The sequence below is a fragment of the Candidatus Accumulibacter contiguus genome, assembly GCF_012940005.1.
Taxonomy (GTDB): domain Bacteria; phylum Pseudomonadota; class Gammaproteobacteria; order Burkholderiales; family Rhodocyclaceae; genus Accumulibacter; species Accumulibacter contiguus.
On the sequence record NZ_SPMX01000026.1, the window covers coordinates 1 to 55348 of the forward strand.

Consider the following 55348-nt stretch of genomic DNA (forward strand, 5'->3'; position numbering starts at 1 on the left):
AGCAACCCCTCACGCTCGCCGTTGTTTCAGCAGGACTTGCAAGCGCTTGCCAATCGGCTCAAGCTGGAAATTCGGATCGCCCACTTCCCGCCGTATTGCTCCAAGCACAATCCGATTGAGCACCGCGTCTTCCCCCCATGTCACGCGCGCTTGCGAAGGCGTCGTATTTGAAAGCGTGCCTCTGGTCAAACAACTGATCGAGCGTACCCAGACTCGAACTGGACTTCAGGTCACCGTCGATATTATCGATCGCGTCTACGAAACCGGACGGAAAGCGGCGCTTGATCTCAAGGCATCCCTGCGCATCGTCGCCGATGCACTACTGCCCCCATGGAATTACACCATCCTGCCAAATTCAACAGCATAAAACCGGGAAGTTATTTCGTGGGCGTTCCTTGGCTAGAAACGCAGAAAGATCGGCTGAAACAGAACCGTCTCCAGGACGTCGTCGACGAACTGCACCGATTCGGCGAGGACGACACCGTTCCCGATGACAACGCTCCGGTGCGCGCGGCGCATCGCTATCTCACCAATCGCCCGGGACAGTTCAACTATCAAGACGCGCTCCTGGCCGAGCTGCCAATAGGTTCCGGTGAAATCGAAAGTGCACACCGTTACGTCATCCAGGACCGTCTCAAACGGGCTGGCGCTTGGTGGAAACTGAAAAACGCCAAGCACATGTTGGCGCTGCGTGTCTGCCGTGCCAACCAGGAGTGGGACAGCTATTGGCAGTCCAGACGACAACAGGCGGCCTGATCCACAGTCGCACTTCCAATTGCACCCCTCAGCCCCTGGGCATCGGCGACCGTCACCAGAAACAGGTACAATGCCGCCGCTGGCGGATCACAGCGCTCGATGTGCCGCTCGCGTACCAGGCGGTGGTCGAGCCAACTGAAATGAATCGGAATCTGCCGGATCCGCTCCGGACAAAGAACGCGCTTGATGGTCATCACCATTCCTTCCCGCCAAGATGTCATTCCCCAGTTCTACCAGCCGGCGGGCACTCCTGGCAATGTCATCCTGTAACGTAGTGCCGGTAAAGTGAGCAATAAAGCCAATCAAAACAGCCGCTTGATCGAGGAAGATATCTGGTAACACAGCTTGCCGTACCTCTTGAGGATCTTCAGTGATTTCAATCGGTTGCGCCATGAAGACATCTTGTAACGCAATCGGATCTACTGCCGCTGCCACTCCCTGGCCTTTCGGCCGTTGCCAGTACCTCGGATGGGCCGCTCGCCAGGCCTTCACCCGCGCGACGTTCTCGGCACCACGGAAGTAGTCCAGGTTCTCCGTTTTGGCCAGCCAGGCCCGCCGACTGGCGGCCTTGCTCTCCTGCCGGCACGCCGGCGCCGAACAGTATTTCTGGTGTCTCGCGTTCCTCGCATCGGCGACGAAGCATGCGTGGCAAAACAGACAGTTGCGCTCTTCTGTTCGCACCATGACGGCCCTCTCATCCCGCTAAAAAATGCGGCGCAAAAGCGCGCTGCACAGCACACTATGAGCGGATAGGGACGGAAAGAAAGCGAAGAACGAAGAAGACCGAAGAGCGAGGAAGAAGAGGCAAAAAGACCTTCAGATAAAAGCCATCGAAGAAGATCGACGAAGAAAGCCCAGGACTTTCAAACCGCCAAATTTAGATGACTTTCAGAACGCCGCTGACACAGACACCTATCGCTATGTCAGCGACGTGCCCTTGCGTAATCAGGACGAGGCGCTGACGGTCCAGTGGTGCGAACTCACCACCACCCGCGCAGACGGCACGATCCTCTACCACAACGCTTTCGCCACCTCGCTACCCATCGACGACGAGCAGGTCGCAGAGATCGTCGCCCCCGGCCGTGCCAGATGGAAAATCGAGAACGAAAACAACAACATCCTTAAGGTGTTTTTCGAGAAAGCTGTCGTAGCTACGCGTGGCCTCCAGCACCTCGCCTTCGGCGGCGCGCAGCTTGCGCAAGCGTTCGAGATACATCGCCTCGGTCTCCAGTTGCTGGCTCAGCAGAGCCTGCCTCTGCCCGATCAGGGCCTGCAGCGTCTCGTGCAGGGAATCCGTCTGTTCGGGCGGAAGTCCGGCGGCGAGTTCGGCGGCGGCTGCCGGACCGTTGGCGACACGCGCCGCCTCGTCGAGGTAGCGCAGACGCCGTACGTTGACTTCGGCAATCCGCTGCGCGAGTTCGCGCGCCTTGCGTTCGTAGACCTTCAGGTCCGGCAGCGCCTGCCGGTGCGCGAGCAGCAGCGGGCCGAGTCCCGCACTGAGCGCGCTGATTTCCGTTGCCGCCTGTTCGCGCCGGTGATTGGCCCGGATCCGTTCGCCCAGCTGCACCGCCAGCGCCTGTTCCTTCTCCAGCGTAGCGAGGGGCCGCGTGACCGCATTCAGATCTCTGGCGAGTACGAGATTCTGCTCGGCGAAGGCCGCCAGGGTCGGGCCCAGACCGGCCGCGGTCTGCAGCATGCGCTCCGCTGCGCGTTCTGCCTTCCTTGCCTGCTCCACCCGCCAGGCGCTGTTCAGCGCCTTCAGGGTGCCGACCCGCTGGCCGATGCGATCGATCTTGACCGTCTTCTCGTCGCGTGTCGCGCCGAGGAGATCCCATTTCATCGGCAGGCTGAGCAGCTCCTGATCAAGCGCCTGAATCAGGGTGCTCAGCGCGACATAGCGGGTTTCCGCGCTCCAGCGCCTGGCCTCGGTCAGCATCTCCGGCCCGTCGGCAGCGGGTGCACTCTGCAGTGCGGCAGCAATCGCCCGCTGCTGCTCCTGGGCCGTCGCGAGATCCTGGCGAATTGCCGTCAGCCGGTTTTCCTGATAGGCCAGTTGCCGCTCGATGTCGGCGCGCAGGGCCTGCACCGCCGCCAGATCGGCTTCCTCTCGCTTGAGATCACGGGCGATCTGCACACCTGTCGGTTCAGCGTCGTCGGGCCTCGCTGACGGCGGATCCGCACTCTTCAAGGCGGCGGTCCGCTGGCGGACGAGATCGGTCTCCTGGGGCGCCGTTCGCATGGTTTCCGCGAAAGTGTCGGTGCGTGCAGTGTGGGCGTCGATTTTCTTGAGGTTGCTCAGGGCGTCGTGGTAGAGGGCAATGAGACCGGCGCGACCCTTGGCGTCGAGCTCGGGGTTGCCTTCGGCCTCGCTGATTTTGGCCTGCAGCACATCGGCCGTCACCAGCAGTGGCGGCGCGCCGCGACCGCCCGTTTGCGCCGCGGCCCGGTCGAGCGCCAACGCACCAAGCCACAGGACGAGGACAATCAGAAAGGAGTGGATAGCGGCTTGCATGGTTTTCGACATGGATCGCATCCTGGCACAGGCAAGCCGGTCGGCCAATCGGCAAACCGGTGATCGGTTTGTTCAGCTCAGCGGGCGATTGTCGCGAAATAGGAAGGGGGTAGAATCGGACTTTCTCTATCCGCTGGCCCGAACCGATGACTCTGTTTCGTACCCCACTCCTGCTGGCTGCTGTGTTGTTGCTCGCGCTCGGTGGCTGTGCCAGCCGCCCGATCAACCCGCCGATTACAAAGGCCGACCCGCGCACGGGTTACCGCTTCGATACGCGCCAGGCGCATGGCATGCACAAGGAAAACTTGGTCGTCCTCGCGTTCTCGGGCGGCGGCACACGCGCTGCTGCCTTTTCGTACGGCGTCCTGGAGTTCCTTCGGCGTACCGAGGTGACGGGACCGGACGGCAACACCGTGCGCCTGCTCGATGCCGTCGACATCATCACCGGCGTCTCGGGTGGCAGCTTCACCGCGCTGGCCTACGGCCTTTACGGCGACAAGCTGTTCTCCGACTACGAGCAACGCTTCCTGAAGCGCGATGTGCAGGGCGAAATCATCGCCCGTACCTTCAGCCCGAGCAACTGGGGGGCCCTGTGGTCGCTGGGCTGGGGTCGTTCCGAACTGGCCGCCCAGTTGTACGACGAGATCCTCTTCGATGGCGCCACCTTCGGCGACCTGGATCGCGGCCGTGGCCCGCTGATCCTGGCGTCGGCCACCGACATCTCGACCGGCGCGCGTTTTGTTTTCAACCAGAGCACTTTCGATGTCATCTGTTCGGATCTCAATGCCGTGCCACTGTCGCGTGCCGCTGCCGCGTCGTCGGCCGTGCCGGTGGTGCTCTCGCCGGTGACGATCAACAACTATGGCGGCACCTGCGATACGCGGCTGCCCCCCTGGATGCAACTGTTCGCCAACGCCACGGAACCTCCCCGGCCAGCGGCGCGGGCGATCCGCTCGCTGAAGGATATGCAGGCCTACGGCGACGGCGTCCACCGGCCCTACCTGCACCTCGTGGACGGCGGTGTCTCCGACAACGTCGGCATGCGCTCGGTGCTCGACTCGCTGGAGATCTCGCAGGCCCTGCACGAGGCTGGCGCACCAACGCCGCTCGACCGCGCGCGCCGGATCATCGTCTTCATCGTCAACTCACTCTCTTCGCCGCCGACCAACTGGGACGAATCCGAAGCCCCGCCCGGCACCGTGAACATCCTGCTGAAGTCGGCCGGCGTGCCGATCGACCGCTACTCGTACGAAGCGGTCGAACTGCTGCGAGACATGGCTGCGCGCTGGCAGACCTTGCGCCTGATTGGCGGGTCGGCGGCAATGGCCACCAACAAGGATCCCGTGGTCGCCGCCGCGCTGCGCGTGCCGAACGCCGAGATCTACGCCATCGACGTGTCATTCCCGGCACTGAAGGACAAGGATGAACTCGCCTATCTGAATCAGCAACCGACGTCCTTTGTGCTGCCAGACGAGGCCGTCGATCGCCTGCGGGCCGCAGCCGGAACGATCATCATGGACTCGCCGGAATTCCAGCGCCTGCTGAAGGACGTCGGGGCGAGGATCGTCACTGACTCGCCGCGCCCCGCGGTGCCGAAGATGGAGTCCGCCGCGAAGTAAGGTTAGGAAATCCAACGGCACCGACGAGAATATATGAGCCTTCATCAAGCAGCGTCAATCTCGAATTTGGCCCCGGGATCCTCTAAAAAGTCATCCGAATCCCGCCCCGCACGAGTCGTCCCACGACGGGCGATGACGGCTCGTCTCGCTTCAGTCTGGACCTTTGCGCATGGCTACTTCCTTCCCGCACCTACTAGGCGATACGCTGGTCGAATTGGAACTCCGGCGCCGGTTGAGCCTGCGGGTCGTCTTCGCCCATGGTAGCGTCGAGCCTCTCCCAGAGCGGCGGCGCACGGGCGGGCATCAGGCGTGGCGGCGAGGTCGGCTCGCCCAGATGGGTCAGGATGTCGCGCACGGCGCAGGCGTCGGTGAGGAAGGCGATGATTCGCATCTCGCCGCCGCAGCGTGGGCAGACGAGCGGCAAGACCTCATCGATCCGCGCGAGCAGCAGCGCCCAGACGTAGCGGGCGGCGCGACGCAGGAGTGCTTCCTCTTCTCCCGGTGCTTCCTCTGTCCCCATGGACGACGGGTTGGGCGCGGGTTGATCTGCGAAGCGGTTGTGGCGATGGGCTCAGGTGGATCAGTCGCTGCTGCACGCGGCGTACTGTCCGGCACGCCGGCAAGCGCGGTGACCTGTACGCGTAGCGGTGCGTTGGCTGCCAGTACGCCGTGGTACCGATGCCGATGTCGGCGCGGCGGCGGAATCAGCGCCGCCAGACGCTCGAACCGTTCGAGCGGCGTGAGCATCAGGCTCGCCCGATTGTGGGGCATACCGGTAGTGGCCAATGTTTCGGGCTTGGGACGGACGTTTATCGCCGGCGCTTAACACCCATCAGTTTATATGTACTATTTGAGGCTATGCAAATGACACGCTGAGGAGGCGATCGAGATGGGTTCAGTGCGAACGTTGGCGGACGAGATCCGGAAAGGGATGGAGGGGATGATGCCCTGGTTGCGGAAGACGGTGCTCAAGAAGTTGCCGCGAATACGGCGGTATTGGCGGCGATGCTGCCGCTGGACTTGGCGCGTGAGGATATGCGGCAGCAATGGCTACGACGCCTCCTGTCGACGGGTGAGCTGCGCAGTGATCGCGAGTTGGAGCCTTTTGCCCGAGAATCTCTGCAGATGGCCAGTAGTAGCGGTCAGACGGTCCTCCTGTCGATGGACCAAACGGATCTGTCGATTCAAATCGCGCGGCTTTGGATGGGAGAAGACCCACCTCGAACAGGCGGATCGCCTGGACAAGATGCTGCTGATCATGGCCCTGGCTTTGCACTGGTGTGTCCGCATTGGCCGTCAGGATCAACTGGAGTGCCCGACCCCTCTGGAAAAGAAAGCCCAGGAGCAGACCTCGGACGAGCACTGGAGTGTAAAGAAAATGCTCCGTAGTCGTCTCTCCTGGTTCAACCGGGGTCTGAGAAAGCTCTATCGGCTTGTCGAGAGCGGCTTGCCATTGCCTGCATTTTCGGCGTCTCCATATCATCTCTGCCGTAAGGCGGCTCAATTGCCCCAGGCTTCGATGACCTGATCGAGCCCTGCCCGGTAGTCAGGAAACTTCGGCTTCCATCCCGGCACGCGCGGCGTCGGTGTTCGAGGTGGCATCGGGAGAGCGGCTTGCTGCATGTGCTCTTCGCAAATGATCACTCTGGCCAGCGGCTTCGACCACAATGGCAGATGCAGTGGGGCTCGCCGCCCGACGCGATTCGCAAACGCATCCATCAGCCGCATGAACGAAGCCGCGACACCATCGGTAGCGTAGAGTATTTTTCCGACGTTTCGTGGTCTGGCTGCGGCGAGCAGCGCAGAGGCGGCATCGAACTGATGGAGGTGATACTGCGGTGCATCGGGTGGCCCAGACCAGTACGGCCGCCAGAGACTAAAGGCAGTGCGATAGGCGCGCAGATCATCGCTCTCCGGGCCGTACAGATAGCCGAGGCGCACGACACAGGCAGGTGCCTGACTCGACAGGACCAGCGCTTCGCATTCGAGGATGGCCTCGACCGAAGATCGCAGCGGTTCGTGCAGCTTGGCCCCATGCTCGACGGCATGCACGAAGGCGAAACTGGCGTGGACTAGTATTGGCGAGGCCCCAGCGCTGGCAGAGCGTACCGCGCGGTGGGTTCCGGCCAGCGTCAGGCGGGCGAAGTCCTTCCAGGCATGGCCGTCGTGCAGGAGCGTGTTTGCCTGCTGTCCAGCAAGGTTGATGTGGATGTTTTCGATGGCGCCCGTCGCCCGCTGCCGCTCGAGGATGGCCTCTAACTCGGAGCACGTTCCGGTGGTCGATATTTTCATGGCCTCGTTTCAAGGTTACAGGGGACTGGTCACCAGTTCCTGGCAGACCTCTGGCGCCGGTCGGTAGCGAGTACGTCGGTGGGGTAGGATCGTATTGGGCCCTCGCGAGAGTCATGCGTCTGCGCAGTGTGCACGTTTGCATGGCTCACCCGTGCTGTCGGTGCGATAGCAAACAGACGGTGCTTCCGTGCGCCGCTAGACTTGCTTGGCAAGCCAGCTGCCAAACCCGGTAAAAAGGAGAAAGAACATGATTGAAAAGACCGCCAGCGTTCATTGGGAAGGCCAGGGCAAGAAGGGCCTGGGCACGATCAGCACCGAGACCGGTGCGCTGAACCAATACCCCTATGGTTTTGCCAGCCGCTTCGAGGATGCCCGAGCCGGCACCAACCCCGAGGAAATTCTTGCTGCAGCTCACGCTGCCTGCTTCACGATGGCGTTTTCGTTCGCCTGTGAGAAAGCGGGATTGGCGACTACCAACGTGGATACCACGGCCAGTGTGCGTCTGTCCAAACAGAGCGAAGGTTTTGTCAGCTTGACCGCCTTTTTCATTGGCGGCGGATGGCTGGACGATCGGTAGAAAACCGCGGGTCAGCGAATTGGACCAGACGACACCAGACGAAAACCGGCGTTATCGACCCGCTCGCTGGGGTCGTTCCAGTTGCGTTCGGCGCTGCGCACGGCGTCGGGGTTGCCATACCACGATCCCCCTCGCAGGACGCGGGCGTCGCCACTGGTATCGGCCTCGGCCTGCTGCGGGTGGTCGTGCTTGTTGAGACACCATTCCCAGACGTTGCCGGCCAGGTCGAGCACGCCTTCTTTCGAGGCGCCCTGCGGATAGGCGCCAACCTCAGTGGTGTGCTCGAGCTTCTGGCCGCCGGGGCTATCCCAGGTCTCGTTGATGTTGGCGTAGCCCGTGCTGTAATCGTCGCCCCAGGGAAAGGCACGCCCATCGCGGCCGCGGGCCGCACGTTCCCATTCCTCTTCGCTCGGCAGTCGCACGGTGTAGCCGAGTTGCTCGCTGAGCCAACGACTGAACGCCACAGCCTCGTACCAGTTGACGCTGGTGCATGGCCGTGTCGCCTGCGGCCAGCGCGACTCTTGTGGCTGCGTGCGCTCGATTCCTTGCCACCAGCGCTCGTCGTCATAGCCGCCGGCGTCGATGAAGGCCTGGTAGCGCACATTGGTAACCGGGTAGCGTGCCATATAGAAAGTCGGCAGCGAGCGGCTCTTTCCTTCCTGGTAGATATAGTCGCCGCCGGGGATTTCGACCCAATCGATGTCGGGCAGCGCACGGGGTGGGGCGGGAAAAGTAGTCATGGTCAGGCGTACTCGTTGGGATGGGTGAGCCCGATCATACCCGCAGTCCATCTTCTTGTTTGCGCGCTACCGTACAGAATGAATCGAATTCAATCCATATCCTTGTGACCGTAAATGCTGAACTTGCAGGCAAGGCGATCTCGACCAACCACAACAAAGGGCGGCGATCTACCTCTACCGGCGAGATGGCGTTTGATCCGGCTGTTGGCGTATCGCGACAGATAGGCGTTTTTGAGGATGTGGTACACCTTCGCCCGCTTACCACATCGCCTTTGCCGACGAGACGATTGACGCGACTCTGGGCCTGTGACGCAAATCGATGTCAAGTCCGGCGCGCCCAATCACCATCACCCCCTCAAGGAGCATTGACAACATGCCGAAGTTCTCCCGATTCAATAGATCCGCCATGTTTGTGATCGTCTGGAGCGTCGGCGTCGGCGCGATTTTGTTGGCACCCCATGCTCATGCCGTAGGGAGCCCCGCACCACAGGAACCGGTGTCGTCACGGCATGCCAAGGCGCTAGCCAGGCCCAACCCTGATCTGTCGGGCCATAAGCGAGTTGGTGAAGCTTCGTTCTATTCGAAAAAGTCTACAGGTAAAAAGATGGCGGACGGCACTGCAATGAGGCCGCACGGTAGCAACGCGGCAAGCAAGACGCTACCGCTCGGCACCACCGCCAAGGTCACCAACATCGACACCGGACAGAGCGCGGTCGTCACCATTCAAGACCGTGGGCCGCATGTGAATGGGCGGATAGTGGATCTCTCGCCGTCCACGGCGCAGAAGATCGGGATCACGCGAGACGAAGGCGTGGCCAAGGTGGAGGTCGCCCCAATCTCGGTCCCGATGCCGGACGGCAGTGTGAAATCCGGCGTCGCGGCACAGGACACCAAGACAGACGCGCGCCCCTCCAGCGTTCGAGCCAAGTGACGATCTGAGTATGAGTCCTGAGTTTCCCGCCTAAGCGGCCGTGAACTATCGGGGGGTGCGCAAGCGGATCACCGCCAACGGTCATGCCGGACTGACCGACAGACAGCACGGTCATTGGCGACCACCCCAGGATGGATCAGGATGCCGCCGAGCAGCCCGGCGGGTCGTCGCAATCGTCCGCCACCAGAATAGCCCTTGCTGTCGAGGATATCGACCGTCCCGTCGCTGAAGTGCAGGTCGATGTCGAGGACAAGGGCTTTCCTGATCTTTCCCTCGTTCCTGAGTTTTTCCAAGGCGATGGCCATGTTGTTGAAGTAGCAGAAGCCCCACGAGTCGTGAACGAGGAACTACAGGCCAAGCCGTCCCTGCGCCCTGAACGCCTTGTCGAGCAACTCGGAACCCCATGCCTGCAGGTGGTCGACAGCGCCTGACGCATAGCCGGCCGGTTGTACTCCGGTGGCGTCCCGCCAGATTCCTGCTACCTCGGACGGCGTGAGCAGACGGGCCAAGCCATCCGCGAACTGCAGCGTCGCCTGGAATTCATCCGGCCAGTGATTGCCCGAAGCATAACGATACCCAACGTAGGAAATTTCGTGCAATGCGTCGCGCGCTTCGAGCGCCGACCACAATTCGTCAGCGGCGCAAGCAAAGGCACTGCCATCCGGCAGCGGTAGCAGCTTGGCCGAACGCTCCTGCCGATTCGCGATGCGCAAAGAGAAGCCAAGCATGTGGAGCCCTTTCTCCCGCAACGCGGGAAGAACTCTGTTCTCAATCAGCCAGGAATCGACGTGGCAGGTTCCCGCCATGATCAGCCGAAGGAATTCGCCATCACCAGCGCTCGCCGATCGGGCCTGAGACAGGAGTGAGCCGGCGCTTTGTGGCCAGTCGAGGGTCAATATGTTCATGGATTTCTCCGTCAGGTCAGCCGCCGATAGGGGACGACGGAAGGTTTCCGAGTAGCGCGATTGTAGGGCCGAATCCGATTGCCAGGTAGCCTCGCGACTGCCGATAGCTGCGTGAGTTGCCCGCATGGTCACTGTTTGCCGAGAAGAGTTACAACCAGCATTGAGTCCGTCCTGGCGTGCACTTGCAGGCGTCGACCGCGAACAGGGGATGGACGAGTCAAACGCTGGTTCGGGAATCCGGTCGTGCCAGGGGCCCGGTTCGAAGTCGGGTGCACAGCGCCGAAGGGGCGACTGCCAGGTATTGGGAGTATCCTGTTGCAAGGTAGACCTGAGCACGCGGGTGGAGCTTCATCGACCCGTCTCGGCGCGCTGATGTTGCTGTTGGTGGGCGTCGGGGCATCGGCAGCAACGCTCACGCTGTCAAGCAATCGTACTGGTCGGCTTGGCGACCGCGGCGACGCGGCAAGTACCGCCGCGCTGATACTCCCGTCGCTCAGGCCTTCAGCGCGGAATCAAATCATGAACGTGATCGGGAGGAAATAGGCATGCGCAGCAAGATCGTTACCGCCGACGAAGCGATCGCCCTGATCCGCGACGGCGATACCCTGGCCAGTACCGGCTTCGTCCAGACCGGCTTCACCGAGGCCTTGCTGTCGGCACTCGAGCACTGCTTCCTCACCACCGGCAGCCCAAGGAACCTGGCCTTGTTCGCCGCCGCCGGCCAGGGCGACGGCAAGACCCTGGGGCTCAATCACCTGGGCCACGAGGGGCTGTTGCGCCGGGTGGTGGCCGGCCACTGGGGCCGCATGCCGACGGTGGCGAAACTGGCACTCGACAACCGCATCCAGGCGTACAACCTGCCCCAGGGAATCATCTGCCAGCTGTTCCGGAATCTGGCACAGCAACGGCATCGTCATAGCCCAGGTCGAACGGATCGCCGAGCACAGCGGGCTGCCGCCACGCCAGGTCAAGATTCCGGGCATTCTGGTCGATTGCGTGGTCGTGGCTGAACCGGCCCAGCACATGCAGACCCTGGCCACCCAGTACAACGCCGCCTAAGCCGGACTGATGTTCAAGGCCCTGGGTGCACTACCGCGCACGGTCTGGCTGATCGGCTTGATCAGCCTGGTCAACGACGGTGCGAGCGAAATGCTCTATCCACTGGTACCGCTCTACCTGTCATCGGTACTGATGGCCGGACCGCGCGCCATGGGAATCATCGAGGGTGTCGCCGAAGCGACGGCCAGCCTGCTCAAGCTCTTTTCCGGCGTGATCGTCGATCGCACCCGCCGCGCCAAGCCATGGATCGTTTTCGGCTACGGCTTGGCAGGCCTCGGACGGCCGCTGATCGCCTTCGTCAGCAGTTGGCCGTGGCTGCTGGCGATCCGCTTTGCAGATCGTGTTGGCAAGGGTCTGCGCAGTTCGCCGCGCGATGCACTGCTCGCTGCCAGCGTCGACGACGGACACCGTGGCCTGGCCTTCGGAGTACACCGGGCGATGGACAACGCGGGGGCGGTGGTCGGTCCACTGGTGGCAGCGCTGCTGCTGGCGTCGGAGGTAGCGCTTAGGGACATCTTTTTGTGGTCGGTGATTCCGGCGGTCGGGTGTCTTGCCCTGACCTTGATGATTCACGAACCGCCGACCCGGGAGCCGCTCGATCACAGCTCCTTCGATTGGCGTCTCGCTGGAATGCCGCCAGTCTTCAAGCGCTATCTGGTCGTTGTCGCCCTGTTCACCCTGGGCAACTCATCCAACATGTTCCTGCTGCTGCGCGCGCGGCAACTCGGCGTTCCCGAGGCACAGATCCCGCTGCTCTGGGCGGCCGTCTCGGCAGTGGCGATGATCTTCTCGACGCCGCTGTCCGCCCTCTCCGATCGAGTGGGCCGCGTGCGCCTGCTGGCGGGCGGCTACGTGGCCTACGGCTTCTTCTACGTTGGCCTGGGCCTGATCGCCGACGACGGTGTGCTGCTGTTCGCGCTCTTTGCGTTCTACGGCCTGTTCATGGCGGCGACCGAGGGTGTGGAAAAGGCGCTGGTGGCAGACATTGCCCCCGCTGCGCGCCGGGGGTCGGCTTTCGGGTGGTTCAATCTGACGGCAGGCGCCTTCCTGCTGCCTGCCTCGATGATGTTTGGCTGGCTCTACGAAACGGCTTCCCCGTTGGCCGCGTTCTTGCTGTCCGGCGCCTGCGCATTCCTGGCGGCGGGCTTGCTGCTGTGCTGGCTTCGACGCGAGCGACCTGCAGCGGGCAAGGCGCCGGGATGACGCCGACCGAGCCTGCTCCTGGCGCCTTGCCGCGCCCGGCGAGTCAGGCGCGCGAGTGCATGGGGCGGGGTCTGGCAGGTCTGGGGCGGGAATGGCAGCCCACGGGAATATTCTGACATCCCGTGCAAACGAGGATTGACATCGCCTCATCGAAGGGTATTATGACCACTTGGTCATAATTTAAGGTTGATGATGCGTACTGTCCAAGTCGCCGAAGCCAAAGCAAAATTCTCCGCGCTCCTTGCCGCCGTCGAAGCCGGGGAGGAAATCTCCATCACTCGCCATGGCAAAATCGTGGCGCGCATCGTGCCAGACACCCCGCGTATGGCCGCGGATGTCTTCCGATCCTGCTGGGAAGATACGGATGTCGACTTGGAAGCCCCGGCAGACATGCTCCCGGAGCCGACTCCGGATTGGGATTGACATGCGCTACCTGCTTGACACCAACATTTTTATCGCAGGCATGAAGGGCGTGGAACAGATACGCAACAAACTGGAAACAACGCCTCTGTCCGAACTCATACTCTCGCCCGTAGTGTTGGGTGAACTGGGGCACGGCGTGGAAAAAAGCCTGCATCGAGAGAAAAACGCCGCACGCCTCGCCCGCATGGTGGACGGACTCCAACTCGTCGCCTTGGACGCCGGAACCAGCCGTCATTACGGCATCATTCGGGAGACGCTGGAACGTCAGGGCATGCCCATTGGCGCCAATGATTATTGGATTGCAGCCCAGGCAGTGGCTTTACGTGCTGTGCTAGTCACGGACAACCTGCGCGAGTTCTCCAGAGTGCCGGGGCTTATGGTTGAGAATTGGTTGGCTTAAACGCGTAGCAATCCTGGTCTGCTCCTACGCCTCTGCACGAGATCCATGAGGAGGCATTCCCCCGCAGGAATTGTCTCTACGCATACCTCCCGATCCGGAGTCGCCGACCTGGCTTTCGAGAACAATGTCGAAGCCTTGATGCTGGTTCGCCGCTTTGATCGACGGGGAGAAGATGTTCAAGAAAATTCTGATCGCCAACCGTGGCGAGACGACCACCGAGCCGTTGCGCACATAGGTACGTCCGCGCGGCAGGCGGTTCTCGTAGTCACTGCGAGAGGAGGAAGAACGGCGGACCAAACTCACGCTGGAAGGCTTCGGCCAGCGACTGGCGCGCCTTCACCGGTGTTCCGCCATGCAGCACCAGGCCTGGTCGGCCAAAGATCTCCTGCAGGAATCCCGCCAGCGGGCCGGTCATCTCCTGGAACTGGGTGAACACCAGGACTTTCTCCTGGCGCGCCGCGATGGCTTCGGCCAATTCACGCAGGCGCGAGAACTTGCCGCTGTCGCCGGGTGCGTAGGCGCCGTCACCGAGCCATTGCGAGGGGTGGTTGCAGATCTGCTTGAAGCGCATCAGGAAGGCGAGCACCACGCCGCGTCGCTGGATGCCGTCGAGCGTTTCGATCTGCTGCGCCAGCGTCGCCACCGACTCCTGGTAGAGGGCGGCCTGCATCCGGGTCAGCGGGCAGTAGGCCTTGAGTTCGGTTTTGTCGGGCAGATCAGCGATGATCTGCCGGTCGCTCTTCAGACGCCGCAGAATGTAGGGCTGCACGAGCTTGCGCAGCGGCGCGTAACCGGCCTGCTGGTCCTCTGCGAGGCGGCGCGCGAATCGGCTGAACGCCTGCGCTGAGCCGAGCAGTCCCGGACAGATGATCAAGGAGACGCCGGGTCCCACGATCGTCTATCCGTACCGCCCTTCGATGTAGTCCGCGGTTTCCTTGTGCGCCGGGGTGACGAACATTTCATCGGTGCGCGCATGCTCGACCACCTTGCCCATCAGCATGAACACGCACTCTTCGCTGGCGCGTCTGGCCTGCGCCATGTTGTGGGTGACGATGAGAATCGTATACTGGCCGCGCAGTTCCCAAAGCAGTTCCTCGACCGCTTCGGTGCCCTTGGGATCGAGCGCCGAGCAGGGCTCGTCCATCAACAGCATCTTCGGCTTCACCGGCAGCAGGCGCGCGATGCAGAGTTTCTGCTGTTCCTCCAGGGAGAGTTCGGTCGCCTTGCGCTTCAGTTGGTCCTTCACCTTGTCCCACAGCAGCACCTGACGCAGCGACTGCTCGACGATCTCGTCCGGAGTGCCCTGGTGTACGTCGCCGCCACCCTTGGCATGCAAGCGGTGACTGAAGAGGATATTGTCACGGATCGAAATGGGTAGCGGATTCGGTCGCTGAAAAACCATCCCCACCTGTTTGCGCACCTGCACCAGCTCGACCTGGGGGTCGTAAATGTTCTCGCCCATGACCTGGATGCTGCCCTCGATACGAACGTAGCCGAGGCGCTCGTTGATGCGGTTGACGCTGCGCAGGAAGGTGCTCTTGCCGCATCCGGAAGGCCCGATCATCGAGGTGATCATGCCTTGGCGAATGCGCAGATCGACGTCGTAGAGCGCCTGAAAGGTTCCGTACCACAGGTTCAGTCCCTGGCTGTCGATCGCGTACTGGTGCGTCGGCTGCGGGAGCGCAGCGGTCTGGTCGGTATTCATCTTGCATCGTGTCCTTGGTAGGAAATACTGGAATCGGCGGGGAATCGGCGCGCGTGCGCTGCTTGCCCGCCGGCGCCGTCCGGCTAGCCGAATCTTCCCTCGACGTAGTCGCGCGTGCGCTGGTCTTTTACCTCGCCGGTGAACAGGTCTTCGGTGACGCCAACCTCGACACACTCGCCGTTGAGAAAGAAGGCTGTTCGATCGGCGAGGCGCCGCGCTTGCTGCACCAGATTGGTGACCAGGAGAATCGTCACTTCCTGTCGCAATTCCTTGAGAACGTCCTCGATGCGCATCGTGGTGACCGGATCGACGGCGATCGAGAACTCGTCGAGCATCAACAGATCGGGTTCCTGCGACAGCGCTCTGGCGATCGTCAGACGCTGTTGTTGACCACCCGACAGCAGGCTGCCGAGGGCCTGCAAGCGATCCTTGACTTCGTCCCAGAGGGCCGCGCGGGTCAGACAGCGCTGCACGATGACGTCCAGGTCCGCCTTGTTGTTGATCCCGCGCAGCCGCGGCGACAGGGCTACGTTGTCGTATACCGTCATCGGCAGACCCACCGGCAGCGGAAAGACGACGCCGATGCGGCTGCGCAGGGCATAGATGTTTTTCAATCGACTCGTATCGCGACCGTTGAAACGGATCTCGCCGTCCACCTTCATCCCCGAGGTGAATACATCCATCCGGTTGATCGCCTTGAGCAGTGAGGTCTTGCCGGCGTTGGCCGGACCGATGATGCCGAAGATCTCGTGCTCTCGGACGGCCAGATTGACTCCTCGCAGCGCCACAGCGTTGCCATAGCGGATGGTCAGGTTCCTGATCTCGAGCTTGTGCGGGAAGTTGTCGGCCGGTGCCGCGCTGTCGCTGGCCACCGCCGCTGCGCTGGAACTCACCATTTCTTTTTCCCCCTGAGCCACATGCGGAAAGCGATCGAGACGCTGTTCATGGTCAGGACCAGGGCGATCAGCACCAACGCGATGCCGAAGGGGACCTGTTCGGCGATCTCCGGCACCTGCGTCGCCGCGACGAACAGATGCAGGGACAGGGCCATCGTCTGATCGAAAACGCTTTGCGGCAGGAACGGCGTAAAGAAGACGGCGCCGGTGAACATGATCGGTGCCGTTTCGCCGGCCGTTCGCGAGACCTCGAGAATGACCCCGGTAAGGATGCCGGTGATCGAGTTCGGCAGGACCACGCGGCGGATCGTTTGCCAACGTGTCGCCCCCATGTTCCAGCAGGCCTCGCGGAAGGCCTGCGGCACCGCCTGCAGCGACTCGCGCGTGGCGACGATGACCACCGGCATGGTCATCACCGCGAGCGTCAGACTGGCAGCCAGGATACTGGTGCCGAACTTGAAGAAGAGGACGAAGGCGCCGAGCCCGAACAGGGCATGGACGATCGACGGAACGCCGGCGAGATTGATGATCGCCAGGTTGATTGTCCGGGTGAACCAGTTGTCACCGGCGTACTCGCTGAGGTAGATCGCCGCGAAGATGCCGATCGGCACGGACAGGAGCAGCGCGACCGTCACCAGCCAGATGGTCCCGAGCAGCGCCGGAAACAGGCCGCCGGTACGCATGCCATCGGTCGGCGCAGTCAGCAGGAACTCCCAGGAGATCGCTGCGCCGCCCTTCACCACCAGGGTGCCGAGGATGAGCAGCACGGGCGTGATGAGGAGCAGGGTCATCAGCCCGAAGAGCAGCCGATAGCGTCTCTGCACGCGCTCGTTGTGCTGGTTCAGATCGCTGGCCTGAAACATCGTTGGATTGGCGGTGGCCATGGCTTACCCCTTGCGTATGCCGCGCACGATCAGATCGGCGCTCAGATTGATGATGAAGGTGACGAGAAAGAGGAAGATGCCGATGGTGAACAGCACCTGGTAGTGCTCGCCGCCGACGACCGCCTCACCGAGTTCGGCGGCGATCGTCGCGGTGAGCGCACGCACCGAGTCGAAGATGCTGTCCGGAATGTTCACTGCATGGCCCGTGGCCATCAGCACCGCCATCGTTTCCCCGAAGCCACGCCCGACCCCGAGCAGCACGCCGCCGAGCAGGCCGTTCTTCGCCGCCGGCAGCACCACCTTGTAGATCACCTGCCAGCGAGTCGCGCCCATCGCTTCGGCGGCCTCGCGATAGCGGTCGGGAACGGCCTTCAGGGCATCCTCGGCGATCGACGTCATGATCGGCGCCGCCATCAGGCCGAGGATGATGCCGGCGTTGAGCACGCAGAGGCCGACCGGAATGTCGAACCACTTGATAAGCAGCGGATTCATGATCACCAGACCGATGAAGCCCCAGACCACCGACGGGATCGCTGCCAGCAGTTCGACCAGCACCTTGAGCACCTCGCGCGTCTTGCCGCTGGCAAACTCGGCGATGAAAATGGCGGCGCCGAGCGAGAACGGCACCGCGACCAGCATCGCCAGGCCGGTGACGCTGGCCGTGCCGGCCATCAGCGCGAGGATGCCGTACTCCGGATCCTCGGCGTCGCTGGGCGACCAGTAGGGGGTGAGGAAGAACTCGCGGAAGTCCATCTTCTCGAAAACGAAGCCGATTCCTTCCTTGGTGACGAAGAAGAAGATGCCGAGCACGAAGAGGATGGCCGAGATGCCGCAGACGAAGACGATGCCGGCAAGCAGCTTGTCGACGTACCAGTCGGGGTCACGGCGGTCGAAATCCTCGGCCATGCGGGCGTCGGTGGCGCGGTTGCGCAGCGCCTGCGTCGTGGTGCCCATCTCAGTTGGCCTCCTCGCCACGCAGAACCGTCATCAGATTGCTGACCTGCAGGGCGATCTCCCGACTGAGGATGCGCAGATCAGGCGGCACGCTACCGGGTCGGGTGACTTCCCACTCGAGCGCCACGGTATGGAAAGGAATCTGCTCGACGTACGACTTGACCGGCCCCTGCAGGCTGACGATGATCTGGAAGGCAGCGAACTCCTGATGGTGCGCCGGGATCGCTTGCGGCCGGTGGTTGCCGAGGTCGATTCCCAGTTCCTGCAGCAAGGCAATCGACTGGGGATCGGTGACACCGGCCGTCCGGCCGCGACTGTGGTACTCGCCAACCTCCGGGAAGTTCTTGCGCGCAATCGCCTCGGCGATCGGGCCGAGAAGGCTGTTGTCCTCGTCGACAAAGAGGATACGGAAGAACTTTGGCCCCTTGGGTTGGCCGGTGACCGCGAAAACCGTGTCTTCACAGATGTTCTTGGCCTGATCGGAAACCCGTTCGAGGGCGTTGAAAACCGACAGGAAAGCGAACAGATCCTTGACACTCGATTGACCGCCGGCACCGATCAGGTCGTCGAAGGCCATGTCGAAGGTCCTCTCGACCTGGTCGGCGATGACCATCGTCGCCTTTGCCTTGTCGGCGTTGCCTTCGAGGAAGGCATCGACGGCCTGCTTCAGCATCTGCCGCGATTCGCCGGCCATCAGCTCGATCTCACGCTGGAGTAGCCCCTGCGGCGGGCGCGGGACCTGCACCGCCTCGCGGCAGATCGTCACCGCATAGTCGCCGATGCGCTCGAGAGCGACATTGGCATGGACGACGGCGCCCATCAGGCGCAGGTGACTGCCGGTCGGCAGGTGCACGCTGATGAAGGCCATGCGCATGCGATCCAGTTCGTTGCTGACGGCGTTGATCCGGTTGTCGGCGAGAACCGTGGCGTAGGCAAGCCGGTCGTCGTCAGCCAGCAGCGCGTGCACGGCATCGTCGAGAGCCTTCTCGACGAGTCCGGCGAGCAGGCCGACCTGTTGCTTGATCCGGGACAGATCTCTTTCGAGACGTTCTTCGTAATGACTCATCGCTGGCTTCTTCCTCAGGCGCAGGAACACGGGCTTGCGCGGGGTGCCGGTGGCGTGCCGGCGCCCGCCGCAAACGACTTACTTGCAGGTGACTTTCTTGATCGGTGCGTAACCTTCCTTCTCGATGATGCACTGGCCGGTGTTGCTCTTGATCCAGTCCATGTACTTCTTCACCTCGCCGGTCGGCTCGCCGTTGGTGTACATGAACAGCGGCCGGGCGATCGGATAGGTGCCGTCGAAAGCGGTCTGCTCGGTCGGCTTGACGCAGGGTTTGCCGGCTGCCGGAGCGACGCACAGCGCCTTCATGTGGTCGGTGACGTACGCCAGGCCGCTGTAGCCGATCGCACACGGCGTCTTCTCGACGAGGTCGGCAACGTCCTTGGAGCCGTGCATGTCGAGCGTGCCCTGACGGAACTTGCCCTTTTCACCGAGCACGGCCTCCTTGAAATAGGCGTAGGTACCGGAGTTGTTCTGTCGGCTGACGACGACGATCTCGCCCTTGCAGCCCGGAATGGTGATGCCGAGATCGCTCCACTTGCTGGCGCCACCGTCGCGTCCGTAGATCTTGGCGAGATCGGTAACCGTGATCGAGTCGGCCGGGAATTTCTTGTTGACGAAGATGGCGAGCGCGTCATAGCCGATGATGTGTTCGACCGGCTGCCGGCCCTTCGCCTGCGCCTCCTTGATTTCTTTCTCCGACATCTTGCGGCTGGAGTTGGCGATGTCGACGGTGCCGTTGATCATCGCCGCAATGCCGGTGCCCGAACCGCCGCCGGAAACCGCCACCGCCACCTTTGGATTGACCTTGCCGTACTGTTCGGCCAGCGACTGGGCCGCATTGACGAGGGTATCCGAGCCCTTGTTCTGGATCTCGGTTCTGGCGGATGCGCCAGCGGCGGCCATCGCGCCGAGAGTCAGGACGGCAAGCTTGCGCAACATCGAGCGAGAGGTCATCTGTAGTTTCTCCGGGTGGTAGTGGGTAACGGAAATCGTTGCCTGCTGATGACAGGACCAGCCATCATTGCAGGCTTCTGCGCGGCTGAAAATTAGGGCGGCAACGTAAGTGATCCTGCCAGCGTGGTGAGCACCGGGTCGTTCATAGACTGACGCATTAGCAGGCATCCGGGGCAGTGGTAAGGGAAACCCTTACGGAATTTTTACATACCCAAACCGCCGCGGCGCGGGCACAATGGGGCCTCAATCAACCCGCACGGCTCCCCACATGCCGAAATCGGCGACACTGCTGCTCGGTTGGCGCGAAACCTTGCTGCTCCTTGTCGGCTATCTCGCGCTCGACTGGGCGAGTCATGTCCATCCCCTGCACGGTCTCGATGTCACGCCATGGAGCCCGGCACCGGCGCTTGGCCTGCTTTTTCTCGTGCGCCACGGCGGCAGAGCCGTGCCACCGCTGGCGCTGGCGATTCTGGCCGCCGATGCCTGGGTGCGCGACTTGCCGCTACCCTGGCCCCTCGCCTGCGGCCTCGCCGTACAGCTCAGCGCCGGTTATTGGATGGTGGCGACGCTTCTGCGACGGCGCCTGGGCAGTAAAGGGATGTTTGCCGATCGCCGTGGCCTGATCGACTGGGTCACCATCGCGGTCATTGGCACCCTGCTCAACAGCCTGCTGTTCATTGCCGCTCTGAACCTGGCCGGCTTCCTGCCAACAGCAGAAGCAGTCGAGGTTTTCCTGCACGACTGGCTGGGCGACGTCGTCGGTGTCCTGATTTCCATGCCCCTGCTGGCCATGCTGCTCGAAGCGCGCGCTCGAGCCCGCTTGCGCCGGCTGCTGCTGGGCCGGGAATCGCTGAGTCTGGTGAGTACCGGCGGCATCCTTGCGCTGGCCTTCGTCGTCGGCGAGATGACCGAGTTCAAGTACTTCCCGGTGTTGTTTCTGCCGATCGCCTGGTCAGCCGCCAGGCAAGGGCTGGCAGGTGCCGTACTGACCATCAGTCTGACCCAGGCAGGCGTGATCGTGGCTGGCCGCCTGCTCGGTCTTTCTGCCTTCACCCTGCTCGAGCTTGAAGTCCTCATCGTCGTCCTTGCCCTGTCGGGCTTCTTCATCGGCGTCGTGGTCGACGAGAAGCAGCGGCTGACCGCCGAACTGCAACAGACGCTGCGCCTCGCCGCTGCCGGCGAAATGGCCGGCGCGCTGTCACACGAACTGCATCAGCCGCTGACCGCCCTGCTGGCATACACCCGGGCGTCCCAGCAGTTGCTCGCCCAGGGCGAAAGCGGCGAGCGCTTGCGCGAGGTGATCGATCGCATCGTCGCCGAATCGCAGCGTGCGGCCGATGTGGTCAGTCGCCTGCGTGACTTCTTTCGTACCGGCACGACGCGACTCGAGCGCATCTGGCTGCGCGACATCCTGTCCTCGGTGGCGGCGCGTTTCTCCGCGCAGGCGAAGCAGCAGGAAATCGAACTGCTGCTCCATCCGGCTTCACCTTGCGCGCTTTGGGCAGATCGACTGCAGTTCGAAGTGGTCCTGCGCAACCTGCTTGCCAACGCCCTGGAGGCGGCTGTCGAGCGTCCGCCAAGTGAGCGTCGGGTGCGCATTTCGGCGCGTCAGGAAGGCGCCGGCCGTGTCTGTGTCACGATCGAGGACAGTGGTTCCGGCGTCGCGGAGGATATGCTGGAGCAGTTGTTCGAAGCGTTTCATTCATCAAAGGCAAGCGGTCTTGGCCTTGGTCTCGCCATCAGCCGGGCGATCATCGAGGCGCACGGCGGCAGTCTTTGGGCCGAAGCAGCCGATCACGGCGTGTTCAAACTGGTCCTTCCCCTGGAGGAAAAAGCCGTTCATGGTACCTAGCCCGAATACCGTATTCATCATCGAGGACGACCAATCGGTGCGCGACGCACTGGGGCTTCTGCTCGGCCTGCAGGGCTTTTCGGTGGCACTGTTTGCCGACGCCGAGAGCTTCCTTGCCGCCCGCCGCCCCGACTGGTATGGGTGTCTGCTGATCGACATTCGCATGCCGGGAATGGATGGACTGACTCTGCAGAAGCGCCTCCTGGAGAGCGGCTGCTGGCTGCCGGCGATTGTAATGACCGGCCACGGTGACGTCGAGTCGGCGCGGCAGGCGTTTCGCGCGCGGGCAGTCGACTTCCTCGAGAAGCCGATCGACCACGACAAGCTCCTGCGGGCGATCGACGAGGCCTTCAGTCGCCAGAGCGCGTCGCAGGAGCACCGCCATCGCCAGAAAGAAGCTGCGCGCTTGTTGGCGAACCTGACGCCCCGCGAAAAGGAAGTGATGGAACAAGTCGTAGCCGGCCGGCACAACCGCGAAATCGCGCGCGCACTCGACATCAGCCCGCGTACCGTCGAGGTGCACAAGGCGAGACTGCTGGCCAAGTTGGAAGTCAGCAGTATCGCCGATCTGGTTCGACTGAGTCTGCAAAACCGCGACACCGGCCAAGGCTGATTCTTCGGGCGTTCCCGGCGGTCGTTGACAGACAGGAAACTTCACCAGCAGCCGGAGTGCATGGCCCCATCACCTGCGGTCAAGATGGAGCGGACGAAGGGAATCGAACCCTCGGCTCTAGCTTGGGAAGCTAGGGTATTACCATTATACGACGTCCGCCAGGAGCGCTATTCTACGACGCTTGTGCTCATCTCCACAACGAGGAATCTCTCGTAGCCAGGGTTTTCGACCCGCAGTCCGTAAATGCCGACCTCAAGCCAGATCGATGATGGTACGGAACAGGCGATGACCCGAAGCCAGGTACTTGCGTTCGAAGGGGGTCATCGGTGGATCCGGAAAGTACTGGTCGATCAGCGCTGGGCGTTGCGTCATTTGCTGCACCGCGAAGCAGAATTCCGCCAGGTAGACCGGCCAGTTGCTCCGACACTCAAGCATCCCTCCGAGCCCGAGCAGGGCCGGAAAAACCGGATGGCCATGCCAGCGTCGGCTCAGGTGGGCAATCTTCGGCCACGGATTGGGATAAAGCAGGTAATGACGATCGAGCCGAATACCCGCGGTGTGCAGCAAGCGCCAGTAATCGACGACGTCGGCACGCACCAGATCGAGGTTGGATGGCCAGGCGGAACCGCCCTGTTGGTCACGCTGGCCGCGCGCCAGCCGTACTGCCGACTGGTCCACCCCGATCACATAATGGTCCGGAAACGCTCTGGCAAGAATCAGGCTGCTCTCCCCTACCCCACAGCATGAGTCGAGGATCAATGGCGTCCCCGGTGCCGCGTACTGAAAACGCTGCAGGCTCGCCACGAACGCGACACGATTGTAGTCGGCATACGGCTTGCGAAAAGGCGTGCCGGCATGGCGATCGAGCAGCATCGACAAATGCGGATGAATGCCGTTCTGGGCGCTCGCAGGAACGCGGGAGTTGCCGTACATCGATTGATCCGCTAGACGACCGGCGGCAGCACCGGCACGCCGTGTCGCAGCAGTTCGCGCGTGACCTCAGCGACGTCGCGCAGCGACCGAACCGCGATGAACAGTGCCTCGGCTTCGACGAAATTCCGTCGCAGCGCCCGCAGCCAGAGCTTGAGGCGACCCGGCGCCTGGCGTGCCGAGACCTTGGCACAGACCTGCTGCCAGTAAGAAGCCAGCATCGGTAGCAGTCGCTGCCAGTCGCGCGAACGATCGCTAGCGATCACCTCGCCGGCCGCCAGCGCACGAATGCGCTGGGCGAGAAAAGGATCGGCGACCGCACCACGCCCGATCATCACGTCCTGGCTAGCGCTGACCTTGCAGCAGCGGCAATGGTCGTCGGTGGTCCATACTTCGCCGTTGGCGATCACTGGCTGCTGCACGACCTCACTGATGCGCGCCACCCATTCCCAGTGCGCTGGAGGTCGATACGCTTCGGCCTTGGTGCGTGCATGCACCACCAGCGACACGATGCCGCCCGCAGCCAGCGCCCGCGCACAATCCAGCGTCCGCGCCGTATCGCGGATACCGAGCCGCATCTTGGCGCTGAACGGAATCGCCGGCGGGATCACTCGCCTGACCGCAGTAGCGATGCGAAATAGTCGTTCGGGATCGGCGAGCAAGGAAGCGCCGCCCCCGTGGCGATTGACCGTTGGTGCCGGGCAACCGAAGTTGAGATCGATTCCCGCCGGCGACAGTTCGACCAGTTGTGCGGCGTTCTCTGCCAGACAGGCCGGGTCACTGCCAAGCAGTTGCACGGCCACCGGCGTACCCGCCCGCGTGCGGCTGGCATGCGCGAGTTCGGGACAGATGCGGCGGAAGGCCCGTATCGGCAGCAGGCTGCCCGACACGCGAATGAATTCGCTCACCGCCAGATCGTAGGCCGCCATACGCGTCAGTACGTCACGCAGAACGTCATCGACCAGACCCTCCATTGGTGCCAGCAGCAGTTTTCCCATGTGCTATGCGTATTCTTGATTCTTGGCCCGGTTGCTAGTCGATGACGCTAGCGCACAACTCCAGGGCAGCGTGTTCGCGGCGGGGAAAAGGCAGTCTTTCCATCAGGTAACACAGACAGTCCTGGCGAACGACCCGCTCGTCCAGCGTCAACATCGCCGGCATGGCCGCGCGCCGCAAACGGATCATCCCCGCGCGGCAGTCGAAGAACTCCGCCGTCACGTCGCTTCCGCCCTCGTCACGCACCTCGACCGGCAAAGGCAGGCGCGTGCGTCCGAAGACCGTACCGGGATCGAGCTGTCGGAAATTCATGTGATCGAGCTGGGGATCGAAATCAATGTCGGCCAACGCCTTGCCAAAGCCGAACGATGCCGTAATCGGCACCCGCACCGTCGCGACCGTATGGTAGAGATCGATGTCATGCTCGTGCACGTCGTGGGACGGGAACTGCGCGAGATGCAGGCAGGCTTCGACGAAGCGTGCAGCATGCGCCTCGTTGGCGGCGATTCCGGGCTTGCCGCATTCGATGGTCAGGGCCGGACAAAGTGGCGAAAACGCCGTCGTCTGTGTCCCTGCAAGGCCGCGGAAGCAGACGACGGTGCGGGAAAACAGCAAGGCCAGGTGCAGGACCGTCTGGTCGATCTGATTGACCACGCAGTAATGCGGATTGAGACCGGTGTTGTTGTGAATATCGATACTGGCGAAGAGGCCGCGTGCCTGCATCAAGCGATGCACCTCGCTCATCGCCGCGTGCTCCGGCGAATCCGTGTGGGCAATCGCCCCTGGCCAGACGCGATTGTAGTCGGGTTGCTGGTCGAGCCGGCGCATTCCCACACGCGCTGCACTGATATTGCCGATCAGAATCGACAGTGCCCGTGGCAGCCGCCGTCCGGCGTAGGCGCGCAGAACACTCTGCAGCGCGACGACGCCGCTGTCTTCGTTGCCATGCAGCAGCACCGAGACGAACAGCGGCGTCGGACGGCGTCCGGGCAAGTGGATCAGCGTCGGTCCGGGCAGAATGCGGTGCAGTTCGCGGGCCGGGGTGTCAAGAAAACGTTCGGGCAGGGTGTCGAGGACAGTCAGCATGCAGCACTCATATCGGCCACTCATGCACGGGCATGAGGTGGCGCTGGTGGTCGAGATAATCGGCGGTCAGCCGGAAGAAGTCATGGTGTTTCCGGTAATGGGCGAGCTGCCAGACTGCACCATTGCAGCGGCTGCGCAAGCGGCCGGAAATCACCTCCAGGTAGCGCTTGATGTCGGCGGCCGCCAGATCGAGCTGCACCAGCCCAGCGCGCGCCAGCGGCAGCAAGACCTGTTCCAGCAACTCGCCGGCAGGCATGCGGCGTCCATTGAGCCACATCAGTTGCGCGTCGAAACCGTCCCGCGCGGCACGGTAGAAATTGTCCTGTGCGATGGCGAAAGGCAGTTGTGATTCGGGCGGAAGATCCTGTCTCGCGAGCATGCGTACGCTGCCGTAATAGAAGGCCGCATTGGCGATCATGTCGATGATGCTGGGCCCGGCGGGCATCACCCGTTGTTCAACGCGCAAGTGCGGCAACTCGTTGTCGTCAAAGCCGATGAGCAGGCGATTCCAGCGCCAGATGGTGCCGTTGTGCAGGCGCAGGTGAGCATACGACTCGACCGGCCCCGGTATTTCGACCGGCAGCAGCACCGCATAATTCGCCAGATTCTCGGCGAAACACGCCGTCGGGTCGGCACCCAGGTAGCCCGAGCCGAAAGTCACCCGCATATGCTGCGGATGTCCGGGGTCACAGCAATCGACGGCCTGCTCGAAGAGCGGCACGCGCGTTTCATGCCAGAGTGCGCGCTCGAACAGGAACGGCGAATTGGCGGACAGCGCCAGCAGCGGCGCAGCGAGAATCAGCGACGCGTTATAGGTACGCGCCGCTTCGCTGGCCGGCGTCTGCAGATGCACCTGGAAAGACGTGGTCGCCGCTTCGAGCATCACGTCGGCGTGCGTCGTGGACAGGTTTTCGATGCCGGCAATATCGAGCGTCAGTGGCCGACCGCCACGGAGCAGTAGAATCTGCTCGTTGAGCATCGCGTAACGCCTGTATGGCGACATGCTGGCCAGCGACAGATCGGCCTCGCGGATGGTCGGCAGCGTGCCGATGGCGATCAGGGCCGCATCTTCAAGCGCTGCGACGCGCAGGCACTGCTGCCAGGTAGCGACGAGTTCGTTCTCCAGCAGCGACAGCGCCGTAGCGCACAGAGGCTGCGGGGTGCCGTTGAGTTCGACGTTGAAGCGCGACAACTCGGGCACCACCAGCGGGCTGGCCATGCGCGCCAGAAACGACACATTGCGCGGCACCGGGAACAGGTTTTCGTCGATCAGCCAGGCTTCGAGTTCGAAACCTGCGACCAGGCCGGTGTTGGCGAAATCGCCACGGGCGTAGGCGTCCTGGGCGTGCCGTGTCTCCAGCGCCAGTCGCTGGCTGAAACGTACAAAGTCGTCAGCGGTGAAACCGTTGTTGCCAATCTCCTTTCCCATCGGCCATTCCCTCAGTATGCGCCTCGACCCTCGGTGTGCAGGCAGAGTACGTGCGTCGTTCAATTAAGGTCCTTGGCAACCGATCAAGTTCCGGAAAGCGAGAAAACCGACATCACCGCCTGCTTGCTCGATGCACGTGGAAGCGCACTACAGGAGAAACGATGATCACCTTGCCGGAGGGATCCACGACAGCCACTGATTGTTTTCAGGCGACCCTCGGGGGTGGCTCAGGCCTCGCCGGCGGTTGCTGCCTGGGTAGTAGCGTCAAGCACCGCCTGCAGCTTGGCTTCCTCTTCGTGGGTGAGCGAAGTCTTGATCACCTTGCCGCCGGTCCCCTGCAACTCTTCGAGAACCTTGTCGGGCGTCGCCTTGCGTACCAGCACGAAGAGCACCGAGCTGCCATTCCGGAAAGTCGCCGCCAGGTTCTTCATGAAGTCGTCGTTGATCCCGACATCGCTCAGCGCCCCGCTGACTGCACCCGCCCCGACGCCGACCGCCAGACCGAGCAGGGGATTCATGAAAATCAGGCCGATCAGCGTCCCCCAGAAGCCGCCGCTCAGCGCGCCGCTGGCGGTGAGGTTGAACATCTGGTGCAGCTTCACCTTGCCCTTGTCGTCCTTGACCGCGACCACCGCGTCCTCGAGATCGATCAGGTAGTCCTGCTGCAACTTGCGCAGCCTGGTGCGCACCTCCTCGGCCTGGAATGGATCGTCGTAGGCGACCACTATCAGATTGCTCATGAAGCATTCTCCTTCCGCTTGATTGATGTGAAAGTTGCGTGAGCGACTCACGAACATCCCCTCTCTGGAAATGGAAAAATGGGAACGAGATGGGAAATTCGCGGGACATTATAGGCGATGATTCCCTGATGCAGGCGTACTAGTCTTTTGACACGACTGGCTGCGCAGGGCTTGGTGGCCCTCAAGCCGCACATCGCGAGACAGACACCAACGACCAGATACCCCATCGGGCATACGACGCGATCCTGCGCGACTCCTCTCTCAACGGTGAGTCATTCCGCAACACCGCCATTGGGCAGGCGGTCATCGCCGCCTGCCCGGCCGATGCCTCGGCCTTGCTGCGCTACGATCCGGCCGTGCTGCTGTTCGGCGGTTGGGACTCGACGGGGTTGCACGGCAACAAGGGGCAGGAGAGGAAATGGCCGGCGGCAGTGAGCGTCGAGATCTACGGTACCCATGCGACGCCTATCCATCGGGCAGGCGGGCGCCTCGATCCACTGGGCATTACGCTGGATGCCGGGCGGGTGATCCGCGAGGGCGCCTCTTACCGACTGGTCCCTGAGGGAGAGAAGGCACCACCTGGAGCAGAGCGCCCCTCGGAGATCAACCACGGCAACATCGCACCGACGATCAGCCCGAAAGGAGTCCTGGTCGAAGAGATCAAGCTGTCCGGGGCATTGAGCCTGTCGCGCCTGCGCCGCTACCGCTTCGGTGGAGATGAAAGCCAAGACGTGGCCGCGCGCACGCTGCTCGCGCTCATGGGCATCTACGGGATCGCCGCCGTCATCGAGGATGGTCTGGACCTGCGCCGGGACTGCGAACTGGTTGCCGACAGCGTCGCCTGGGCCATCCGTGGAACGGGCAGCAGCGAGCCCCTGGCAGTCACCGTGGCAGATGCGCGGCAGGCCCTGAAGCGGGCGCTCGCCGACATCGATCTCGCCAGCCCGGTACTCTTCACGGCCGACCACAACCTGGAGCAACTTCGTCATCAATTTATTGACAATGTTGGTCTCATCCCGCTCTTCGGGGCGGGCTTCGTTGAAGGGTGATCCGGGCATCGCAGATGTACCCGTTCAGGATGTCTCATCCCGCTCTTCGGAGCGGGCTTCGTTGAAGGATCCTGGAAATGTTCGGCTTGAGCGGAGCCGAAGCCAGACCCGAGCCAAGGAAGCCACGAGGGACGGTCCCACACCGACCGTAACACAGCTATGCGATCTTCTGCTGACGTGCAGGCCCCGTCACACCGGCAGTGGTTTTGATTAGTGCCGGCTTCTGCATTTCGCGGAACACTGCGGGAAGCATGGCCGTTTCTAGGGTCCTCTGGCTAAACAGGAAACGTCCATCCACGACAAAGCCGAGGTGCTCCCACGGGACGGCGCTGTTCAACAGATCCACTACCCGGCCGAGATCCATCTCGGGATACTTCGGAAACAGAGCAAGGATCGATCCATCGTAGGCAGGACAGTCATGAACAAAAAAAAGGCTGCTGTCGACGAGTCTTGCTGTTTACGTAGATTCTGGGCGCGGACGATTGGTGATAGGCCCGGCCCCATTTCCACCAGTTCCCCTCATCAAAGGCCCGAACCCGTCTCGCCAATAGATGCTCTTTGTGTGGTAACAGGCTGGGATGCTGGATGTTATAGAGCATCCGGCGCGTCTCTCCAGTATCGCGCGTCTTCGAGCAGACGAACTCGACGTTGCCCTCGGGATGCGCAAAGACCGGATCGGCCCCGGACACAGCCCCGACTCTTACGTCGAACAGCGACGACAAGGGGACAGTCATTCCCGCTTCCAGGAAGGCGATCTGGCCTTTCATCTCGGTAAACCTGCGATCTTCCCAATCCTGGTCGCCGAGAACCTGCCATTTCGTCGTACGTGAGAAATTCCCGAGTTCGAAGCGGAATATGGCACAGTTCGGCACCGCACCCTGGAATATCTTCTGATCTCCCGTTTCGATCCAGTGAGTGATCGTACCTTGCTCGTATAACCAGGCATTTAAGTGTCTAGCGGCCGTAAGCTTGATGAAGTCGCGAGGCACGATGAAGATCAGTTCTCCTCTCGGCTTCAGGTGCCGCACCGCTTTCTCGATAAAGAACAGGTACAGGTTGCTACGGGCGTCGAAGCGTTTGGCGTTGAGCAGCGCCTTGGTCGCCGGTTCGATATCCTGATAGCGGACATACGGCGGATTGCCGATGACGGTGAAGAATCGCTCCGTCTCGGGGTAGGCGAAGAAGTTTGTGACCAAAGCCCCTTCCGGAGCCACTGCCGGGTCATTCTCAATCGCGACGCAGTTCGCGATGCGCGTCGAAAACGCACCATCGCCCGCCGAGGGTTCAAGCACTCTACCTTGTTGCTGTCGCAATCCCAACATGAGGCGCACGATCCGCTCGGGCGTAAATACCTGACCGCGGTTGGCTACGTTGAGTCGATGGTCGCTCATTCGCCAGGACCTTCCCTAAGTTTCTTCCCAACGGAAGTATCCGATCAGATCCTTCGGGTCGGCGTGCTCCAGGCCGGCCTTGGTATGGGGGATTTTGAGGTCCAGATCATCGTGCGTTCTTTCTGTCAATCGATCAGACTCTCGAAGCTGGTCGCGAAGGTTATCGGATGAACGGATTGTATCAATCCTTTATGAATATCGTTGAAAAATCGAGGTTTGCCTCAATGGTGACACTGATCCGGCTACATCGCCGAAACCTGGACGTAGTCCTTGCGGACTTCGCACTCAACGCAGATCCGCCAGCGCATGCCGCTGCCCCCACGACCGGCGCACCGACGACCTCGCCCGCCCAAGCAGCCCTATCTGATGCAGGTGGTGGCGTAGCGTGGGTGGCCGGAATGATGATCAAGGCCGAAAATCCCGTTCAAACTTGCACAATACAAGCGATAATTCAACCCTTTCCTGGCGCATCAAACGCGCATGCTGAGGCGGTGGCGGCGGGAGCTGCGAACCGGTGATTGCAGCTCTCTTGGACAGGCCAACTGCTTTGACCGAATGAATCAAAAGCTTGCAGCTTCAAACAGGTCGCACCTTGCCGGCCGGCATGGGCTGTGGACCCTGCTTTGTGTACAGGCACTGACTGGCTGCATCAGCCTGCCAGGCAGCTACCGCATACCCGATCTTTCCCTGCCCGCTCAGTACCAGGATGCGGCCAGTACCGGGACGGCCCCGTCCACTTCAGGGCAGACCGCCGCTCCGCCCGCGGAAGCAAGTCCATCGAACCCACCGGAACCAGCCCCTGCCGAAACTCCGGTGGATTGGTGGAGTGACTTCGGAAACCGTGAACTCCAGGGTCTGATCGATCGTGCGCTCTCCAACAATCCGGATATCCGGATTGCGCTGAACCGTATCGTCCAGGCCAAGGCCAGGGCAGAGCAGGCCGCTGCGGGTAAATATCCAGGCCTTTCCGCTCCCTTGGTGATTGCGCAACAGTCTCCCGGTGGCGTTACGGTAGGAACGGCTCCGGCTGGCGGCGTCTCGAATGTGAGCAGCAACAGAACTTCGCAACGCACCTATCAGGCCAGCATCCGGGCGGACTGGCGGCTGGACATCTGGGGCGAGCAAAGCGCCCTGGCGGAATCCGCCAACTTTCAGCTCTGGCGGGCCGTCCATGAACGGGAAAACGTCCAGAGGAATCTGACGGCCAGCCTCGCTACCCACTACGTTGAATTCCTGTCCCTCAATGATCGCCTCAGAATCGCAGTCGAGACCGAAGAAGTGCTGAGCGCAACCCTGGCCACCATCGAGAAGCGGGTCAAGGCTGGCGACGCCACCCTTTCCGAACTTGAGCAGCAACGGGCGGCAATTTTCGCCATACGCGCAACCATCCCCACCCTGGAACAGCAGAAGCTCGACGCCATTGGCGCCATGGCGTTTCTGCTGGGTACGGTCCCCGGCAAACTCAAGCTCTCCAATGACGGACTCGACTCCCTGACCATTCCGAGTGTGGCCCCTGGCCTGCCCTCGGCCCTGCTGCTACGCCGGCCCGATGTGCGCGTGGCGGAAGCCCAGCTTCTGGCCGCGAATGCCGACGTGAACGTCGCCCGGGCGCGCATTCTCCCCCCCCATGGACCTGTCGGCACAGATCGGCTACAGCGGCATTGCCCTGTCGCAACTGTTCCAGCCCCAAACCTTGTTCTGGAATGTCGTGGACAACCTGGTCGTCAGTATTTTCGATGGTGGCAGGAAGCGGAACGAGCAGCTGTTCTCACAAGCCGTCCGCGAAGAAATGGTGGAAAGCTATGCGCGCACCGTCTACCAGGCCATGAAGGAAGTGGAAAGCGCTCTGACTTCTGTTCGCCTGGCGGAACGGCGCCTGACCGCCCAATGGGAAGCCAGCAAGGCCGCTCGCCGTGCCTGGGATATCAACATCAGGGTCTACGCGGTGGGAGGAACCGACTATCTGAGCTTGCTGGAAACCCAACGCAGTTATCACCGCTACCTGGACGACTACCAGAGGATCCGAATGGAATTTTTTCGGGGTTACATCAGCCTGTTCCAGGCTCTGGGCGGCGGGTTGAAGGCAGAGCGCCGTGCACCGGCCGGCGGCGAAGCCACTGCCGGTTCGACCCGGCGGCTACCGCTGTCTACCGAAGCCATGCCGGTCATCCCGGTGTACGAGGGTTCGCAAGCAAGCGCGGACACTCTCTGGCAGGTGGAACTGGCCGGTCTTTATCATCACTCGACGATCGACGCAACCTGGCGTGACCTGCACAATCGTTATCCATTTTACATGGAAGGGCGCAGCCTCCAGCCACAGCTCAAAGGCCGCATCGAGGAAGGTGACGGCGTTCAGCAATCCTGGTATCAGTTGTACATCGCGAATTTCAACAGTCAGGCGGAGGCCGAAGAATATTGCCTCACCCTGAAAGCCGATCAGCAACGCTGTCGGGTGGTCTCCCCGGAGACGGACGCCACGCTTCTGGACAATGCGCATTCCCGGCGCCCTGGTACTAGTAGTTCGTTCCATTAAATGGGCTACAGATCAGGCAGCTTTCATGTGTGGTATGAGAACCACGGCCATTGTCGTCTATTTTGTAACTATATTGGCGGAACTTACTCCAAGACGCGACGGCTCTTCCTGCGCAGCCGCCGGCCGACGCAGCCTTCTACTTGGTGATAGCTGCAAATTCATCTGCGAGTTCCAGCATGTCTTGCCCTGGCGTTGAATAGCTGACGATCCGGACTTCGATTCCTGCATTCTGCATGGAGGACAGGGCTCTGCGAATTGCCGCAGCGATCCAGCGCGCATTGTTGCCGAAGGCGCCGCCTCCCACACGCGTCAGGTACACCACCGGGCTGCCGTGCTGCTGCATGTTGAGCATCGCCGACAAAAGCGTGGCCTCATAGGTTGCCTCGAGGATCAGTGTTGCAAAGCGCGCCCAGTTCGCCGGTCTCTGAATTCGGTTATAGCTCACCGGAAGTGCTGAACAATAGACCTGAGACACCCGATGGCCGGCGCCCTCGTCCGTCACCTCGACATCCCAATGCACGCCAATGCGCAGTCGCCCTCGAAGCTCATCGAGTTGCGCCGAATCCATCGATGACAACAGATCATCGACCTTGGCAAGGCCCTCATCATTCGTGAGGCAGTAGCCGTTGCGCATCTGCCAGAGCCGATCCTGCACATTGTCCAGAGCGGTACCGATGTCGTGCAGGCAGTCGATCTGCCGATCCACGCGCTGGCCGAACTGCCCATCCACCGGTGCAAAGTAGTTGCGGTAGATGGTGCCGGCCCCCGCAGCGATGGCGCAGGCGGGCCCCTGGGTCGCGTCCTGCTCGTAGCGCGTCACTCCCTGCTCCGGCGTGACCCTCTCCGAAACCATCTCCAGCAGATTGAACTGCGAAGCCACCTGAAACAGCGCACCCGCGTTGCCGCGGTTGGCGTGCATGCGCCGCACATCGCCCGCTACGCACGAAACGCGAGTGGGCCCCTGACCACTGACCAGGCCTGCCGCCCGGAGCCGCAATTCCGCCAAGCTGGGCGTCTCCAACTGCCCGACGGCGCAGGTGCGCGCGCTGTTGCGCGAGTGCAGTCGCCCGTTGACGATCGACAGCCGCGCGCGCGTCTCGTCGTAGCCGTCCTCCCTGAAACCCGTGATGCGTTCGAACCAGTCCATGATGTGTGCCTCGATACAGGTGGCGGCTCAGGCCGGTCTCGGCCTATAGCCCAGGATGTAGCGCTCCTGCGCCGCAGTTTCGATCGCATTGGGCCGAGCCGCACGCACTCGCCGGATCGCGTCCTGCGGCGCCACGCCGAGTTCCACCAGCAGGCAGGCCGCCACCGTCCCGGCGCGACCCAGTCCCCCTCGGCAATGGACCAGGACGCGGCCGCCATCGGCGACCAACCGGTGCAACTGCAAGGCCACGCCGGGCCAATCCGCCTCGAACCCGGAACCCGGTGCGTTCAGGTCCGCGATCGGCAGGTGGTGCCACTGAAGGCCGCGCTCAAGGATTCGCTGACTAGGACGCGTCGTTTAGGCGACGCGTATCCGGACTTTCAGTCCGCAACATAGACCCACCGGCTTTAGCCGGTGGTTGTTTAGTGGCAGAATGCCTATATGATACCCACTATAGACACAATATCACCAACCAAATGGCCAAACAGCAGGGCAATCGCCTACGCAAATGTCGTAAGCAACTGACAATGCTCGCTACCTATCCTCTATGACGAAGTATTGATTTTGGAATGGCCATGGGGTCTACTTCCTCTTTTTGGGAGGGTGGCCGGATGACTCTGGTAGAAACGTTTTCGGGATTGCCGGATAGCCGTCGAGGTCCGGCGAAGCGGTACGTCTTGATGGAGATGGTAGTGATGGCTTTATGCGCGATCCTGTGTGGCGCCGACCATTGGGTGGAGGTAGCGGACTGGTGTCGGGATCGGCAACAGTGCTTGCGGGAACGATTCGGGTGGTCTCTGAAGGGAGGCACCCCGTCGCACGACCCGTTTGGCGATCTCTTTCGGGTGCTGGATGCGAAGGGATTCGAGGAGCGGTTTCGGCAGTGGATCGCGGGGGTGGTCGGCGTTGTAGACGGAGTGGCTGCTTTCGATGGGAAGACCTTGCGTGGATCGGGAAAGAAAGGAAGCAATGAGCTTCTGCACCTGGTGACGGCCTATGTGGTGGAAAATGGTAAAGTCGCCGCTGCCTCTGGCAGCATGCAAGCTTATCGACAATTCAATGACACCTTGGCCTCTGGCCTCACGTCAGCAATTTCCTGGTAATGACTGAAAAATTCTCGCACAGCGTTGTTCAGTGCCTCGCCGCGATCGCCCAGAATCAGGGGATCAGGATCAATCCTGAACGCCTGATCCACGATTTCGCCCTGGCGGATGAAGAGCCGGCAGCGCCCCTGGTGTTGCGGATGGCCGCCGACATCGGCATGAAGGCGAAGGCGGACAGGCTGACCTGGAGCAAACTCGTCGCCCAGCAAGGGGTGTTCCCCGTGCTGGCCCGCCTCAACACGGGTGCCGGCGTGATCGTGGTCGGGATCCGGCAGGAGGGAGAGAGCAAACAGGTGGCGGTCGTCGATCCCTGTGCTGGTGCGGTAGCGATCACCTTTTATTCCGAAGAGGCGTTTGGCGCGATCTGGGGCGGCGATGTCATCCTGCTCAAAAGGGCTCATTCGCTCTTCGATGCGCAACAGCCTTTCGGCCTGCGCTGGTTCATTCCGGAAATTCTGAAGCAGCGCACCGCCTTCCGGGACGTGTTCATCGCCGGCATGGCGATGAACGTCCTGGCCCTTGCCTCACCCCTGTTCTTCCAGGTAGTGATCGACAAGGTGCTGGTACACCAGAATGCATCGACCCTGATGGTGCTCACCGCCGGGGTGATCATTGCCATGCTGTTCGATGCGGCCTTCGGCTATCTGCGCCAGATACTGCTGTTGGCGGCGACCAACAAGATCGACATGCATGTGACCCGCCGGGCTTTCGGCCACCTGCTCTCCCTGTCGATCGACTTTTTCGAGCTCTCCACCGCCGGGGTGGTCACCCGCCAGATGCAGCAACTGGAAGGCATCCGCCATTTCCTCACCGGCCGTTTGCTGTTTGCCGGCATGGATGCTCTGGCCCTGGTGATCTTCCTGCCGCTGCTGTTCACCTACTCCTTCAAGCTGGCGCTGATCGTGCTGGGATTCGCTCTCATCATCGCCCTCATCATCACCATTTTGCTACCCACTTTCCGCAAACGTCTGGACCGGCTCAACAGTGCCGAAGGCGTCCGCCAGGCGCTGCTGGTGGAGACCATCCACGGCATGCGGACGGTCAAGGCCCTGGCCATCGAACCGGTGCAGCGCAAGGCCTGGGACCAGTTATCGGCGGAAGCCATCAACGCCCATTTCGCAGTCGGAAAACTGGCGATTTCCGGCAACCTGGCCACGGACTTCCTGGGCAAGCTGATGCCGGTGGTGATCGTCTTCATCGGTGCCCAGAGCATCTTCGATCAGACCATGAGCGTCGGGGTACTGATCGCCTTTCAGATGCTGTCGGGACGAGTGATCAATCCGTTGATCCAGATCGTGAGCCTGATCAACGAATATCAGCAGACGGCCGTGTCCGTGCGCATGCTGGCGGAAATCATGAACCGGCCTCCGGAAGGACGGATCGGCGCCGGCGGCCTGCGGCCCCTGCTGAAAGGACAGATCACCTTCGAGGAGGTGACCTTCCGCTACCCTGGCGCCAGCGTCAATGCACTGGACCGGACCAGCTTCACGATCCCGGCGGGCGCCGTCGTCGGTGTCGTGGGACGCAGTGGTTCAGGAAAAACCACCCTGACCAAGCTGATCCAGGGACTCTACCCGGTGCAGGAAGGCCTCGTCCGCTTTGACGGCATCGATGCCCGGGAGATCGATCTTTCTCATCTCCGCCGCCAGATCGGGGTAGTCCTGCAGGAGAATTTTCTTTTCCGCGGCAGCATTCGCGACAATCTCACCATCACCAAGCCCGATGCCAGCATCGAGGAAATCGTCGCGGCCGCCCAGGCGGCCGGGGCCGATGAATTCATCGAACGAATGCCGCAAGGATACGACACGCTGCTGGAGGAGAACGCATCGAATCTGAGTGGCGGGCAGAAACAACGCCTTTCGATTGCCCGTTCCCTGCTGGCCAAGCCCAACATCCTGATTCTCGACGAAGCCGCCAGTGCTCTCGACCCGGAGAGCGAGGCCATTTTCATCCGCAACCTGTCCCGGATCGCCGTGGGCAGGACGGTGATGATGATTTCCCACCGATTGTCCACCCTGATCAATGCCGATGTGGTTCTGGTCATGCAGAATGGCCGCTTGTCGGACTGGGGTACGCATACACAACTGCTTTCTCGCTGTCAAACCTACCAGCACCTATGGAACCAACAGACAGGCCATCTTTGATTCGCCGGCTGTGGTCCCGGCAGACGGTTGATCAGCCTGCCCTGGATTTCCTGCCCGATGCGGACGAAATCGAAAGGCGGCCACTGCCCCGCTCGGCCAGTTTCACCCTGCACCTCCTCGCTCTGGCACTGCTTGCCTTCCTCCTGCTGGCGACCTTCTCGGAAATCGACCTGGTGATCACCGCCCGGGGAAGATTGATCACCCCTCTGCCGAATATCGTCCTGCAACCGCTGGACACCGCCATCATCCAGCAGATCAATGTCAAGCCCGGGCAGATCGTGAAAAAGGGGGAGCAACTCGCCACCCTCGACCCGACCTTTACCGAAGCGGATGAAACCCAGTTGAGGACCCGCCTGGGCAGCCTCGATAATGAACGTGCCAGACTGGAAGCGGAACTGTCGGGCAAAACCGTTACCACCGACGCCATGGCCAGTGATGACAAGAAGATCCAGGGCCGCCTTGCCGACGAGCGACAGGCCAGCTATCTCGCCCAGATGCGACGACTGGATGAAAATATTGCCCGCCTCCGGGCGTCCCAGGAAACCAACCGCCGCGACCAGACCGCGATGAATTCCCGCGTCCAGGTACTCCGGGAAATGGTCGCCATGCTCGAACCCCTGGTAGCCCAGCAATACGCGGTGCGCGCCCGCCTGCTGGACGCCCAGGATCGCCTGCTCGAAGCGGAGCGAGGCGCCCAAATGGCCCGTAGTCGGGAACAGGAACTCCAGAAGGAACGTACTGGACTGGAAGCCGAACGTCTGTCCTTCCAGACCGGCTGGCGACAAAAAATCATGGAGGAACTTCTCGCCCTCTCCCGTGAGCGGGATTCGGTCAACGAGCAGTTGCAGAAGGCGGACAAACGTCACCAGTTGGTGGTCCTGACCGCACCCTCTGACGCCGTGGTGCTGGAGGTCGCCAAGCTCTCCGCCGGTTCCGTCGCCAAGGCCGCCGAAGCCTTGTTCACCCTGGTTCCCCTGGGAGAGGGCCTGGAGGCCGAGGTCCAGATCGAATCCGCGGATGTGGGTTATGTCAAACTCGGCGACCGGGTGCACATGAAGGTGGATGCCTATCCCTTCCAGTTGCACGGTGCCCTGGATGGAGAACTGCGCACGATCAGCGAAGACGCCTTCCGTCGCGAGAACGTCGCTGTTGGCGGCAGCGAGGCCTACTATTTGGGCCGTATCCGGTTGACCACGACCCAGCTCAACCGGCTTCCCAAACACGCTCGCCTGCTTCCCGGCATGACCATCAGCGCCGAGATCACGGTGGGCAAGCGCTCGGTGATTTCCTATCTGCTATGGCCGCTGATCAAGGCACTCGATGAGTCGGTCCGCGAACCGTAAAGGAGTGTTCCGGAAAAGTCCATCTTCGCAAACCCTGCGCATGCGGACCCCCATTCAGATCAGAAGAAAGTCGCCATGATCAAGTGTGGGGTGAGTTGCAAGACCCAAGACCGCGATTTCCACTGCTGCGCCCTTGCCGCTGCCATCGGCATCGTAGTACAGGGAGCCCGTGCTCGTGTTATAGACCACCCGGTCATCTGCATCGTGGCCCTTGACCGCATCGGCACCCGCCCAGAACTGCGCTTCACCCAAAGCGCCGGTCGTCTTTCCCAGTCCCTTGAATACCAGCAGGCTGAGTTGGATATGGTCTGTTCCTGACTCGAAATCGACGAGGACATCCCGGTTGTTGGCAGCGTTCGGTGCCGTGTTGAGCACGAAATGATCTTCACCATCGCCGCTGGTAAGGGTATCGTTACCCAGGCCTCCGAACAGCGTGTCGTTGCCGTTGCCAGCGAGTAGCTGGTCGGCGCCTCCTCCGCCTTCGATCCGGTCAGCAAATGCCGTTCCCGTCAGGACGTTGGCACCGGCATTGCCGATCATGGTGATCGCGTTGGCCAATGCCGACGCATCGGCATTGAGTGCTGCCGAACCCGTGCTCGAGGCCACCACGCCGGTACCCGTGCCAAGAACCACCCGCTCGATACCCGTATCGCCCGCAAACAGTGTCAGGGTACTGGCGGTGGTGGCTGCGAAACGCACTTCGTCAATACCGGAGCTACCAGTATCCGCAATCTCGGCTGCAGTATGAGCGGCGGCGAGCCCGATCAGGTAGATGTCGGAACCCTCCTCACCATCCATCAGGTCGGTACCGGCCTGGCCGTTCAGGAGATCGTTGCCGCTGCCGCCATCGATCTGGTCAGCGAAGGCCGTTCCGGTCAGGATGTTCGCACCGGCATTGCCAATCATGGTGATGGCGTTGCTCAACGGCGACGCATCGACATTGAGTGCGATCGTACCCGCACTGTTCGCCACAGCGTCGCTGCCAGTACCAATCACCAGCCGCTCGATGCCCGTGTCTCCGGCATACAGCTTAAGGGTACCGGCACTGGTGGCCGCGAAACGCACTTCATCAACCCCGGTGCTGCCGGCATCGGCGATCTCGGCCGACGAATGCTCGGCAGGTAGTCCGAACAGGTAAAGGTCGGAACCCTCACCACCATTCAGGCTGTCGACCCCGCCCAGACCATTCAGGACATTATCACCACTGTTGCCGGTGATGATGTTGGCAAGCGTATTGCCCGTTCCCATGAGATTGGCCGTCCCGGTCAGTTCGAGCTTTTCGACATTGGCTCCCAGGGTCCAGGATACCGATGCTTTTACCAGATCCTTGCCGTCCGCGGCGCTGCTTTCGGTAACGACATCGGAGACGTTATCCACCAGGTAAATGTCGTCGCCCTTTCCGCCGGCGAGCTGGTCCGTGCCAGTACCACCGTCAAGCAAGTCGTTGCCCATTCCGGCTTCCAGCGTATCGTTGCCGCCAAGACCATACAAGGAGTCATTTCCTGCCGTACCGGTAAGGACATTGACCGTATCATCGCCCTCGAGCGTCAACCCGGAACAGGGAGCGGCGCTGATCAGGTAACTGCCGGTGGACAGGGCATGGTCCTTGGCTGCCAGGTAAAAGCTTCCGCTGGCGGTCGGCGTATAAATGATCTGTGAATCGGTGGTGGACAGGCCGGCATTATCATTCTGAGTAATGACTGCCAATTTGGAGGAATACAGTTCAAGGTAGGGGTCGATACTCCCGCTGACCCGCGCCAGTTTGAAGATATAGCTGTTGTTGGCCTTCAGGGTGACCTTGAAGAGGTCGCCGTCGGACGCCTGCTCGATGACGCCGGACACGGCCGCCCCCCCCGACGGTAATCGCTCCGCGCGTATTCGTCGTCATGGGATAGTCGTCCGGAACGGCAGTGACGTCATCGTTGCGGATCGTGCCCGTAGCGCTTGTCGTACCCAGTACCAGCCCTGATGAAGGGTTGCCCAGGCTGAGGGTAAAATTCTCGTCAGACTCGACGACGGTGTCCCCGACGATGAGCACCTGGACCGTCTTCGTCGTTTCGCCGGGCTGAAAGGTGACGACACCGGAAGTGGCGCCGGTAAAGTCGGAAGAGTTGGCCGGAGATGCACCGGATCCGTCCAGAGTCCAGCCGACGGTTTGCGTGGTCCCGCTCGCTTTGCTGAGGCTGACATTGAAAACGTAGGCCGTGGATCCGCTATTGCCTTCGGCGATCGAAGCAGCGCCAGCGGCGATCGATACCTGCACGGATCCAGGATCAGGGTCAGATGACGCATCTGCCGACAACTCGCTGGCCGACTTGGTCACATTCGAGAAGACGAAGGTCTCGACATTCTTGATCAAGTCCGAACCGGAGCCGCTACTCGAGAAGGTAAAGCCCTGATTGATGGTATAAGAGAACGTATACTCCGAAAAAGCACCGGCAAACACCACCGTATCATTGCCGGCCCCGCCGTCGAGTGTATCGTTGCCCGCACCTGCCACCAGCGTGTCGTCGCCCGACCCTCCAACCAAAGAGTCTGTTCCGGGACCGCCATCGAGATAATTATTCAGGGAATTGCCGGTGATCGAGTCGGCACCGGTGCCCCCAATCGCATTTTCGATATTGCAGGTATACGCGATGGCGATGTTGTAGGTCATGCTGTTGCATGAGGAATAGGCGCCAGGCGTGAGATCGATCAGGCTCGGCGTGGACCATCCGCTCAGGTTGAGCGTATCGGTTCCAGCGGAGTCGTAAATGGTCAGGATCGGATGAAGGTTGACCGAGAAATTGTAGATTGTGGACAGGGTGCCGAAATCGGTGCTGCCAAATCCGTAGGTCGTATCATCTGTGCGGGTCGTGGTTTCGGCACCGTACATACTCTGTATGGCCATGATGTCATTGAGCATCGGCGTCTGCGGCGAATACAACTTCCCGTCCGCACCGACCCAGTCGGCCCAGGCCACCAGGCCCACCCCACTGGACGAACCCGAACCCCAATTGGGACCAAAGTAGGACATCACCGAATAGACACCACTGTCCTGATAGCTCGATGGCGTCCAGGAACCTCCACCATTGTAGTTGCCCATGTGATCCAGCCCGAAAGCATGGCCGATCTCATGCACGTAGGCCAGAAACGAATGCGCGCCCACCTCGGGGTTCATCAGGTCGGAATAGGCACGACTGAACCACACGCTGCCAGTCGTCGGGAAGTAGGCATGCGCGTATTCAACACCAGTGGTCGAAGTCCCGAATTCGATATTCGACGAACCGGACGTGACCTTGACCAGATCCGGGACGATGAGATCATCCCAGGTCTGCAGCGCAAGTGTGGCGGCAGCCTGCTGGAGGGAATTCAGTCCCTGAAATCCCGCCTGCTCCTGACTACCGTAGAGACCGCTCGATGAGGTCGGGAAGGCGTAGGTGATTGTGCTGCCGGACCAATGAGAACCGGAATCAAGCTGCGCGAGAATTTGCTGCTGTGTCCAGGATGCGAGTGCCACGCGACCAATCCTTCATGAGAGAAGGCAGCAAGGTCGAGGGCAAGCAGAAATTGAACAGCAAAAATCGCTGAATCTATGCAACCCGGCCACCCTTCCTGACGATCAGGTTAGGGCCCTCGGCTTTGCGTCCGGAGATTTCTCCCCGTTTGCCTTTGGATAAGATGTAGCGAATAATACACGTGACGGTCGTTTTGTCAATCGATTATTGAGGCAAAGACGACAAACCCTGATCGCGAAGGGTCTCGTGGCACCACAGGGAGGAACATGCCCAAAGCACCAGTCAACCCGCAGAAAAATGCCGTCGCCCTCGCCTACAGCCAGACTGACTCCGCACCACGCGTGGTGGCCAGAGGGCGGGGCTTGGTGGCCGAGCAGATCATCGCGCGCGCGCACGAGCATGGCGTTTATGTGCATGAATCAGCGGAACTGGTATCGCTGCTGATGCAGGTCGATCTCGACCAGCACATCCCGCCGCAGCTCTATCTGGCCGTAGCCGAACTGCTGGCCTGGCTCTACCGGCTCGAAAATGGCCAGGCAGCGTCGCCAGCACCCATCTTCCCGGCCACAGCTGAAGCAGCTCTGAAGCCATGAGATCGGTGTCGTCCGCGTCGTCCATTACCCCGCTTGCGGTTTTGCATTAAACTGCCCGCTCCAGCCGATTCCGGGAAGGACAATGGAAAACACGGACGTACAAGCAGAACAGGCACCGCTCCGATTCGAAATCGAACAGCCCAAAGAATACGATCAATACCTGTTGTACTCTAGAGCCGAGATTGCCGCGATCCTACGCGCTCTGATGCAGAAAAGGGCACTGGTCAGCGCCTACTTCAACAACAACCGCTCCTTCCTGCTGACTGCGGTGCTGGCGGTGGACATGGCGGCAGACACACTGGTTCTCGACTGCGGTCGCGAGAGCGGGACCAACCATCAGGCCTTGCTGGCCAAACAACTGCTGCTGACCGCTGCGATCGACAAGGTGAAGGTGCAGTTCACCCTCGGCAAACTCTCGGAGACGCAGCATGCCGGACTACCTGCCTTCAGCGCTGCGCTTCCCGACAAGCTGTTGAGACTACAGCGGCGTGAGTGTTTTCGCCTCTCGACACCGATCACCAAGCCGGTCAAATGCATCGCCATGATCAAACGTGCCGATGGCAGCACCTTCCTGCTCGAGGCATCATTGCTGGATATCAGTGGTGGCGGGATCGGGCTGATGGCACCGCCAAGTCTGGCCGCCCTGCTGCAGCGCGGCGCTGTCATGAGCGACTGCAAGGTCAGTCTGCCTGACGAGGGTCTGCTGGTCGCCAGTCTGTGCGTACGCAACAAACTGGACTTGACCACCAAGGGTGGGTCCCACTACGTTCGTGTCGGCTGCCAGTTCATTGCCTTGCCCGGTGCAAGGATGAACATGCTGCAACGCTACATCAACCGCATCGAGCGCGAGCGCAAAGCGCGGCTGAGTGGCATGGCCTAGCGAAGTGCGCGGCAGCGTACTGTGCTGCCGCGGCGGGGCCGCCCCATCCGGAGAAACTTCCGTAGCGGCCACCGCCCCCTTGCCTGAAAAGACTAGAAACCAATCCGCAGCAATGCGTACGCGGCGAGTAGCGTCCCCAGCATCGCCATCCCGTAGCAGAGCAGCTTGGCACCCGTGCCGGCGTGAATACCGACATCGTGCAGGCTGTGATAGATCCGGTGCGCGGCGTGCCACAGGAAAAGCGCGATGATCGCGAAGATGAAGCCCTTGCCGATAAAATTCTGGGCAAAAGCAAGCATGTGCGGGTAGCTCATCGTATCTGGCGGCAGGACAACGCCGAGCGGCACGGCGATGCCGGTAATGAACACCAGCATCGGACCGAGCAGCGCCGACAACATGCCGCCGGCGCCGAACAGCGCCCAGAAGATCGGCGCGTTGGAACGTTTCAGTGTCGTAGGTTTCATCGTGCCATCCCCCATACCAGACCAAGCAGGGCAGCGCTCGCCGCCGCCGCGACGGCGAGGCCGCTCCCGGTGATTGCCCAGGCCGAGAGCCGCTGGCCGCCGACGATCACCGGTGGCATGGTCCTCGGCATGATCTTGAACCAGGTGTAGGTGTGGTAGCCGATCGCCACCAGAGCCAGCAGGTGGAAGCCGATGTACCACGGGTTTTTCAGCGCCATCAGCCATTCGTTCCAGGCAGCCTCACCCTGCGACAGCCGCAGCAGGCCGAACAGCAGAATCCCTGCGTAGGCCGCCACGAAGAGGGCGGTCGCCTCGTGAATCATGTACTCGACGAAGAATGGATTCTTCTTCCACCAGCCGTCCATCGAGCGAACATAGGGTCGACGCTTGTTCACTTGGCACCTCCCTTCGGAGTAAGGAAACGCAGAAAATAATCCGCAGCACTGTTGGTCTTGTTCTGGTTGACAGCGTTCGCTGGATCGACCTGCTTCGGACACACCTCGGAGCAATAACCCACCGCCGTGCAATTGAAAACGCCCTCTTCCGAGTTGACCAGTTCCATGCGCTCCGCCTTGCCGCCGTCGCGCGAATCGACGTTGTAGCGGTGCAGCAGAGCCGTCGCTGCCGGTCCGATGAAGCTGGAGTTGAGACCGAACTGCGGACAGGCAGCGTAGCACAACAGGCAGTTGATGCACGAACTGAACTGCTCGTAGGCATTCAGTTGCTCGGGCGTCTGCAGGTATTCACCCTGCGCCAGCGTACGCGGCTCCTTCGGGATGATGTAGGGCTGGATACTTTCCAGTTTCTCGATGAAACCCTCGATGTTGACCACCAGATCGCGCTCGATCGGAAAATGCGACAGGGCTTCGACGCGCACCCGTGCCGGGTAGAAATCGCGCAGGAAGGTCTGGCACGACAGGCTCGGTTCGCCGTTGATCATCATGCCGCAGCTGCCGCAGATCGCCATCCGGCACGACCAGCGAAAACTCAGCGAACCATCGAGGTAGTCCTTGATGTACTGCACGCCCTGCAATACCGACATGTCGTCGGTGAAGGGGACTTCGAAGACCTGCTTGTGCGGTTCCTTGTCCTTTTCCGGGTGATAGCGCAGAACCTCGATTTCGATGACTTTCTGATTCTCAGACATTGGATGCCTTCCTTTCCTGCTCGGCTTTCTCGCCTGCGGCACCGTAGGCACGCGTGCCCGGTTTCGATTTGGTGATCTTGACAGGACCGTAGTCGATGCGCGGCGCGCCACCAGCGACATAGTGTGCCTGCGAGTGCTGCAGGAAGTTGATATCGTCGCGCGCTTCGAAACCGTCGAGTCGCTGATGCGCACCGCGCGACTCGCGCCGGTTGATCGCCGAATACGCCATCGCCTGGGCGACGTCAAGCTGGTAATCGAGCTCGATCGCCAGCAGCCACTCGGTGTTCCAGACGCTCGACTTGTCCTCGAGATTGACATTCTTGAAACGCGCCTTGAGTTCGTCGAGCTTGTCACAGGTTTTCTGCATCGTCTCGGCCAAGCGATAGATGCCGCAGCCGTCCTCCATCGTTTGCGCCATTTCCTTGCGCAGCGTCGCGATACGTTCGCTCCCACCGCTCTTCGTCTTCAGGCCGACAACCCGCTGCTCAACGGCCTGCGCCTGCTTGAGCAGGCTTGCCGAATTCCCCGGCACCACCGATCTGGCGAAGCGAGCGGCTTCGACGCCCGCCACCTTGCCGAAGACGAGAAGTTCGGAAAGGGAATTCGATCCCAGACGATTGGCGCCATGGATACCGACGCTCGAACATTCGCCGGCGGCATAGAGGCCCGGCAGCGGCGCGGCGCAGAGGCCGTCGACGAGGATTCCTCCCATGGTGTAGTGCACCGCCGGGCGAATCGGTATCGGCGCAAGTGCCGGATCGACGCCAAGAAACTGTTCGGCCAGTTCGCAGATCTGCGGCAGTCGCTCGCGCAGCTTGGCATGTCCCAGATGACGAAGGTCCAGATGCACCACCGAACCGTGCTTGCCTTCGATGGTGCGGCCCTTTTGTTGCTCATGCCAGAAAGCCTGGCTGAGACGGTCGCGTGGTCCGAGTTCCATGGCCTTGTTCCGTGGCGACGGCTCCGCCGGACCGAGACCGTAGTCCTGAAGGTAGCGGTAGCCATCCTTGTTCACCAGGAAGCCGCCTTCGCCGCGGCATGCCTCGGTGAATAGCAAGCCGGTTCCAGGCATGCAGGTCGGGTGATACTGGACGAATTCCATGTCGCGCAAGGGCACGCCGTGACGATAGGCGAGCGCCATGCCATCGCCGGTGACCACGCCGCCGTTGGTGTTCTCGCGGAACACGCGGCCGGCGCCGCCGGTGGCGATGATCACCGACCTGCATTCGACCAGAGTGAATTCTCCCGAAGCGATCTCGATCGCCACGACGCCCTGCACGCGCCCGTCCTCGACCACCAGATCAACGCAGAAATGTTCATCGAAGCGCTTGATCGATGGGTACTTGATCGATGTCTGGAAGAGGGTGTGCAGCATGTGAAAGCCGGTCTTGTCGGCGGCAAACCAGGTGCGCTCGATCTTCATGCCACCAAACGCGCGCACGTTGACGTGGCCGTCCGGGGTCCGGCTCCACGGGCAGCCCCAGTGCTCGAGCTGCGTCAGTTCCTCGGTGCATTGCGCCACGAAGTACTCGACCACATCCTGTTCGCACAACCAGTCGCCACCCCCAACAGTATCGTTGAAGTGATACTCGAGGCTGTCCGTCGCCTGCTTGACTCCCGCTGAGCCACCTTCTGCAGAAACCGTGTGGCTACGCATCGGATAGACCTTTGAAACCAGCGCAATCCTCAGTGCGGGATCAGATTCTGCCACAGCAATCGCTGCCCGCAGACCTGCCCCGCCGCCGCCGACGATCACCACGTCTGCCTTGTATATCTCCACGCTTTTTCCTTTCTCGCGCCGGGCATCGCCGGCGACGATCCACATTCCCAAAGCCCCGTCGGAAATGCTCGCTCCGACAGGACCAACGAATCAGCTACTCACCGGCTTGCTGATGTTTTACCTGTTTCAGCAACCTTGAGCGTCAACATCTGATACATGCCACCAAAGAAGCGTTGTTTGCCGAGTGAAACGAAGCTCCCATCTTTCGGCAACCAGGCCGTGACTTCCTCACTGAAGAGATCACGGGCAAAGGGTTCGAGCCGGTCGAGAACCGGCTTCCAGAAATAGCGCAGCGGGTTGAAGCGGCTCGGCGGAGCATAGTCTACGATGGTTAGGGTACCGCCGGGGCGGACGACCCGCAGCGCTTCGGCCAGCGTTCTTTCGCGTACGGCCTGCGGCTGCTCATGCAGCAGGAAGAACAGCAAGGCCCGGTCAAAGCTTGCGTCGGCAAAACCGAGCGCCGCCGAATCCATGCAATGCAGCTTGATCGGCGCCTGCGGGCCCAGCTTGCCAGCGAGGTTCTCCAACTGGATTGGCAGGATGTCGGCAATTTCCAGCGAACCCCCCGGCGCCACGCAGGCCGCCAGTCGCGGCGTCAGATCGCCATAGGCACAGGCGATCTGCAAGGTACGGCCCGGAAGCTGGTGTCCGTAATCATGCAGCACCGCATTACAGAGACGCTTGTAATTGCCCCAGAGAATCAGATTGACCAGCCATTGCCGCTCGAAGACATGCACTGCACGCGGATGCACATAGGCCCACCAATAATGGGCTTGTAAGTACTGAGGGATGGCAGGCAGAACCTTCTTGACCGCCACGCAGGTGGAAACGGGTGCATCGAAGTTATTTTTCATATATAAGAGAGTGCGAACATTTGCGTTCAGCAAAATGCCTTTCAAGATCGGTGAGCCTGGGCGAAGTGCCTGCATAGATCCTGCCCTAGCAGATAAGTTCCTGCATGCTGTTCCGCGGATTCGGGAATCCGCAGCCCACCTGCGCGGAAATTACGCAGCCCAAAGCCCTCAGGCCGTACCCTACCCGATCAGTCAGCCGAACGCAACCGAGGCAGCACGGCCATGGCGTTCAACGCTGTCGCCTTCGCCAGCTCACTCGCGTCGATGCCGCGCAACTCCGCCAGCACTGTGTTGATCCGCGACAACTGTGCTGGCGTGTTGCGGCCACCGGCCAGCCAGGCCGGAGGCATGTCCGGTGCATCGGTTTCGAGCACGATCGCGTCCAGGGGCAGTGCCGCCGCCAACTGGCGGATGCGCGTCGAGCCGCTGTAGGTCATTGCGCCACCGAAACCGAGTTTGAAGCCCAGCCGGAGGAACTCTTCCGCCTGTTGACGACTGCCATTGAAGGCGTGTGCGATGCCGCCGGTCACCCTGATCCGGCGCAGATTCTTGAGCACCTGATCGACCGCGCGGCGGACATGCAGGAGAACCGGCAATTCCATGTCACGGGCGATTTTCAGTTGTTCGACGAAAAAGAACTCCTGCTGCTCGATCTGCCGATCGGCAACAAAGAAGTCGAGGCCGATCTCCCCTACTGCCAGCGGCCGCTGTGGAGCATCAGAAGCTCGCACCAGCCATTCGCGCAAGGTCTTCAGATCGTCTTTGCCGGCGTGCTGCACATAAAGCGGGTGAATGCCGTATGCCGGCGAACATTCGGCGTAACGCGTGCAACAATCGTACACCTCGGCAAAGCTCGCCGCGTCGACCGCCGGCACGACGATGGCCGCCACCCCGGACAGCTGCGCCGCCTCCAGCAGCTCGTCCCGGTCGGCCGCGAATTCAGCCGCTGCGAGGTGGCAATGGGTGTCAATCAGCATGCATGGTACTAGCCCAGGCCGTAGGATGCCTTGCGACGCTCGAAGAAAGCGGCTAGCCCCTCGTTGAAGTCGGGATCGGCGCCGCAGGCGGCAAAAGCACGCTGCTCGGCCTGCAATTGCGCCTCCAGCGCAGTACCCAGCGACTGGTTGAGCAAGGCCTTGGTGCGTGCCAGCGCCGCAGCCGGCCCCATGGCCAGGCGCTGCGCCAGCATCGCCGCCTCGACCGACAATTGCGCCCAGGGCACGACACGGTTGACCAGGCCCAGTTCCCTCGCCCGCGTGGCGTCGAAGCGGTCGCCCAGCAGGGCAATCTCCATCGCCTGCTTGAGGCCGACCTGCCGCGGCAGGGACCAGGTCGCGCCGCCATCCGGGGACAGGGCGATATTGCTGTAAGCCAGCGTGAAGTAGGCGTTATCGGCGGCCAGCACCAGATCGCAGGCCATCATCAGCGACATCCCGAAGCCGGCAACAGCGCCGTGCACGGCAGCGATTGCCGGCTTGCCCATGCCCTTGAGGGTGAGGATCGAAGCATGCGCGACGGCAATCAGTTCCTCGAAGCAACGTTGCCGCTCATGCGGCGACAAGGCGAGCTGGTCACGAAACCATTTCAGGTCACCACCAGCCATGAAGTGATCGCCAGCGCCGCGCAGTATGACGACGCGCACCTCCGGATCGAAAGCGGCGCGCGCGCTCAACGCGCGCAACTCGTCGATCATCGCCAGATTGAGCGCGTTCAGCGACCCCGGCCGGTTAAGGGTCAAGGTGGCGACGTGCTCGCTGAACTCGTAGATCACGGTACTCATGGGGTCTCCTGTGCGCGGTATGTGTGGCGCGGTATGGTGCGATTCGCGTTCGCGGACTCAATGGAAGCAAAAGCCTGGTTCGGGCAGGAAGCGAAAACCCGGCTCGGGCGAACGGCCGCTGACGATATCGGCGAGCGCGGCGCCGGAACCGCAGGCCATCGTCCAGCCGAGCGTACCGTGACCGGTGTTGAGATACAGGTTGGGAATTGCCGAGCGGCCGATCAGCGGCACATTGGACGGTGTCGCCGGACGCAGACCACACCAGAACCGGGCTTCGTCGGCCGGTCGCAAAGCCGGGAAAAGCTCGCCGGCCCTCTTGGTCAGGGCCTGGCAGCGCACTACGTTGAGGTCGGTATTGTAACCATTGAATTCAGCCGTACCGGCAATGCGCAGGCTTTGACCAAGACGCGAAAAGACAATCTTGTGGCCATCGTCGGTGATGCTGACACTCGGTGCGATGCTATCTGCTGACAGCGGCACGGTGGCCGAATAACCCTTCGCCGGGTAAACCGGCAGATGCAGGCCGAGGGGACGCAGCAACAAGGGCGTATAGCTGCCGAGCGCAGCGACATAGACATCGGCCTGGTGCAACTCGCCGGCGGCGATCACTCCGGCCACCCGACCAGCCACCACACTCAGCCGGTCAACCGCGACTCCGTAACGAAAGACCACGCCGCGTGCCGCACACAGGGCAGCAAGCTGCTGCGTGAAGCGGTGGGCATCGCCGGATTCGTCGGCAGCCGTATAATCGCCGCCGACCAGCAGCGGCCTCGCCGACGCCAGCGCCGGCTCGATGGCGATGCACTCGTCGACGCTCACGGTGCGTCGCTCACAGCCAAATTCACGCATCACCGCAGCGGCTTCGATGGCGCTGGCAAACTCGCGGCGGTCGGTATAGATGTGCAGGATGCCACGTTCGAGATGATCGTAGGCCAGTGCGGTTTCAGCACGCAGCGCCTGTAACTGGCGACGGCTGTAGAGGGCAAGAGTGACGATCTGGCGAATATTGTCGCGCGTTCGCCGCGCCGTGCATTCGCACAGAAAGCGCAGACTCCAGTCAAGCAGAGCGGCATCGCAACGCAGACGGAAAAGCAGCGGCGCATCCTCGCGCCGCATCCAGGCCAGGGCACGCAATGGAGCGTGCGGGTTCGACCACGGTTCGGCGTGTGAAACCGAAATCTGGCCACCATTGGCGAAGCTGGTTTCCAGCCCGGCAGCGGACTGACGATCCAGCACCGTCACCTGGTGTCCTGCCTTGGCCAGATACCAGGCGCTGGTGACTCCGACGACACCGGCACCCAAAACGACAAGCTTCATGCAGTCAATCCCTGATCGCGCGTGATGCGCACCACCTCGGGAATGCGCCGCAGACTGCGCATCAGGCGCGCCAGAGAAGTACGACTGGCCACCTGCACCGTAAAATGCAGTGTCGTATACAGTCCGGGACGCTTGTCTTCCATGTTGACATGCTCGATGTTGGTGCCGGAAGTCGATATCTCGGTGGCGATCCGCCCCAGGGCGCCAAGAGTATTCTGCACCACGATCAGCAGGCGCACGCTGAACAGCTTGCCGGGCTCCGGTTCCCACTCGACATCGATCCACTTCATCGGTTTGGCATTACGCGCCTTGCGAATGGCGGGGCAATCATGCGTGTGGATCACCAGACCCTTGCCCTTCCAGATCGAGCCGATGATCGGGTCACCGGGAATCGGCTGGCAACAGGGCGCGAACTGAACAGCCATGCCTTCGGTGCCGCGAATCACCAGCGAAGCGGGCGGCCGGTCAACCGGCTGCGGCGTTTCCTCGCGCGCCAACAGGCGGCGAGCGACGACACCGGCGAGGCGAAAACCCAGACCGATGTCGGTGTACACCTCCTTGATCAGTTTGTTTCCTGAATCGCGCAGCACGTTCTTCCAACTGGAAACCGGCAGCTCTGAGGCGACCACGCCCAGCGCCCGCAACTCCTGATTGAGCATCTTTTCACCGAGCGCGGTCGACTCGTCATGGTGGACGCTCTTCAGGTAATGGCGGATCTTGCTGCGCGCCCGGCCGGTCTTGACCGACGTCAGCCAGGCCACGTCCGGATGCGCGTCGGCGGCGGTGACGATCTCGACCCGATCGCCGTTGGTCAGTTCGGTCATCAGCGACAGCATTTTGAAATTGATCTGCGCGGCAACACAGTGGTTCCCGATATCCGTGTGCACCGCATACGCCAGGTCAACCGCCGTGGCGCCGCGTGGCAAGGCGATGATCTTGCCTTTGGGCGTAAACACGTAGATCTCGTGCGGAAACAGATCGACCTTGACGTGCTCGAAAAACTCCGAAGTATCTCCGGTCGCGCTCTGCAGGTCGAGCAGCGAGTGAAACCAGGTGGTCGTTTTCTGCTGCAGATCGGCACCGAAGTCCTCGCTATCCTTGTACAGCCAGTGCGAGGCAATACCTTCCTGCGCCACGTTCTCCATCGCTTCAGTGCGAATCTGCACCTCGAACGGGGTGCCATGCGGACCAATCAGCGTGGTGTGCAGGGACTGGTAGCCATTGGGCTTGGGAATGGCAATATAGTCCTTGAACTTTCCCGGCACCGGCTTGAACAGCCCGTGCAGCGCACCGAGGGCGAGGTAGGCGGTGGGCACATCGCGTACCAGCACGCGGAAACCGTAGACGTCGAGCACTTGCGAGAATGACAAATGCTTGTCGAGCATCTTGCGATAGATCGAATACAGGCTCTTCTCGCGACCGAAAACCTGCCCCTGTACGCCGGCCTCGCGCAGCTTGCCGGTGATCCCTTCGAGAATTCGCGACAACAGCTCGCGCCGGTTACCACGCGCCGCCTTGAGCGCGCGCGCCAGAACGCGTGCGCGCATCGGATAGATGAGCTGGAAAGAGAGATCCTGCAACTCGCGGAAAAGCTTGTTGAGACCGAGCCGGTTGGCAATCGGTGCGTAAATCTCGAGCGTCTCGCGAGCGATGCGGCGGCGTTTGTCGGCACGTACCGCCGCCATCGTCTGCAGATTGTGATGACGATCGGCGAGCTTGATCAGCACCACGCGCAAATCGCGCGCCATGGCCATCAGCATCTTGCGGAAATTCTCCGCCTGCGCCTCTTCTTGAGACTGAAACTCGATCTTGTCGAGCTTCGACAGGCCATCGACGAGATCAGCGACCGGTTTGCCGAAACGCTCGGCAATTTCGCTCTTGCCAACCGACGTATCCTCCATCACGTCGTGCAAGAGCGCTGCAACCACTCCCTCGACATCCATTTGCCATTCAGCGATGGCGCCCGCCACCGCCAGCGGATGGGTGATGTAGGGTTCACCCGACAAGCGCTTCTGCCCACGATGCGCGTGCTCGCTGAACAGATACGCTTCTCGTACGCGCTCGATCTCTTCCGGCGGAAGATAGCTCAGGCTGTCGATGAAGACATGGAATGCCGGATCGTCCTCGGGAAGTGCCGACTCAGAAGTGTTTCCAGCCACTGGCGATGCAGCGGACAGGCTGGCTGCAACCACGGGATCCATGATCTCGTCCTGCGCCACCGCGGGATTGCGGTCAGGCCTGACCGCGGTTGAGAACTTCCAGGCCGACCCTGCCGACAGCGATTTCACGCAGCGCAATCACCGTCGGCTTGTCCCGACCGGCGTCGACCAGCGGTGAAGCGCCGGCAGTGATCTGACGGGCACGGTAAGTAGCCGCCAGGGTCATCTGAAAGCGGTTCGGAATACGATATAGACAGTCGTCTACGGTCACTCGTGCCATGCAAATATCTCCCTGGATAATCAGCGCATTGTTGCGAACAGGATGGAATGTCGCTGACGCTGGGCGGAGTAACGAAGCCGCGTCGCGCGAACCACTGCCAATAGATCGTGCAGCGCACGCTGCAACTCGTCATTGATAATAACATAGTCGAATTCCACCATATGCCGCATCTCTTCGCGTGCCGCGGCGACGCGGCGAGCGATCGTTTCGGCAGTATCCGTCGCGCGCGCGCAAAGCCGGTGCTCAAGCTCGGCGAGTGACGGTGGCAGAAGGAACACGCTGATGGCTGTCGGGAACAGTTCCCGCACCTGCTGCGCGCCTTGCCAGTCGATCTCGAGGAGCACGTCCTGACCGGCAAGCAAGGCGGCTTCGATGCCGCTTCTTGATGTACCATAGTAGTTGCCATGTACCTCCGCCCATTCGAGGAAATCACCCTTGCGAACCTTCTCGAGAAAATCCGGCACACCAACGAAATGGTACTCGACACCATCTCGCTCACCCAATCGCGGTGCGCGCGTGCAGTGAGAAATGGACACGCGAATGTCCGAATCGTTCGCCAACAACAACCGCACCAGCGTCGTCTTGCCTGCGCCGGAAGGCGCCGTGAGAATGTAGAGATCTCCAATCATGTTTTCGGCCAGTGTGTGCAAGTCACAATTGTACCCGCGCCCCCGGCGCTGTCGACAGGCGACGCCAGCATCAGCGCTGCCACGCGTGCAGGCGCTGCTGCCGAAGCTGTGGCCGAATGACCGAACGGCAGGGGCACGCTCCTGGCGATCATGGGCATGGACGAGCCCGCCGATACCGACGAAAATTACGGCTTTGCGATGACCACCCGGCGAGGAGCAAGCGAATGTCCCGATCGAAATGGATGCAGACCAGCGCGGTACTGTTGGCCGTGCAATCGCTGGCCGGTGCTGCCGTGCCGCTCAAGATCGTCGGTTTTGACGACATGTCGTGCCGTACCTGGTCGGCATCGAAGGACGATGCCGACCAACGTGCGCTCTATGTCGCCTGGGTGCGCGGCGTTCTCACCGGTCACAACTACGCCAATCAGAGCCAACAGGTATCGGTCATCTCCAGCGGCACGGTCGAGCAGTACGTGAATCGCTACTGCACTGAAAAACCACTCGGCCTGTTCAGTGATGCGGCATTGCGTCTGACTGACCAGTTCTCGGGCCGCAACATGGCGATCACCAAGTAAGCGTAGACCTGGCTCCTCGGCAGTGCGCTGCCCGGAGCTTTGCGGCAGGCCAGACGCCGGCTCAGTAGCCCCGCTGCTCCTGCTGCTGTTTGCCCTTGATATTGCCGACCGTTCCGCCAATCACCCCGCCAACTGCTGCGCCGGTCCAACCGCTGCCACCGGAGATTGCCGCAATACCGGCCCCCGCAGCGGCGCCAATCGCCGCACCGCTGATCGTTCCCTGCTCGCGCGAACTCATGTTGGTGCACCCCGTCGCGGCCAGCGCCGCCGCAAGTGCCACAGCCAATGCAGTTTTTTCCATCTCGCTTCTCCCTTACTTGGTCTTGGGTAGTGCGGGCACCACCATTTCGAACCAGATGGTCTCGACCACCGGGCGCTGCAAGCGCTCGGGGTGCGCCGCGTACCATTGGTTCAGCGCTTCCAGCACACTACCCAGAGTCTGCTCCTTCATCCCTCTGGCGACACGTGGCGAAAAACCGCCCTCGACAACCAGTGGATTGTCTGCGTTATATGCTGCCTCGACCTGAACCATATTGGCCAAGCCGACTAGGTAAGCCTTCTTCACGTCTTCGGAGGACTTGATCCAGAGCGTGCCATCGACCAGCGGCACCTCGACTGCGCCAACAGCACCACAAGTCATCGCCATTGTCACGCACGCGGCAAAGCGAAATTTACGGAAACCAGATCCAATCGTCATTTCTTCTGCTCCAGGACAAGGAGTTTGCAGGCTACCACGCCGCGATGATCATTTGCAGTGGAATTTTCTGCGTGGGCTACTGCTCTGCCTTGCCAGGATGGCCTTTAGCCGCCTCGGCAGCGTTCAGAAACAGGTCGCGTAACCGCGCTTCCGGCAGGCGTTTGCCGATCAGCACGATTCTCGACGTGCGCATCTCCCTGCTCCCCCAGACTTCACCGTAATCGAAGCCGGCGACGCGCTGGACTCCCTGAAAAATCAGCTTCCGGTCCTCGCCAGGGATTGCCAGGATGCCCTTGTAGCGCAGCAGATCGTCGCCCAGTTGGTCGATCAGCGACTGCACGAAAGTGCCGATTCTTTCGAGATCGACTTCCCCGGCTTCGAGCAGGAAAGACGAGATTTCGTCATCATGCGCGGCCGGGCGGCGAGACCATCGGACGGCAGCCGGAACCGCCTGCGTCGGCAGC

At 61.6% G+C, this 55348-nt stretch carries 52 protein-coding genes, 1 tRNA gene, 11 pseudogenes and 1 riboswitch (1 of these 65 cut by a window edge); of the genes and pseudogenes, 24 read left to right on the forward strand and 40 right to left on the reverse strand.

Annotated features, from left to right (window positions below; all coding sequences use genetic code 11):
• The 3 genes from E4Q08_RS26105 to E4Q08_RS10680 all read left to right on the forward strand — a co-directional run.
• A partial coding sequence (locus tag E4Q08_RS26105; protein WP_443984450.1) for an ISAzo13-like element transposase-related protein occupies window positions 1-171 on the forward strand: 171 nt, incomplete at its 5' end.
• A complete protein-coding gene (locus E4Q08_RS25310; RefSeq protein ID WP_169070380.1) occupies window positions 116-367 on the forward strand; it encodes an ISAzo13-like element transposase-related protein in 252 nt (83 codons plus the stop codon). The genes E4Q08_RS26105 and E4Q08_RS25310, both read left to right, overlap by 56 nt.
• Before the next feature lie 17 nt (window positions 368-384).
• Window positions 385-756, forward strand: coding sequence for a hypothetical protein (locus E4Q08_RS10680; RefSeq protein ID WP_169070381.1), 372 nt, complete (start codon window positions 385-387; stop codon window positions 754-756).
• Window positions 757-843: 87 nt separating this feature from the next.
• On the opposite strand, the gene E4Q08_RS10685 is transcribed toward E4Q08_RS10680, so the two are convergent.
• The gene (locus E4Q08_RS10685) at window positions 844-1440 is read right to left on the reverse strand and encodes a hypothetical protein (RefSeq protein WP_169070382.1); all 597 of its coding nucleotides are present in this window, start codon (window positions 1438-1440) and stop codon (window positions 844-846) included.
• Between the two features lie 220 nt (window positions 1441-1660).
• Here E4Q08_RS10685 and E4Q08_RS24650 point away from each other — a divergent pair.
• A pseudogene (locus E4Q08_RS24650) lies at window positions 1661-1882 on the forward strand (ISNCY-like element ISAtsp9 family transposase); the annotation flags it as partial.
• Here the strand turns inward: E4Q08_RS24650 and E4Q08_RS10690 are convergent.
• On the reverse strand, window positions 1793-3289 hold the full coding sequence (locus E4Q08_RS10690) for a hypothetical protein (protein ID WP_308240110.1): 1497 nt from the start codon (window positions 3287-3289) through the stop codon (window positions 1793-1795). The pseudogene E4Q08_RS24650 and the gene E4Q08_RS10690 sit on opposite strands and share 90 nt — an antisense overlap.
• A gap of 125 nt (window positions 3290-3414) precedes the next feature.
• Between E4Q08_RS10690 and E4Q08_RS10695 the strand changes: the two genes are divergently transcribed.
• Complete coding sequence (locus E4Q08_RS10695) at window positions 3415-4887, forward strand: patatin-like phospholipase family protein (protein ID WP_169070384.1); 1473 nt, start codon at window positions 3415-3417, stop codon at window positions 4885-4887.
• Window positions 4888-5080: 193 nt separating this feature from the next.
• Here the strand turns inward: E4Q08_RS10695 and E4Q08_RS10700 are convergent, their stop codons facing one another.
• Together E4Q08_RS10700 and E4Q08_RS26485 are read right to left on the reverse strand one after the other, a co-directional pair.
• A complete protein-coding gene (locus tag E4Q08_RS10700; protein WP_169070379.1) occupies window positions 5081-5407 on the reverse strand; it encodes a hypothetical protein in 327 nt (108 codons plus the stop codon).
• A 107-nt stretch (window positions 5408-5514) separates the two neighbouring features.
• Window positions 5515-5607 (reverse strand): annotated as a pseudogene (locus E4Q08_RS26485) (transposase); the annotation flags it as partial.
• A gap of 526 nt (window positions 5608-6133) precedes the next feature.
• On the opposite strand from E4Q08_RS26485, the gene E4Q08_RS10710 reads away from it, so the two are divergent.
• A complete protein-coding gene (locus E4Q08_RS10710) occupies window positions 6134-6415 on the forward strand; it encodes a hypothetical protein (protein WP_169070385.1) in 282 nt (93 codons plus the stop codon).
• Here the strand turns inward: E4Q08_RS10710 and E4Q08_RS10715 are convergent.
• A complete protein-coding gene (locus E4Q08_RS10715; RefSeq protein ID WP_169070386.1) occupies window positions 6388-7179 on the reverse strand; it encodes an NAD-dependent epimerase/dehydratase family protein in 792 nt (263 codons plus the stop codon). The two genes, E4Q08_RS10710 and E4Q08_RS10715, sit on opposite strands and share 28 nt — an antisense overlap.
• Window positions 7180-7426: 247 nt before the next feature.
• Between E4Q08_RS10715 and E4Q08_RS10720 the strand changes: the two are divergent.
• Window positions 7427-7705 (forward strand): annotated as a pseudogene (locus E4Q08_RS10720) (OsmC family peroxiredoxin); the annotation flags it as partial.
• A 62-nt stretch (window positions 7706-7767) separates the two neighbouring features.
• Here the strand turns inward: E4Q08_RS10720 and E4Q08_RS10725 are convergent.
• A complete protein-coding gene (locus E4Q08_RS10725; RefSeq protein WP_169070388.1) occupies window positions 7768-8496 on the reverse strand; it encodes a formylglycine-generating enzyme family protein in 729 nt (242 codons plus the stop codon).
• A gap of 373 nt (window positions 8497-8869) precedes the next feature.
• Between E4Q08_RS10725 and E4Q08_RS10730 the strand changes: the two genes are divergently transcribed.
• On the forward strand, window positions 8870-9427 hold the full coding sequence (locus tag E4Q08_RS10730) for a septal ring lytic transglycosylase RlpA family protein (protein WP_169070389.1): 558 nt from the start codon (window positions 8870-8872) through the stop codon (window positions 9425-9427).
• Between the two features lie 68 nt (window positions 9428-9495).
• On the opposite strand, the pseudogene E4Q08_RS25735 reads toward E4Q08_RS10730, so the two are convergent.
• Window positions 9496-9744 (reverse strand): annotated as a pseudogene (locus E4Q08_RS25735) (hypothetical protein); the annotation flags it as partial.
• A 30-nt stretch (window positions 9745-9774) separates the two neighbouring features.
• Complete coding sequence (locus tag E4Q08_RS10740; protein WP_034913244.1) at window positions 9775-10332, reverse strand: hypothetical protein; 558 nt, start codon at window positions 10330-10332, stop codon at window positions 9775-9777.
• A gap of 545 nt (window positions 10333-10877) precedes the next feature.
• On the opposite strand from E4Q08_RS10740, the pseudogene E4Q08_RS10745 reads away from it, so the two are divergent.
• From E4Q08_RS10745 to E4Q08_RS10760, 4 genes and pseudogenes are all read left to right on the forward strand, one after another.
• A pseudogene (locus E4Q08_RS10745) lies at window positions 10878-11388 on the forward strand (CoA-transferase); the annotation flags it as partial.
• Window positions 11389-11400: 12 nt separating this feature from the next.
• The gene (locus E4Q08_RS10750) at window positions 11401-12594 is read left to right on the forward strand and encodes an MFS transporter (protein ID WP_169070390.1); all 1194 of its coding nucleotides are present in this window, start codon (window positions 11401-11403) and stop codon (window positions 12592-12594) included.
• Window positions 12595-12786: 192 nt separating this feature from the next.
• Window positions 12787-13017: a type II toxin-antitoxin system Phd/YefM family antitoxin gene (locus E4Q08_RS10755; RefSeq protein WP_034909459.1), complete on the forward strand. Its 231-nt coding sequence runs from the start codon at window positions 12787-12789 to the stop codon at window positions 13015-13017.
• A 1-nt stretch (window position 13018) separates the two neighbouring features.
• A complete protein-coding gene (locus E4Q08_RS10760; protein ID WP_169070391.1) occupies window positions 13019-13417 on the forward strand; it encodes a PIN domain-containing protein in 399 nt (132 codons plus the stop codon).
• Window positions 13418-13688: 271 nt separating this feature from the next.
• Here E4Q08_RS10760 and E4Q08_RS10765 read toward each other — a convergent pair.
• The 7 genes and pseudogenes from E4Q08_RS10765 to E4Q08_RS10795 form a co-directional block, all read right to left on the reverse strand.
• Window positions 13689-14285: pseudogene (locus tag E4Q08_RS10765) on the reverse strand (DEAD/DEAH box helicase); the annotation flags it as partial.
• Window positions 14286-14315: 30 nt separating this feature from the next.
• Entirely contained in the window at window positions 14316-15122 is an 807-nt protein-coding gene (locus E4Q08_RS10770) for a phosphate ABC transporter ATP-binding protein (RefSeq protein WP_169070392.1), read from the reverse strand.
• 83 nt (window positions 15123-15205) lie between these two features.
• The gene (locus tag E4Q08_RS10775; protein ID WP_211203382.1) at window positions 15206-16018 is read right to left on the reverse strand and encodes a phosphate ABC transporter ATP-binding protein; all 813 of its coding nucleotides are present in this window, start codon (window positions 16016-16018) and stop codon (window positions 15206-15208) included.
• A complete protein-coding gene (gene pstA / locus E4Q08_RS10780; RefSeq protein WP_169070393.1) occupies window positions 16012-16902 on the reverse strand; it encodes a phosphate ABC transporter permease PstA in 891 nt (296 codons plus the stop codon). The genes E4Q08_RS10775 and pstA overlap by 7 nt, the downstream gene beginning before the upstream one ends.
• A gap of 3 nt (window positions 16903-16905) precedes the next feature.
• A complete protein-coding gene (gene pstC / locus E4Q08_RS10785; protein WP_169070394.1) occupies window positions 16906-17856 on the reverse strand; it encodes a phosphate ABC transporter permease subunit PstC in 951 nt (316 codons plus the stop codon).
• A 1-nt stretch (window position 17857) separates the two neighbouring features.
• Window positions 17858-18922: a PhoU domain-containing protein gene (locus E4Q08_RS10790; RefSeq protein ID WP_169070395.1), complete on the reverse strand. Its 1065-nt coding sequence runs from the start codon at window positions 18920-18922 to the stop codon at window positions 17858-17860.
• A gap of 78 nt (window positions 18923-19000) precedes the next feature.
• Complete coding sequence (locus E4Q08_RS10795) at window positions 19001-19876, reverse strand: phosphate ABC transporter substrate-binding protein (RefSeq protein ID WP_169070396.1); 876 nt, start codon at window positions 19874-19876, stop codon at window positions 19001-19003.
• Window positions 19877-20144: 268 nt separating this feature from the next.
• Here E4Q08_RS10795 and E4Q08_RS10800 point away from each other — a divergent pair, with 268 nt between their 5' ends.
• Complete coding sequence (locus tag E4Q08_RS10800; RefSeq protein ID WP_169070397.1) at window positions 20145-21728, forward strand: sensor histidine kinase; 1584 nt, start codon at window positions 20145-20147, stop codon at window positions 21726-21728.
• Window positions 21718-22341, forward strand: coding sequence for a response regulator transcription factor (locus E4Q08_RS10805; protein ID WP_169070398.1), 624 nt, complete (start codon window positions 21718-21720; stop codon window positions 22339-22341). Before E4Q08_RS10800 ends, E4Q08_RS10805 begins: the two co-directional genes overlap by 11 nt.
• An 85-nt stretch (window positions 22342-22426) precedes the next feature.
• On the opposite strand, the gene E4Q08_RS10810 is transcribed toward E4Q08_RS10805, so the two are convergent.
• The 6 genes from E4Q08_RS10810 to E4Q08_RS10835 all read right to left on the reverse strand — a co-directional run bounded on the left by E4Q08_RS10810 (window position 22427) and on the right by E4Q08_RS10835 (window position 27522).
• Window positions 22427-22500 (reverse strand) — tRNA-Gly (locus tag E4Q08_RS10810).
• Window positions 22501-22593: 93 nt separating this feature from the next.
• A complete protein-coding gene (gene trmB / locus E4Q08_RS10815) occupies window positions 22594-23274 on the reverse strand; it encodes a tRNA (guanine(46)-N(7))-methyltransferase TrmB (protein ID WP_169070399.1) in 681 nt (226 codons plus the stop codon).
• 11 nt (window positions 23275-23285) lie between these two features.
• On the reverse strand, window positions 23286-24269 hold the full coding sequence (locus E4Q08_RS10820; protein WP_034918398.1) for a tRNA dihydrouridine synthase: 984 nt from the start codon (window positions 24267-24269) through the stop codon (window positions 23286-23288).
• Between the two features lie 34 nt (window positions 24270-24303).
• A complete protein-coding gene (locus E4Q08_RS10825) occupies window positions 24304-25353 on the reverse strand; it encodes a M14 family metallopeptidase (RefSeq protein ID WP_034918400.1) in 1050 nt (349 codons plus the stop codon).
• Window positions 25354-25360: 7 nt separating this feature from the next.
• Window positions 25361-26782 (reverse strand): glutamate-cysteine ligase family protein, encoded by a 1422-nt coding sequence (locus E4Q08_RS10830; RefSeq protein ID WP_169070400.1) that lies wholly within the window; start codon window positions 26780-26782, stop codon window positions 25361-25363.
• A 227-nt stretch (window positions 26783-27009) separates the two neighbouring features.
• Window positions 27010-27522, reverse strand: coding sequence for a DUF1269 domain-containing protein (locus E4Q08_RS10835; protein ID WP_034916397.1), 513 nt, complete (start codon window positions 27520-27522; stop codon window positions 27010-27012).
• A gap of 218 nt (window positions 27523-27740) precedes the next feature.
• On the opposite strand from E4Q08_RS10835, the gene cas7g reads away from it, so the two are divergent.
• A complete protein-coding gene (gene cas7g, locus E4Q08_RS10840) occupies window positions 27741-28571 on the forward strand; it encodes a type I-G CRISPR-associated RAMP protein Csb1/Cas7g (protein WP_169070437.1) in 831 nt (276 codons plus the stop codon).
• A gap of 157 nt (window positions 28572-28728) precedes the next feature.
• Here cas7g and E4Q08_RS10845 read toward each other — a convergent pair.
• Window positions 28729-29962, reverse strand: a pseudogene (locus tag E4Q08_RS10845) (Eco57I restriction-modification methylase domain-containing protein).
• Between the two features lie 167 nt (window positions 29963-30129).
• Between E4Q08_RS10845 and E4Q08_RS10850 the strand changes: the two are divergent.
• The 3 genes and pseudogenes from E4Q08_RS10850 to E4Q08_RS10860 all read left to right on the forward strand — a co-directional run.
• Window positions 30130-30480: a hypothetical protein gene (locus E4Q08_RS10850; RefSeq protein WP_169070401.1), complete on the forward strand. Its 351-nt coding sequence runs from the start codon at window positions 30130-30132 to the stop codon at window positions 30478-30480.
• A 37-nt stretch (window positions 30481-30517) separates the two neighbouring features.
• A pseudogene (locus E4Q08_RS26110) lies at window positions 30518-31351 on the forward strand (TolC family protein); the annotation flags it as partial.
• A gap of 235 nt (window positions 31352-31586) precedes the next feature.
• Window positions 31587-32495: pseudogene (locus E4Q08_RS10860) on the forward strand (TolC family protein); the annotation flags it as partial.
• Between the two features lie 136 nt (window positions 32496-32631).
• On the opposite strand, the gene E4Q08_RS10865 reads toward E4Q08_RS10860, so the two are convergent.
• Complete coding sequence (locus tag E4Q08_RS10865; protein ID WP_169070403.1) at window positions 32632-33642, reverse strand: hypothetical protein; 1011 nt, start codon at window positions 33640-33642, stop codon at window positions 32632-32634.
• Window positions 33643-33669: 27 nt separating this feature from the next.
• A complete protein-coding gene (locus E4Q08_RS10870) occupies window positions 33670-33978 on the reverse strand; it encodes a phosphatase domain-containing protein (RefSeq protein WP_288129804.1) in 309 nt (102 codons plus the stop codon).
• 275 nt (window positions 33979-34253) lie between these two features.
• Between E4Q08_RS10870 and E4Q08_RS10875 the strand changes: the two genes are divergently transcribed.
• The 3 genes from E4Q08_RS10875 to E4Q08_RS10885 are packed head-to-tail and all read left to right on the forward strand — an operon-like array spanning window position 34254 to window position 38232.
• Window positions 34254-34745 (forward strand): ISAs1 family transposase, encoded by a 492-nt coding sequence (locus E4Q08_RS10875; protein WP_169070405.1) that lies wholly within the window; start codon window positions 34254-34256, stop codon window positions 34743-34745.
• On the forward strand, window positions 34745-36889 hold the full coding sequence (locus E4Q08_RS10880; protein ID WP_169070406.1) for a peptidase domain-containing ABC transporter: 2145 nt from the start codon (window positions 34745-34747) through the stop codon (window positions 36887-36889). The genes E4Q08_RS10875 and E4Q08_RS10880 overlap by 1 nt, the downstream gene beginning before the upstream one ends.
• Window positions 36862-38232, forward strand: coding sequence for an HlyD family type I secretion periplasmic adaptor subunit (locus E4Q08_RS10885; RefSeq protein ID WP_169070407.1), 1371 nt, complete (start codon window positions 36862-36864; stop codon window positions 38230-38232). The genes E4Q08_RS10880 and E4Q08_RS10885 overlap by 28 nt, the downstream gene beginning before the upstream one ends.
• Window positions 38233-38286: 54 nt before the next feature.
• Here E4Q08_RS10885 and E4Q08_RS10890 read toward each other — a convergent pair whose 3' ends face one another.
• Window positions 38287-40074, reverse strand: coding sequence for a calcium-binding protein (locus tag E4Q08_RS10890; RefSeq protein ID WP_169070408.1), 1788 nt, complete (start codon window positions 40072-40074; stop codon window positions 38287-38289).
• Window positions 39956-41731 (reverse strand): M10 family metallopeptidase C-terminal domain-containing protein, encoded by a 1776-nt coding sequence (locus E4Q08_RS10895; RefSeq protein ID WP_169070409.1) that lies wholly within the window; start codon window positions 41729-41731, stop codon window positions 39956-39958. The genes E4Q08_RS10890 and E4Q08_RS10895 overlap by 119 nt, the downstream gene beginning before the upstream one ends.
• Before the next feature lie 73 nt (window positions 41732-41804).
• Window positions 41805-41892: riboswitch (cyclic di-GMP riboswitch) on the reverse strand.
• A gap of 43 nt (window positions 41893-41935) precedes the next feature.
• On the opposite strand from E4Q08_RS10895, the gene E4Q08_RS10900 reads away from it, so the two are divergent.
• Both E4Q08_RS10900 and E4Q08_RS10905 read left to right on the forward strand, forming a co-directional pair.
• On the forward strand, window positions 41936-42322 hold the full coding sequence (locus E4Q08_RS10900) for an EscU/YscU/HrcU family type III secretion system export apparatus switch protein (RefSeq protein WP_332352162.1): 387 nt from the start codon (window positions 41936-41938) through the stop codon (window positions 42320-42322).
• An 82-nt stretch (window positions 42323-42404) separates the two neighbouring features.
• The gene (locus E4Q08_RS10905; RefSeq protein WP_034908632.1) at window positions 42405-43202 is read left to right on the forward strand and encodes a flagellar brake protein; all 798 of its coding nucleotides are present in this window, start codon (window positions 42405-42407) and stop codon (window positions 43200-43202) included.
• A gap of 92 nt (window positions 43203-43294) precedes the next feature.
• Here E4Q08_RS10905 and frdD read toward each other — a convergent pair whose 3' ends face one another.
• The 11 genes and pseudogenes from frdD to gmk form a co-directional block, all read right to left on the reverse strand.
• Window positions 43295-43666: a fumarate reductase subunit FrdD gene (gene frdD, locus E4Q08_RS10910; RefSeq protein ID WP_034908635.1), complete on the reverse strand. Its 372-nt coding sequence runs from the start codon at window positions 43664-43666 to the stop codon at window positions 43295-43297.
• On the reverse strand, window positions 43663-44061 hold the full coding sequence (locus E4Q08_RS10915; protein ID WP_034908637.1) for a fumarate reductase subunit C: 399 nt from the start codon (window positions 44059-44061) through the stop codon (window positions 43663-43665). Before E4Q08_RS10915 ends, frdD begins: the two co-directional genes overlap by 4 nt.
• Window positions 44058-44813 (reverse strand): succinate dehydrogenase/fumarate reductase iron-sulfur subunit, encoded by a 756-nt coding sequence (locus tag E4Q08_RS10920; RefSeq protein ID WP_169070410.1) that lies wholly within the window; start codon window positions 44811-44813, stop codon window positions 44058-44060. The genes E4Q08_RS10915 and E4Q08_RS10920 overlap by 4 nt, the downstream gene beginning before the upstream one ends.
• Complete coding sequence (frdA, locus tag E4Q08_RS10925; RefSeq protein WP_169070411.1) at window positions 44806-46593, reverse strand: fumarate reductase (quinol) flavoprotein subunit; 1788 nt, start codon at window positions 46591-46593, stop codon at window positions 44806-44808. The genes E4Q08_RS10920 and frdA overlap by 8 nt, the downstream gene beginning before the upstream one ends.
• Before the next feature lie 98 nt (window positions 46594-46691).
• Window positions 46692-47522, reverse strand: a complete 831-nt coding sequence (gene rquA / locus E4Q08_RS10930) for a rhodoquinone biosynthesis methyltransferase RquA (RefSeq protein WP_248594837.1) — start codon at window positions 47520-47522, stop codon at window positions 46692-46694.
• A 113-nt stretch (window positions 47523-47635) separates the two neighbouring features.
• A complete protein-coding gene (locus E4Q08_RS10935) occupies window positions 47636-48424 on the reverse strand; it encodes a TatD family hydrolase (protein ID WP_169070412.1) in 789 nt (262 codons plus the stop codon).
• An 8-nt stretch (window positions 48425-48432) separates the two neighbouring features.
• Window positions 48433-49227, reverse strand: a complete 795-nt coding sequence (locus E4Q08_RS10940) for an enoyl-CoA hydratase/isomerase family protein (protein WP_169070413.1) — start codon at window positions 49225-49227, stop codon at window positions 48433-48435.
• A gap of 57 nt (window positions 49228-49284) precedes the next feature.
• Window positions 49285-50661: pseudogene (locus tag E4Q08_RS10945) on the reverse strand (D-amino acid dehydrogenase); the annotation flags it as partial.
• Window positions 50553-52745: pseudogene (locus tag E4Q08_RS10950) on the reverse strand (RelA/SpoT family protein); the annotation flags it as partial. The pseudogenes E4Q08_RS10945 and E4Q08_RS10950, both read right to left, overlap by 109 nt.
• 31 nt (window positions 52746-52776) lie before the next feature.
• Complete coding sequence (gene rpoZ, locus E4Q08_RS10955) at window positions 52777-52983, reverse strand: DNA-directed RNA polymerase subunit omega (protein WP_034919311.1); 207 nt, start codon at window positions 52981-52983, stop codon at window positions 52777-52779.
• A 20-nt stretch (window positions 52984-53003) separates the two neighbouring features.
• Window positions 53004-53612 carry a guanylate kinase gene (gene gmk / locus E4Q08_RS10960; protein WP_034919314.1) on the reverse strand — a complete coding sequence of 203 codons (609 nt, stop codon included), beginning with the start codon at window positions 53610-53612 and terminating at the stop codon, window positions 53004-53006.
• A gap of 224 nt (window positions 53613-53836) precedes the next feature.
• On the opposite strand from gmk, the gene E4Q08_RS10965 reads away from it, so the two are divergent.
• Window positions 53837-54187, forward strand: coding sequence for a hypothetical protein (locus tag E4Q08_RS10965; protein ID WP_034919317.1), 351 nt, complete (start codon window positions 53837-53839; stop codon window positions 54185-54187).
• A 61-nt stretch (window positions 54188-54248) separates the two neighbouring features.
• Here E4Q08_RS10965 and E4Q08_RS10970 read toward each other — a convergent pair whose 3' ends face one another.
• The 3 genes from E4Q08_RS10970 to E4Q08_RS10980 form a co-directional block, all read right to left on the reverse strand.
• Entirely contained in the window at window positions 54249-54488 is a 240-nt protein-coding gene (locus E4Q08_RS10970) for a YMGG-like glycine zipper-containing protein (protein WP_034919321.1), read from the reverse strand.
• Window positions 54489-54500: 12 nt separating this feature from the next.
• Window positions 54501-54884 (reverse strand): hypothetical protein, encoded by a 384-nt coding sequence (locus E4Q08_RS10975; protein ID WP_211203384.1) that lies wholly within the window; start codon window positions 54882-54884, stop codon window positions 54501-54503.
• Between the two features lie 76 nt (window positions 54885-54960).
• Window positions 54961-55348, reverse strand: the final stretch of a protein-coding gene (locus tag E4Q08_RS10980) for a CobW family GTP-binding protein (protein WP_034919326.1). The gene runs 683 nt beyond the window's last position; 388 of the gene's 1071 nt are visible here — the last part of the coding sequence; the start codon falls outside the window, past its right edge; its stop codon occupies window positions 54961-54963.

Bases quoted from the DNA above. Each gene is read 5' to 3' on its own strand.
- E4Q08_RS10685 (WP_169070382.1), bottom strand. From the start codon at position 1,440: ATGGTGCGAACAGAAGAGCGCAACTGTCTGTTTTGCCACGCATGCTTC.
- E4Q08_RS10690 (WP_308240110.1), bottom strand. From the start codon at position 3,289: ATGCGATCCATGTCGAAAACCATGCAAGCCGCTATCCACTCCTTTCTG.
- E4Q08_RS10695 (WP_169070384.1), top strand. From the start codon at position 3,415: ATGACTCTGTTTCGTACCCCACTCCTGCTGGCTGCTGTGTTGTTGCTC.
- E4Q08_RS10700 (WP_169070379.1), bottom strand. From the start codon at position 5,407: ATGGGGACAGAGGAAGCACCGGGAGAAGAGGAAGCACTCCTGCGTCGC.
- E4Q08_RS10710 (WP_169070385.1), top strand. From the start codon at position 6,134: ATGCTGCTGATCATGGCCCTGGCTTTGCACTGGTGTGTCCGCATTGGC.
- E4Q08_RS10715 (WP_169070386.1), bottom strand. From the start codon at position 7,179: ATGAAAATATCGACCACCGGAACGTGCTCCGAGTTAGAGGCCATCCTC.
- E4Q08_RS10725 (WP_169070388.1), bottom strand. From the start codon at position 8,496: ATGACTACTTTTCCCGCCCCACCCCGTGCGCTGCCCGACATCGATTGG.
- E4Q08_RS10730 (WP_169070389.1), top strand. From the start codon at position 8,870: ATGCCGAAGTTCTCCCGATTCAATAGATCCGCCATGTTTGTGATCGTC.
- E4Q08_RS10740 (WP_034913244.1), bottom strand. From the start codon at position 10,332: ATGAACATATTGACCCTCGACTGGCCACAAAGCGCCGGCTCACTCCTG.
- E4Q08_RS10750 (WP_169070390.1), top strand. From the start codon at position 11,401: ATGTTCAAGGCCCTGGGTGCACTACCGCGCACGGTCTGGCTGATCGGC.
- E4Q08_RS10755 (WP_034909459.1), top strand. From the start codon at position 12,787: ATGCGTACTGTCCAAGTCGCCGAAGCCAAAGCAAAATTCTCCGCGCTC.
- E4Q08_RS10760 (WP_169070391.1), top strand. From the start codon at position 13,019: ATGCGCTACCTGCTTGACACCAACATTTTTATCGCAGGCATGAAGGGC.
- E4Q08_RS10770 (WP_169070392.1), bottom strand. From the start codon at position 15,122: ATGAATACCGACCAGACCGCTGCGCTCCCGCAGCCGACGCACCAGTAC.
- E4Q08_RS10775 (WP_211203382.1), bottom strand. From the start codon at position 16,018: ATGGTGAGTTCCAGCGCAGCGGCGGTGGCCAGCGACAGCGCGGCACCG.
- pstA (WP_169070393.1), bottom strand. From the start codon at position 16,902: ATGGCCACCGCCAATCCAACGATGTTTCAGGCCAGCGATCTGAACCAG.
- pstC (WP_169070394.1), bottom strand. From the start codon at position 17,856: ATGGGCACCACGACGCAGGCGCTGCGCAACCGCGCCACCGACGCCCGC.
- E4Q08_RS10790 (WP_169070395.1), bottom strand. From the start codon at position 18,922: ATGAGTCATTACGAAGAACGTCTCGAAAGAGATCTGTCCCGGATCAAG.
- E4Q08_RS10795 (WP_169070396.1), bottom strand. From the start codon at position 19,876: ATGACCTCTCGCTCGATGTTGCGCAAGCTTGCCGTCCTGACTCTCGGC.
- E4Q08_RS10800 (WP_169070397.1), top strand. From the start codon at position 20,145: ATGCCGAAATCGGCGACACTGCTGCTCGGTTGGCGCGAAACCTTGCTG.
- E4Q08_RS10805 (WP_169070398.1), top strand. From the start codon at position 21,718: ATGGTACCTAGCCCGAATACCGTATTCATCATCGAGGACGACCAATCG.
- trmB (WP_169070399.1), bottom strand. From the start codon at position 23,274: ATGTACGGCAACTCCCGCGTTCCTGCGAGCGCCCAGAACGGCATTCAT.
- E4Q08_RS10820 (WP_034918398.1), bottom strand. From the start codon at position 24,269: ATGGGAAAACTGCTGCTGGCACCAATGGAGGGTCTGGTCGATGACGTT.
- E4Q08_RS10825 (WP_034918400.1), bottom strand. From the start codon at position 25,353: ATGCTGACTGTCCTCGACACCCTGCCCGAACGTTTTCTTGACACCCCG.
- E4Q08_RS10830 (WP_169070400.1), bottom strand. From the start codon at position 26,782: ATGGGAAAGGAGATTGGCAACAACGGTTTCACCGCTGACGACTTTGTA.
- E4Q08_RS10835 (WP_034916397.1), bottom strand. From the start codon at position 27,522: ATGAGCAATCTGATAGTGGTCGCCTACGACGATCCATTCCAGGCCGAG.
- E4Q08_RS10850 (WP_169070401.1), top strand. From the start codon at position 30,130: ATGAACGGATTGTATCAATCCTTTATGAATATCGTTGAAAAATCGAGG.
- E4Q08_RS10865 (WP_169070403.1), bottom strand. From the start codon at position 33,642: ATGGACTGGTTCGAACGCATCACGGGTTTCAGGGAGGACGGCTACGAC.
- E4Q08_RS10875 (WP_169070405.1), top strand. From the start codon at position 34,254: ATGACTCTGGTAGAAACGTTTTCGGGATTGCCGGATAGCCGTCGAGGT.
- E4Q08_RS10880 (WP_169070406.1), top strand. From the start codon at position 34,745: ATGACTGAAAAATTCTCGCACAGCGTTGTTCAGTGCCTCGCCGCGATC.
- E4Q08_RS10885 (WP_169070407.1), top strand. From the start codon at position 36,862: ATGGAACCAACAGACAGGCCATCTTTGATTCGCCGGCTGTGGTCCCGG.
- E4Q08_RS10905 (WP_034908632.1), top strand. From the start codon at position 42,405: ATGGAAAACACGGACGTACAAGCAGAACAGGCACCGCTCCGATTCGAA.
- frdD (WP_034908635.1), bottom strand. From the start codon at position 43,666: ATGAAACCTACGACACTGAAACGTTCCAACGCGCCGATCTTCTGGGCG.
- E4Q08_RS10920 (WP_169070410.1), bottom strand. From the start codon at position 44,813: ATGTCTGAGAATCAGAAAGTCATCGAAATCGAGGTTCTGCGCTATCAC.
- rquA (WP_248594837.1), bottom strand. From the start codon at position 47,522: ATGCAGGCACTTCGCCCAGGCTCACCGATCTTGAAAGGCATTTTGCTG.
- E4Q08_RS10935 (WP_169070412.1), bottom strand. From the start codon at position 48,424: ATGCTGATTGACACCCATTGCCACCTCGCAGCGGCTGAATTCGCGGCC.
- E4Q08_RS10940 (WP_169070413.1), bottom strand. From the start codon at position 49,227: ATGAGTACCGTGATCTACGAGTTCAGCGAGCACGTCGCCACCTTGACC.
- rpoZ (WP_034919311.1), bottom strand. From the start codon at position 52,983: ATGGCACGAGTGACCGTAGACGACTGTCTATATCGTATTCCGAACCGC.
- gmk (WP_034919314.1), bottom strand. From the start codon at position 53,612: ATGATTGGAGATCTCTACATTCTCACGGCGCCTTCCGGCGCAGGCAAG.
- E4Q08_RS10965 (WP_034919317.1), top strand. From the start codon at position 53,837: ATGTCCCGATCGAAATGGATGCAGACCAGCGCGGTACTGTTGGCCGTG.
- E4Q08_RS10970 (WP_034919321.1), bottom strand. From the start codon at position 54,488: ATGGAAAAAACTGCATTGGCTGTGGCACTTGCGGCGGCGCTGGCCGCG.
- E4Q08_RS10975 (WP_211203384.1), bottom strand. From the start codon at position 54,884: ATGACGATTGGATCTGGTTTCCGTAAATTTCGCTTTGCCGCGTGCGTG.